Genomic DNA, 57671 nt, shown 5'->3' with positions numbered 1-57671 from the left:
GGCCGGCGCGGTGCAGCCAGCGGCGGCGTGCGGCCCCGGCGCCGTCGGCGGCGGGAAGCGCACCCGCGCCGCGCGTGAGCCGGACCAGGCGGTCGGTGTCGGCGTTGGAGAAGCGGAGCCGGGTGAGGAAGGTCACGACGGACTCGCCTCCCCCCCAGGCGTGCAGCGGCGCGAGCAGCGGAGCCAGGCGAAGCAGCGGGTCGCGGCGGGACAGCCGATCGGCCAGCCCGACGGCGTGGGTCCAGGCCCCCGGACCGCGGGACGCGAACGCAGCGTCCAGCTCGGGGAACAGCGCCGCCAGCAAGCCCGACGCGCGATAGAGCCCGAGCGCCCTCGAGGGACGCGGATCCGCCCCGACGATCTTCAGCAGCTCTTCGCGGATCCGCTCGGCGGAGAGGTCGCGCGTGGCATCGCGACGACGCACCAGCGCGTCCCACGTGTCCGCGTCCACCGTGAGCCGGAACCGCCCGGCGAACCGGAGAGCCCGCAGGATGCGCAGGTGATCCTCGACGAAGCGCTGGTCGGCGTCGCCCACGGCCCGCAAGCGACGGCCCCTCAGGTCGGCCAGGCCGTCGAAGGGATCGCGCAGCTCGCGTCGCAACGGATGCCACGCGAGCGCATTGATGGTGAAGTCGCGGCGCGCGAGATCGTCTTCGATCGTATCGGCGAACTCCACCACGGCGCGCCGCCCGAGGGGCACCACGTCGCGGCGGAACGTGGTCACCTCCACGAGGCGGCCGCCGCGAGGGAGCACACCGACGGTGCCGTGGTCGATGCCGACAGGGATCGTGCGACGGAACAGGCGTTGCACGTCGCGCGGGCGCGCTCGGGTCGCGAGGTCCCAGTCGGACCCCGGACGGCCCAGCACGCCGTCGCGCACGGCCCCGCCCACGGTCCAGGTCTCGAAGCCCGCGTCCTCGAGGGTGCGCACCACCCCGAGCACGGCAGCCGGGACGGCCAGCCGTTCCTCGAGGGTTCGCTCCACCCTATCCGGGGAGAACGGCACCGCCATTGACGTTGAGCACCTCACCGGTGATGTGGCGGGCCAGCGGCGAGCAGAGGAAGACGATGGGGCCGGCCACATCCTCGGCGGTGGCGATGCGTCCGAGCGGGATCGAGGCGCGGATGCGCTCCTCGCCTCCCGCCATCAGTGCGTCATCGACCATGTCGGTGAGGATCCAGCCGGGGGCCACCGCGTTGACGGTGATGTCGCGCGGCGCCAGCTCGACGCAGAGGCCCTTCACCATCGACAGGATGGCGCCCTTGCTGGCCGCATACTCGACATGGAACGCCTCGCCGCGTTGGCCGGCGGTGGAGCTCACGAGCACGATGCGCCCGTGATCACGGAGGCGGCGAGCCGCGGCGCGTGTGGTGTAGAAGATCGAATCCAGGTTGATGGCGAGCGTACGCTTCCAGCGCTCCGTCTCCATGTCCTGGATGGCGACGTCGGCGACGGGCCAGACGGCCGCGTTGCCGATGAAGAAGTCCAGCCCGCCGAACGCACGATCGGCGCGGGCGAAGAGCGCGTCGGCGGCGGACTCGTCGGCCAGGTCCCCGGGTTCGGCCCACGCATCGACACCGTGGGCGCGCAGCGCGTCCACCGTTTCCTGGGCTTCGTCGTGACGCGAGCGGTACCCGATGCCGACGGCGCAGCCCGCCGCCGCGAGCATCTCGGCCACAGCCCGGCCCACGCCGCGCGACCCACCCGTCACCACCGCCGTCTTCCCGCGCAGATCGATCATGTGCTCACCGTCGTCGGATCAGTCCTTTGAACCGCTGCCAGAAGCCAGGAGCGAGGATGAGCGGCGGCGGCGCGAGCGGCTCCTGATCCTCCAGGATGCGTCCCGGGTTGAGCGCGCTCAAGGTGTGGAAGGCTTCCTCCGCGCCGGCGCGCTGCAGCATCTCCTCCGCGTCCTCGATGTAGACCTCCGCGCCCGGGAGGGGATGCAGATCGGTGGCCAGCACGTCCACCCACCCCCGCTCCAGGAGCCGCTGCGCCACGGAGCGCGCTTCCGGGCCGTACCGGCCGAACAGCGATCCGTAGCTCACCTGCACGAAGGCACCCGCCTCCTTCCAACGCGCCACGCGTCCCAGGTCGCGCAGCGCACCCTGGTAGCGCTCCACGTGGGCGATCAGCGGACGCACGCCCTGCCGCCGGATGCGCTGCACGGCGGCCTCGGAGGCCGGCGGCGGATTGAAGCGCGGCCACTCCACCAACGCGAAGGAGGTCCCTCCCAGGCGGACCCGCGCATCGTCGAAGCGCGTGTCGGGATCGTCGAGCGCCACCTCGTGCCCGCGCGCGAGCGTGAGCCCGGGGAACTCACGCGCGCCCAGGTCGGCGAGCGCCGTCCACCCGGCGTCCATGACCTCCATCACGGCTTCGAAGCGATCCTCGTCCAGCGTGACCGACCCCGCGAGGTGAGGCGTGGTCGCCAGCGCACCCACACCCGCCTGCAGGAGGCGGCGCAAGCCGGTGCGCGAGTCCTCCAGGGTACGGGCGCCATCGTCGACACCGGGCACCAGGTGGCTGTGCAGGTCGACCCGACCGGGGGCGGCCTCCGTCAACTACATCGCCTCCCGTACCCGAACGAGCACCCGCTCCAGCGCACGCTGCGCGTCCGGCTGCTGCGCCGCTCGCTCGCACGCCCAGGTGACGAGGGCGTCGGCCGCGAGGAGGGCGTAGGCCGCTTCGCGCTGGCCTTCGTCGGCGATCCGGTCGACCGCCGCCGCGGCGGCGTCCACCCAGTCGTCGGGCCGGGCGTCGGGTGACGCACCCACACGGTCGAGCGCCTCCGCCAGCCGCTCCGGCACGCCGGGCACCGTACGCCAGCTCATCGACCGCCGCTCGCTCCCACCAGCGCGTCCCGGATCACGGGCAACGCGCCGCCGAGCGCGGCGTCCAGGCCCTCGGATCCGGAGACCCCGCCCTGCGCCATGTGGGGACGACCTCCGCCGGTGCCCCCACCGAGGGCGGCCAGGCGCTTGACCAGGTCCCCCGCGCGTACGCCGCGTTGGACCAGGTCGTCCGAGACCGACACCAACAGACCCAGCTTGCCGTCCGTGAACTCGGTGCCGACCACCGCCACCAGCGCGGAATCCGCGCGGAGGCGGTCGCCCAGCTCGCGCATCTCGTCGGCGCCGCGCGCACGCGTCCGCAGCACCAGTGCCCGGGCCGTCCCGGCGCCGGTCTCCACGGTCTCGTCGGCCACCCGTTGTTCGCCGCCGCCACCCTGCGTGCGCAGCTCCTTGAGCAGATCCTCGAGCTCGGCCTTCTCGTCGAGGAGCCCCTGCACGCGCGCGACCAACGCGGGCGGCTGGGTACGCAGCAGACGGGCAGCCTCACGCGTCCGGGCCTGCTCCTCGTGGATGTCGGCCAGGGCGGCGCGACCCGTCAGGGCTTCGATGCGACGGACGCCGGCGGCAACGCCGCTCTCCGAGACGATCCGGAAGAGCCCGATCTCGCCGGTGTGACGCACGTGGGTCCCGCCGCAGAGCTCGCGGCTGACGTGCGGGACCTCGACCATGCGCACCACGTCCCCGTACTTCTCGCCGAACAGGGCCATGGCGCCCTGCGCCTTGGCCTCGTCGAAGGGAAGCTCGCGCCAGCCGACCGCGGTGTCGTCCCAGATCCAGTTCTGCACCCGCGCCTCGATCCCGCGCACCTGTTCGTCGGTCAGAGGGGCATCGTGGGAGAAGTCGAAGCGCAGCCGGTCGGGGGCAACCAGCGACCCGCGCTGTCGCACGTGGGCGCCGAGCGTCTTGCGCAGCGCCGCGTGCAGCAGGTGTGTGGCCGTGTGATTCCGCTCCGTGTCGTGGCGCGCGCGCGCGTCGACCGCGGCGCACCCGTGCACGTCGGCCCGATCCGGGAAGATGCCGTCCAGCGGGCCGACCACCGCGATCCGCCCCGCCACCTTGCGCACATCCTGGACGACCAGCCGCCAGCCGTCACCTTCCACCGCGCCCACGTCCGAGACCTGACCCCCGCCCTCCGCGTAGAACGGATTGGGGTCGAGCACCAGGGCATAGCGTCCGCCGTCCAGGCGGCGGAAGTCGCGTACGACGATGTCCGCGGCACGCGACGCGTACCCGATCCAGCGCTGGTCCAACGTGTCCGGGAGCGTCCAGCTACCGTCCAGGACATCCGCGCCCGCGATCCCTTCCGCCGCGCGTGCTTCGCGGCTGCGCGTCCGCTGCTCCTCCAGGGCCCGCTCGAAGCCGGCCACGTCCACGGCGTAGCCGCGCTCCTCCGCCATCACCTGGGTGAGGTCGAGCGGAAACCCGAACGTGTCGTAGAGCTTGAACGCCTCGTCTCCCGGGATGGACCCGCTCCCGCCCACCGGGGCCAGCTCGTCGAAGCGGTCGAGCCCGCCCGCGATGGTGGCGAGGAAGCGTTCCTCCTCGGCGCGCGTGGTGCGCAGCAGCAGCTCGGACTGGGCACGCAGGTCGGGGTAGGCAGCCTCCATCTCGGTGATGACCTGATCGACGACGTCGACCAGGGTGGGCTCACGCCGACCGAGGAGCCACGCATGCCGGACGCCGCGGCGCAGGATGCGACGCAGGACGTAGCCACGCCCCTCGTTGGAGGGCAGCACGCCGTCGGCCAGGAGGAAGGCGACGGCCCGCGCGTGGTCGGCGAGCACGCGGAAGCTCACGCCAGCATCGGTGGTGGGCTCGTACGCGCGGCCGACCACGGCGGCGACCCGATCGAGCAGAGGCCGGAAGAGGTCCGTGTGGTAGTTGGAGTCGACGCCCTGGAGGACCGCGGCCAGACGCTCCAGCCCGGCCCCGGTGTCGATCGAGGGTGCGGGCAGCGGCTCGAGCTGCCCGGTCTCGTCCCGGTCGAACTGCATGAAGACCAGGTTCCACAGCTCGATGATCGTTCCGGCCTCGGCCAGGCGCTCGAACGTGTCCCGGTCCAGCGCATCGCCACGCTCGGCGTCGGGCCGCTGATCGTAGAGGAGCTCCGAGCAGGGGCCGCAGGGACCGGTATCGGCCATCTGCCAGAAGTTGTCCTTGTCCCCCAGACGGAAGATCCGCTCCGGCGGGAGGCCAGCGACCTCCTCCCAGAGCGCAGCCGCCTCGTCGTCCGTGTGGTGCACGGTCGCGAACATCCGGCCCGGCTCGAGCCCGTACTCGACGGTGAGGAGCTCCCAGGCGTAGCGGATGGCGTCCCGCTTGAAATAGTCGCCGAAGGAGAAGTTGCCCAGCATCTCGAAGAAGGTGTGGTGTCGAGCCGTCTTGCCCACCTCTTCCAGGTCGTTGTGCTTGCCCCCGGCACGCACGCACTTCTGCGACGTCGCGGCGCGGGCGTACGGCACCCGCTCCTGTCCGAGGAACACACCCTTGAACTGCACCATGCCCGCGTTCGTGAAGAGCAGTGTGGGATCGTTGCCCGGCACCAGGGAGGAGCTCGGGCGCACCTCGTGGCCGCGGGCCTGGAAGTAGCCCAGGAAGCGGCTGCGGATCTCGGCTGCCTTCATGACGTCACCAACAGGTCGCTGAGGGTGGAGCGGAGCATCGGGCGCGGACGCGAGGCTGCGGCGCACCGGCCGGTCCCGAACCCGGGAACATAATGACCCGCCGGGCCTTTCCAAAACCATCGGGGCGGGGCCGCTGACGCGACCCCGCCCCGTGTCCGAAGGCTGCTCCCACCCCGTCCGGGGCGCTCGGATCAGGCGTCCGCAGCCATCCCCGCGGGCACGGGCTCATCCTCGTCCGAAGCGGACTGTCCGTTCAGGCCGACGGCGACGCGCACCTTCTCCTCGATCTCGGATGCGACGTCCGGGTTCTCCTTGAGGAACTGCTTTGCGTTCTCCTTGCCCTGTCCCAGACGCAGGTCCCCATAGGACAGCCAGGAGCCGGACTTGTCGACCACATTGGCCTCGACACCGAGGTCCACCAGCAACCCGAGGTGGCTGACCCCCTCGTTGTAGAGGATGTCGAACTCGGCCTGCCGGAACGGAGGGGCGCACTTGTTCTTGACGACCTTGACCCGGGTCCGGTTCCCGACGACGTCCTGCCCGTCCTTGATGGCCCCGATCCGGCGGATGTCCAGCCGCAGCGACGCGTAGAACTTGAGCGCCCTGCCGCCCGAGGTGGTCTCGGGGCTTCCGAACATGACGCCCACCTTCTCGCGGATCTGGTTGGTGAAGATCACGGAGGTGTTGGAGCGGTTCACGGCGCCGGTGATCTTGCGCATGGCCTGGCTCATCATGCGGGCCTGGAGACCCACGTGGGAGTCGCCCATCTCGCCTTCGATCTCGGCTCGGGGCACCAGGGCCGCCACGGAGTCGATCACGATCACGTCCACCGCGTTGCTGCGGATGAGCACCTCCGCGATGTCGAGCGCCTGCTCCCCCGTGTCCGGCTGCGACACGAGGAGGTTGTCGACGTCCACCCCCAGCTTGCGCGCGTACTGGATGTCGAGCGCGTGCTCGGCGTCGATGAAGGCGGCCACGCCGCCCGCCCGCTGGGCGTTGGCGATCACCTGGAGACAGAGGGTCGTCTTCCCGCTCGACTCGGGTCCGTAGATCTCGCTGATGCGGCCGCGAGGAACCCCGCCGATGCCGATGGCCGCATCGAGGTTGAGCGCGCCCGTGGAGATGGCCTCGATGGCCATCTGGCTGAGGTCGCTCCCCATGCGCATGATCGAGCCCTTCCCGTGGGATCGCTCGATTTGCGTCAGTGCGGTGGAGAGGGCCTTCTTCTTCTGATCGTTCGTCTCTACGGCTGGCATCCTGGGCGACTCCTGCGGGAACGGCCTCGGGGCCCCTCCGGCCGACCCGGACGCGGGCGTCCGACCGGGGTGGAGGGTCAAGCTTAGCGGACCCGAAGAGAAAGCGAAAGGGGCCTGATCCAGCGGGTCCGCGGGGACGAACGGAAGCTATCCGGCGCCGGGGGGCTCCGCCATTCGAGAAGCGGCCGGATGCACCGGGGCACCGCTGCGCGCGGAACCCGGAGACCGCCTCCGGCGTTGGGTCGCCGGACGAGCCCGAGGAGCCCGAACGGAGGCGCGAGGAAGCGGTGCCCGAACGCGAATACGACATCGTGGCGGTGGGCGGGGGCACAGCGGGCCTCGTCACGGCGGCGGGCGCGGCCTACCTGGGCGCGCGGCCGGCGCTGGTGGAAGCGGGCCGGCTGGGCGGCGACTGCCTGTGGACCGGATGCGTGCCGTCCAAGGCGTTGCTCGCGGCCGCCCACCGGGCCGAGGCCCTCCGGCACGCCTCCCCCCTCGGCCTGCCCGACACGCCCCTCGACCCCGACGGGTCGCGCGTCCTCGAGCGGGTGCGCGAAGCGCGGGCGCAGGTGGCGCGGCACGACGACCCGGACCGCTTCCGGGCGCTCGGCGTGGACGTGCACACGGGCGAAGCGCGGTTCGTCGCGCCCGGCCTGCTCGAGGTGGAGGGCGTGGGGCGGATCCGGTCCCGCCGCTTCGTGATCGCCACGGGGGCCGAGGCGACCCTGCCGCCCATCCCGGGCCTGGCCGAGGCCGATCCCCTCACGCACGCTGACGTCTTCGATCGGCCCCACCTTCCCGCCCGGCTGATCGTGCTGGGCGGGGGACCCGTGGGGGTCGAGCTGGCCCAGGCCCACCGTCGCCTCGGCGTGGGCGTCACCCTGCTCGAACGGCTGGATCGCATCCTGCCCGCGGAGGACCCGGATGTGGCCGCGCTGGTGCAGGCGCGCCTGGAACGCGACGGCATCGCAGTGCGGACCGGGATCGACGTCGAGCGGGTGGAGCGCGCGGGTCCCGTGACCACGCTGCTGGCGCGGGGGGGCGACCGCGTGGAGGCGGACGCCGTGCTCGTGGCGACGGGCCGGCGGCCACGGACGGAGGCGCTGGCGCTCGAGCGCGCGGGGGTGGAGCGGGACGGACACGCCGTGCGGGTGGACGCGCGGGCGCGCACGAGCGCGCGGGGCGTCTGGGCCGCGGGTGACGTCACGGGCGGACCGCAGTTCACGCACGTCGCGGAGCACATGGCCAAGGTGGCCCTGCAGAACGCGCTGACTCCCCTGCCCGCCCGCACCGCCCTCCACCAGGTCCCGCGCGTGACCTACACGCATCCCGAGGTGGCGCACGTGGGGCTCTCGCAGACGGAGGCGGCGGCCGCGGGCGGCCGCAGCCACACCTACGCATTCGCCGACCTGGACCGCTCGATCGCCGAGGCGGACGGCGACGGCTTCGTGCGCATCAGCGCCGATCGTCGGGGACGGATCCTCGGCGCCACCGTGGTGGGCACGGCCGCGGGGGAGCTGCTTCTTCCCCTGGTGCTGGCGCGGATGCAGGGGCTGCCGCTGTCGCGCCTGTCGGCCACGATCTTCCCCTATCCGACCCGCATGGAGGCGATCAAGCGCGCAGCCGACGCGCATCGCCGGGCCCAGCTCGACTCGTGGAAGGGCGCGCTGCTGCGTCGCGTGATCCGGTGGCTGGCCTGAACCGGGGGGCCGGCGGGCTCGTGCTGCTGGCCCTGCTGCTCGCGGCCGCCGCCTGGGCGACGCGCGCCACCGGGCTTGAATCGCTCCTGTCGGCCGAGGGGCTGGTGCAGGCCCTCGAACGCGTGCGCGCCTCGCCCTGGGCCCCGATCGTGTTCATCGTCGGGTATGCCGTCGCCACCGGGCTGGCTCTGCCGGGGACCGTCTTCACGCTGGCCGGAGGCGCTGTCTTCGGCTTCGTGCCGGGCGTCCTCTGGAACTGGCTGGGCGCCAACCTCGGTGCCACGCTCGCGTTCCTGCTGGCCCGCGCGCTCGGGCGCGACGGGCTGGACCGGCTCCTGGGCGAGCGCGCCGCCGCGCTGGACCGCATCGGCCGGACCCACGGCGCGCGCACCGTCCTGCTGCTCCGGCTGATCCCGGTCGTGCCCTTCAACGGCCTGAACTTCGCGGCGGGGCTGGCCGGCGTGCGCTGGCGGGGATACGCGCTGGCCACGGCGCTGGGCATCGTGCCCGGCACCGCCGTCTACACCTGGTTCGCCGAGGCGCTGCTCGAGGGCTCACGAGCGGCGAGCCGGGACGCCCTCCTGCGCGTGCTCGCGGCGGGCGGGCTGCTCGTGTTGCTCGGGTTGGTCCCCGTCCTGGCCCGACGCCTGGGCGTGCGCCTGCCGGTACGCTCGCCCGACGGCACCGGGGGAGACCCGTGAGCCGCCCCCGCGGGTCGCCCCTCCTGCGCGTCGTGATCCCGGCGCTGGACGAGGCCCGCACGCTCCCCGGTCTCCTCACGGACCTCGCGGGTCTGGAGGTGTCCCACGAGGTCGTCGTGGTCGACGGCGGATCGACCGACGACACCGGCGCCGTCGCGCGGGAGGCCGGCGCGCAGGTCGTGGCGTCCGGTCGGGGCCGCGCGCTGCAGATGAACCGGGGCGCCGAGGGCGCGCGCGCGCCGTGGCTTCTCTTCCTCCATGCGGACAGCCGCCTCCCGGCGCCGGCGAGGACCGCCCTGGCCCGCTGGCTGTCCGATCCTCCGGCGGATGTCGTGGCCGCGTGGTTCGGCTTCCTCCTGGACGGCGACGATGCGTTCTGGCGGCTGCTCGAGGCCGGGCAGCGGCTCCGGGAGCGCCTGTTCGGCCTGGTCTACGGAGACCAGGGACTGCTGGTCCGCCGGGAAGGCTTCGAGCGGATCGGAGGCTTTCCGTCGCTCCCGCTCATGGAGGACGTGGAGGTGCTGCGCCGACTGCGGCGCATCGGGCGGGTGCGACCGCTCCCGGCGCATCTGCGGACGAGCCCCCGCCGCTACCGGGAGGAGGGACGCGCACGGGGCTGGATCCGCAACAGCCTGCTGATGACCCTGTACCTGGCCGGGGTGCCGGCGCGCCATCTCGCGCGCTGGTATCCTGCTCGGCGCTCCTCCGCTCCCGCACCGCGCGACGTGGTGCTGGTGTTCGCGAAGCTCCCGGTGCCCGGGCAGGTGAAGACCCGTCTGGCGCGGGATGTGGGTCCGGAGCGGGCCGCGGCCCTGTACGCCGGGATGGGGCGCGCGGTGGTGGACCGGCTGCGGGGGGGACCCTATCGCCTCATCGTATGCCACGATCCGCCGGAGCGCTCCGAAGAAGTTGCCGCCTGGCTGGGCCGGAGCGGAACGGAGTTCTGGCCCCAGCGTGCCGGAGACCTGGGGGAGCGGCTGGTGCACGCGCTGGCCGTTGCGCTCGGACAGGCCGATCGGGTCTGCGTGGTGGGCACCGACGCGCCCGACCTCGACCGCGACCTCGTCGCGCAGGCCTTCGCGAACCTGGGTCCGGGGCGGGTCGTCCTGGGACCGGCGCGCGACGGCGGCTACTACCTGCTCGGCCTGTCGGAGCCCTGTCCCGCGCTGTTCCGCGACATCCAGTGGAGCACACCGGCCGTAGCGGATCAGACGCGCGCGCGGGCCCGCGGCGAAGGCCTGACCGTCGTCGAGCTGCCCCCGCTCACCGACGTGGATACCCTCGCCGACCTCCCGCCCGCGCTGCGCCCGTGACCCGAAGGGGCCGCGGCGGCTTCCGGCCGATCGTGTGGCCTGGAGCTTGCTCAACTGGGCATGGCGAACCCAGTTGCGGGCCCCTCGCTGCCCCCCGAACCCACCATGGAACGCCGCGAACGACTCCGCTTCGACGACTTCAACTACGAGGTCTTCGCGAACGGCCAGTGCCTGGCCACGCTCAGCCTGGAGCTCCAGGGTGATCGATACCAGGGAGCTTCGGAGGGGACGCACACGCTCGAAGGGCGCCTCCGGGTGGGTGCCCTGGCGGCCGTCCAGGCCGCGGAGGCGGCCACCGCCAATCGGATCGAGCTCGAGCTGCTGGGGGTCAAGGCGGTCCGCGCCTTCGATCAATGGATCGTCATCGTCTCGATCCGGGGGCGGTCCGGCGACCACAGCTACCGGCTCCTGGGCTCCTTCGCGACCGACGAGGCCGACGCGGCCCGCGGCGCCGCGATGGCCGTGCTGGACGCCACCAACCGCATCCTCGAGAAATACCTGAACTAGCCGCTCGCGCAGCTCGCGCGCGCACGACCGCCCTTCCCATCGCCGGCCGTGCTGGCGGCACCCCGGAGGGGGGTCTACCTTCGCCCGGGTCGAGGCTCCCCCCGCTCCCCCGCGCACGCCCATGACCTCTGGCAGCCCCGAGGTGGACCGGCTGTTCAGCATGGCCTATGAGGAGTTGCGTCGTCTGGCGGGTTCTCTCCAGCAACGCACGCCCACGGAGACCTTGCGGCCGACCGCGTTGGTCAACGAGGCCTACCTCAAGCTCGCGCGCTCGCCCGAGCTGCGCCCCGAGAGCGTCCTCCACTTCAAGCGGATCGCCGCGCGGGCCATGCGTCAGGTCCTGGTGGAGGCAGCGCGCCGGCGGTCGGCGCTCAAGCGCGGAGGGGACGTCGCGCTCGTGACCTTCGACGAATCGACGGCGGGCGCGCTGAGCGACGCGGACGACGTGATCGCCCTCGACCATGCCCTCGAGGAGCTCTCCGCGCTGAGCGCCCGACAGGCGGACATCGTGGAGTGCCGCTTCTTCGCCGGGTTCGACGTCGCGGAGACGGCCGAGATCCTCCGGGTGTCCAAGTCCACCGTCGAGCGGGAGTGGCGGGCCGCCCGCGCCTGGCTGGCGGTGGAGCTGCGCTCCCGGGCCTGAGCGGCAGCGGGCCGCCACACGGCGGATCCCGTTCGCACCGGACCTCGACGACCGCCGGCGGCAGGCCGGCGTCCCCCCGTGACGGTCCCGACGGCCGTTTCACGTACTGCGGGACAAGCCGGATCGCGGCGATCCGCGGGGAGAGCCCTCGCGCCGGTCCGCCCCCAAACCACAGGAAGGTCCCGTGCTTCCAACCTCGTCGTTCCGCCTGGCCGCCGCGTTGGTTGCGGCCGCCGCCCTGGCGCCAGCCGCGCTGGCCGCGCAGGACCCGTCTCCCTACAGCATCGGCTTCCAGAGCTCGTGGCCGTCGTACGGCCTGAGCGGGCGCTACGACGCCAGCGAGAAGCTGCAGTTCCAGGCCGTGGTGGGCGCCCTCGGTGAAGTCACGAACTTCTCGGCCCGCATCAACTACGACTTCCAGGACAAGGAGAAGTACGACGTCTACGGCTACGGCTCGGTAGGCATGTGGCGCTACTCGTACGACATCCTCGGCGTCAGCGACGCGGAGACGAGCGTGGGCCTGGGCGGGGGCGGCGGCTTCGAGTTCGACCTCCAGGAGGTCTTCTCACCCGACGAGGACGACTTCCCGCCCCTCTTCTGGTCGATCGAGCTCGGCGTCGCGTTCGCCAGCTTCGACAACTACAACTGGTCGCTGTTCTCGTTCGGCGGCGGGATCCACTACCACTTCTAGGGAACCGCTCCGGGCTCGGAGGGCGCGGCTCGCGCCCTCCGCCCCCCGGGGTGGGTCATCCCCCCTTCCCTCCCGCCTTTCGCATCTCCTTGATGCGGCGGCCTGCCGCGCAGTCCTCGATGAGCTGATCCAGACGGCGTGCGCGTGTGGCCTCCCGCTTGGCGCTGATGACCCACCACGTGACCGTCTTGCGGTAGGACTCCGACTGCGCCTGGAACCAGCGCCAGGCCGTGCGATCGGCGCGGAAGCGCTTGGCCAGGTCGGGCGGAAACGCCACGTCGCCCTGCTCGAACGAGTACTGGCGGGCGCGGTCGACCCGGCGCCGCTCCCAGGCCGCGCGCCCGGGCTCCGCCACCCGCCCTTCTCCCGACAGGACGTCGATCCGCTCCAGGTTGCGCGCGCTCCATACGCTGCCGGCGCGGCGCGGCGTGAAGCGGATCACGTAGCTGTCCTCATCCCACGAACGGCGCAGTCCGTCGATCCATCCCCAGCAGAGCGCTTCATCCACGGACTCCGGCCACGTCATGCTGGGGCGGCCGGTGCCCTTCTTGTGGAAGCCCACCCAGAGTTCGTCGGTGGAGGCGTGATGGGCCTCCAACCACGTGCGGAAAGCCTCGGGACCCTCGAAGAACACCGGCTCCATCAGGAGGTGCGGCCGCAGGCCGCGGACCACCCCTGGTCGCAGGCGATCCGGTACAGCCGCGCCGGGTCGCGCTCCGAGAGCGCGGGTTTGGTCCCCCGTAGCACGATGGGCAGATCGGGCAGCTCGGGATCCCCATGCCGCCAACCCGTGCCACCCTGCTCGGCGATCCGCGCGTTCTGGCAGCCGGCCTCGAAGCCCAGCTCGCACGCGCGCCGGAAGGCGGCGACCGCGTCGCGCGTCGCGACGGACGAACGGGCGGCGACCTCGTTGCAGGCCCAGCCCGAGCCGTTGTTGCAGTAGGCCAGCGTGAGGAAGGACGCATACTCGCAGGCGCGTGCGCTCCCGTCCTGGCAGGCGGCCACCCAGAAGGGCAGATACTGCCCCGGGTGGCGATCCCCCAGCGCCCGTGTTCCCGAGAGCGCGAGGAAGAGGACGACCCAGGCGCTGGTCCACACCAGGTGGGTGCGGAGCGGAGACGCGGCCACAGAGCCTGCCGGGAGCGGGAAGCCACGCCACCCCGAGGCGCGGTCGATGGCCCGGACGGCGAGGTTGAGGAGCGGGACCGGCAGCAGCTTGTCGTAGAAGGTCGGCACGCCCATACGCGTCAGGAGCACGTAGAGCGCGAGGATCCCCAGTGCGTAGAGGACGCCGAACACGATGCGACCGCGACCGCTGCGGGGGGACGTGGATGGATCCGTGAACAGCAGATGCATCCCGAGGAACACCGGCACGGGAATATGTGAGTCGAAGAAGAAATAGGTGCCGGTGACCTGCAGGTAGGCCGCGCTGAAGAGGAACATCGTGGCGACGGCCGCCAGGGTCATGCGCGCCACGCCGAAGAGCAGCTGGCCGGGAAGAGCGGCCAGGAAGATGACCAGGTAGATGAGAGGCGGGTCGTGCTGCGTGTTGGCGATCAGCTGCCCGAACGTCGCGTCCGAAGCGCCGGTCGCCACCAGGAACACGGAGACGAGCGCCAACGGAAAGGACGATGGGTTGAAGATGTGGGCGGAGCGCCCGTCGCGCTGCCAGCGGATCAGCTCCTTGCCGAGGTAGCCGACCGCGATCATCACGAACTGCCAGTGGAACCACTCGGGGCGGAACCACAGGAAGAGGTTGATGCTCCCCACCACGGGCAGCGGGCCGAAGCCGATCGCGTACCGTTCGCGCCGCGACCAGGTGAGCAGCGCGTCGACCGCGTAGGCGAACAACACCTGCGCCACCAACAGGGGCACGAACGCGTACACGATCCGGACGTGCCAGCCCCACCAGACGTAGATGGCTGCCTGGGCGAGGGCCTGCACCCAGTGGTGCCGGTGGATGACGACGGACAGCACGAGCGTGCGGCCGGCGCGCCGGGCGGTCCCGAACAACCAGGCCGCCCAGACGGTCCCCGCGGCGGCCGCCCCCAGGCAGGATCGGAGCAGGAGGTTCTGGCCCCGGAACTCGAAGAAGGCGAACGAAGCCAGCGCGAGCAGGAACGCCGTCGGCACCAGGAGGGCTGGGCCGGGTGGCAGGGCGCGGGCCGAGCCCACCGCGACCGGGGCCGGGGGAGGCGCTGCGACGGGAGCGTCAGGAGGCGTGGCGGCGCTCTTCATGGCGAATCTGGGCTTCCGGAAATCGGCGGCGAGGGGCCGGCCGTCTCCCCGAAGCTATGCGCGGCGGCGGGAGGGGCAACGTCCGCCGCTCCCGGGACCGGGGATGCACCACGGGCCCGCCTCCCGGAGGAAGCGGGCCCGTGGGACCCACAGGACCTCGGGTTCGCGTCAGCCGCGCGTGCGCTGCAGCCCCGACTGGTAGGCCTGCCAGACACCGGGCCGGACCGGCACGTAGAGCGTCTGGTAGGGGGTCGAGCCACCGCGGTCCGCGAACAGCGGCACGCCGTTGAACTCGCCCACCTGCATGATGTCGTTGCAGGAGAGACGAACCTCACCGCCCGACTTCGAGTAGTTGCGCCGCTCGAACGTCACGGCGTCGTCGTTCTCGAACCAGGACGCGCCCTCGGCGTAGGAGCCGGCGAAGACCACGCCCGGCCGGAGCTGACGCACCGAGACGCGCTGCGGCCCGACGAGCGTGTCGCCCTGGGCGGTGACGAGCACCGTCTCCGTGGCACCGGTCGCGAGGCAGATCGGCGTCGACGTGCCCGTGGGCAGCGGCGGCGCGACCGTGCGCTCGACCACGACGGTGTCCGGCGGCGGAGCCGGCAGCACGATGGTGTCGGGCATCGGACGATCGAGCAGGCCCGGCTTGCAGAGGCCACCGGTCTGCGGGCAGAGCGCGACCGAGCCGAGCACGCCGAACTTCTTGGAGCGGTAGATCGAGACCTCCTCGGCGTAGTTGGCGCCGAGCAGGAAGCCGCCGATGCGGAAGCCTCCGAAGTCGGCCTGCGCGCCGAGGTTGATGTCGAACCCGTTCCACTCCCCGATCAGGTTGAGCAGGCTGGTCTCGCCGAGCGCCATGTGCAACGCCGCGCCGGTGAACCATCCCTCGGAGTCCGCGAACGAATACCAGGGCAGCTGGTCTCCGTCCTTGAACATCCCGGCGCCCCAGCCCACCGAGAACGTGAAGTCGTGCTCGGGGAAGATGTCGGAGTCGAAGCCCCTCAACTGCGCGGTGCCGACGACGTACGGCGTGAACTGCGTGTTGACGTCGTCACGGCCGCTGTTGGCACCGTAGGTCTCCGTCAGTCGGGCGTCCGGGAAGCCCAGGCGGCTCGGCTGATAGTCATCGCGCGACGTGTTGTCGAACGACGGAGGCGAGACGTAGCGCGCACCGACCGCGAGGCCGAGGCCCTGGGCCTCGGGGCGCACGATGGCCACGCGTCCGAATGCGCCGACCATGCTGCCGCCCGATTCGGCGTCCGAGAAGTTCTGCACGGTGACACCGGCTTCGACGCGATCGAAGAGACCGATGGCGATCGAGGCGTCCGAGAGCCACTTCTCGTAGGCCGCGCCCCGGCCGACGATGTCGCCGGCCGCGTTGGTCTGCACGGTCTGGTCGATGCTGACCGGGAATCCGGAGTAGGTTCCGACGATGGCCATGTGCGGGAGAACGCTGGCGACGGGCACGTCGAGCAGGCCCGAACCATAGCGGAGCGTGCTCGGCACTTTCGTGCTCTGCGCCGTGAGCGAACCCGCAGCGGCGAAGGCCGCCGCCAGGGCCATCGTCCCGGAGAATGCTCCCCGAGCGATCTTCATGGGAATGGAACCTCCATCTCTGAGTTGGAGCCGGACGCCCAAGGGTGACCGGCGTCGGCCGGGCCCGCACCGGGCCTCGAAGAACCTAACGACGGGGCAACTTCCAAGCCAGTCAAGGACTTGCCCCTTCAGGCCGTCGAGGAGCCGCCCCTTCAGGCTGTCAGGAGCGACCCCAGGACGTCGACCGCCTTCTCCACTCCCGACCACGAGATGTCCCGGTGCGTCACGCACCGCAGCCGCCGCGCGCCGAATCGGCTGACCCGGACGCCCTCCCGCGCGAGCGCCTCCAGCGCGGCGCCTGCCTCCGGGCCGCGCGCCGGAAGGTCGATCATCACCACGTTCGTCTCCGGGATCGTGACCTCGAGTGGGGCATGGCGCCCCAGCTCCCGGGCCAGATGCCCCGCCTTCGCGTGATCGTCCGCGAGCCCGGGAAGCACGTGGTCGAGCGCCCACAGGCCCGCTGCCGCCAGCACGCCGGACTGGCGCATCGCCCCACCCAGACGGCGCCGCACGCGCCAGGCCTCCTCCATGACGCCCTCCGCTCCGGCCAGCAGCGAACCGGCCGGACAGCAGAGTCCCTTGGACAGCGTGACCATCACGGTGTCCACCCGCCCGCCCCACGCGGACGCCGGCGTGTCGGTGGCCACCGCGGCATGCCACAGGCGGGCCCCGTCCAGGTGCACGCGAAGTCCCCGCTCGCGCGCCCAGCCCACCAGCCGCTCCAGGTCGGCCACGGGCAGGATCCGACCGCCCGATCCGAGATGGGTGTTCTCCAGGGCCAGGATTGAAACACGAGGGGTCAGGCGCGAGGGGGGTCGCCATGCCGCGTCCAGCGTCGGGGCATCCAGCAGCCCACCCGCCGCGGGCAGCCCCCGCAGCTGCAGGCCGGACAACGCCGCGGCGGCGTCCTCCTCCCACACCAGGATGTGGGCCTCCGTGTCGCAGAGCACGTCGGTCCCCGGCGCGCCCAGCACCGCCAACGCGGTCTGGTTGGCCATGATGCCGCTGGGAAAGAACAGCGCGCGCTCCTGACCGAGCAGGGCGGCCACGCGCTCCTCGAGGGCGCGCGTGGTCGGGTCCCCGTCGAGGACGTCGTCGCCGACCTCCGCGTCCGCGATGGCCCGACGCATTCCGGGCGGCGGACGCGTGACGGTGTCGCTGCGCAGGTCGACGATCCCGTCGTCCACCGCCACGGCCCCCTACTCGCGCGCCGTGGCGACCTGCTGCTCGAGCCGGGCGATGCGTCGCGCGATGCTCACGATCCAGCCCAAGACCAGCACCCACCCCACCGCGTAGGCGATGAAGACGTGCCAATAGGGACGGAGCGTTCCGCGCGCGACGCGCTCCGACAGCTCCTGGGCCCCGGCGGGAACGGTGAGGAGGAGAACGGCCAGGGCCACGACGGCCACGAGCAGCAGGGGACGAACGGACCTCATCGGACTGCCTCCAGGAGGACGGCCGACTCGCGGCGGGCCCGCTCGAGCCCGTAGCGGAGCAGGAAGACGGCGAAGAAGAGAACGGTGAAGGCCGCGAGTCCCATCATGAGCGTGGCGAGCATCTGGGAATCGAGCGTGGGCCCTTCGGGCTTCATCACGACGGGCTGAGGGTGCAGCGACCGGAACCAGATCACGCTCAGATGGATGAACGGGATGTCGATCGCGCCGATGATCGCGATCACCGCGCCCAGCCGCCGTCCCCGCTCCTCGGAGCCGACGGAGCCCCGCACCATGAAGTATCCGAAGAACAGGACCCAGAGGAGGAGCGTGAGCGTGAGCCGGGGCTCCCACTGCCAGTACTGGCCCCAGGCGACGCGCGCCCACAGCGGCCCGGCGATCAGGGTGATGGTCAGGAACACCAGGCCACCCTCGGCGAGGGCCACCGCGGCCATGTCGAGCCGTTCGTCGCGCAGCCACAGGTAGACGGCGGAGCACAGGGCACACAGCCCGAAGGCCATCTCCCCCACCCAGGCCGAGGGCACGTGCAGATAGAAGATGCGCTGGACGATCCCCTGGGCCGCCTCGGTCGGCACCCAGAAGAAGATCATCCAGTGGAGCGTGACGACCATGGCCACGCCCAGCACGCCGAGCGCCACCGCGCCCTTCTGTAGACCAGAACCCCTCATGCGTCCTCCACGACGAAGCGGAAGAGGATGGCCCCCACCGTCAGGGTGAGCAAGGCGAAGGCGCCCAGCATGCGCAGGTTGCCCTCCACCTCGGAGACCGCGAGACCGGACAGCAGGCGATTGGTGGCGCCCGCGCCGTAGATGACGACCGGCAGAAGGATCGGAAAGACCAGCACGGGGAGCAACGTCTCCCGCATCGTGGAGCGGGCGGTGACCGCCGCGAAGAGCGTCCCGACCGCGACGAAGCCCAGGGCGCCCAGCGCCAGGACGGCGATCAGCACCAGCCAGTGGGCCCCATAGTCGACGGCGAAGAAGAGGCCGAAGAGCAGCAGCACGAGGAGCACCAGGCCCAGGACCAGCAGGTAGTTGGACAGGACCTTGGCCAGGAAGAGCGCCTCGCGAGGCATCGGCGTGAGCAGCACGCCCTCCAGCGCGCCGTTCTCCTCCTCCAGGTGGAAGGTCTGGCCCAGGCCCAGCAGGCCGCCGAAGACGATGGTGAGCCAGAGCAGGCCGCTCACGAAGTCGCGGGGGCGGACCAGCCCGGGATCGATCGAATAGTTGAACAGGACCGCGATGAGCACCGCGAACGCCACCATCACGGTGAGCCGTCGCCCGGTGCGCAGCTCGATGGCCAGGTCCTTCCAGCAGATCCAGCCGACCGCCCTGAGCGTCTTCACGCGGCGGCCGCTCCGACCGTCTCGTGGTAGAGGGACTGCAGCCGCGTGGCGTCGCGGGGGAAGTCCTCGGTGAACAGCCGGAGGCGCCCCGCGACCTGGATGGCCACCACGTCCGCGAGCCGCGCCCCCTGCACCAGGTCGTGCGTGACCATCACCACCAGCCGACGTCCGTCCTTCAGGTGCTCCAGGATCTCCGCCAGACGGGACGCCGCGTGCGCGTCGAGGCCGGTATAGGGCTCGTCCAGAAGCACGACATCCGGGTCGTGCAGGAGCGCGCGGGCCAGCGAAAGCCGCTGCGTCAGCCCCCGCGACAGGGCCCGCGCCGGCAGGTCCCGCCACTTCCCCAGGCCGAAGGTCTCGATGCGCTCGTCGATCCTGCGGTCGAGGTCGGGCAGCCCGTACAGGGAGCCGTAGAAGCGGAGGTTCTCGCGCGTGGTGAGGTGCCCGTACAGGAACGAGCGGTGCGACACCATCCCGACGCGGGTCCGCCAGTCGGGTCCCTGCGCGTCCAGCGGCTCGCCGTCCCAGGTCAGCTGCCCTTTGTCCGGGCGGAGCGCGCCCGACAGGACACGGAGCAAGGAGGTCTTGCCCGCGCCGTTGGGTCCGAAGAGGGTCAGGAAGCGGCCGGGCTCCAGGTCGAACCCGAGCTCGTCCAGGGCGCGGGTGGGGCCGAAACGGCGGGTCAGCGCGCGGGCTCCCAGCCCGCGGGTCATGTGAGGCTCTCCGCCGCGAGCGGCGTCCCGCACACCGCGCAGAAGCGGGCCTCGATGGCGCGATCGGCGCCGCATCGCGGACAGGCCTCTCCCCGCTCGATACGCAGGCGCACGTCGCGGATCTCGGCCTCGAGAGGATCGCCGGCCGTATCGCCGTCCTCGGTCCCCAGTACCTCGGCCGCCTCCGCCACCATCTCGCGCTTGAGACGCCGATAGTCGGACTCGTCCAGCTTCCCGGTCTGGTAGTCGTACTCGACGTCGCGCAGGGCTCGCAGCGCGGCGTGCTTGCGGAACGCGGCGTCCTCGCCGTGGTCCTCGACGTCGACGAGCGCCGAACGGCCGGTCAGGATCGGCTCGATCACGAACAGAACGAGGGCGAGGGCGAAGAGGAACGCCCCCGCGGTCGCGAGCAGGGTCAACGGCCTACCCGACGCTCGAGGGAACTGCTCGCTCGCGCGACGCGCCGGCAGCCGTGTCCACGCGGACCACGGCGGTGGGCCAGAGCGCGATCAGCGAACCCAGGGCCAGGAGCATCCCACCGTACCAGATCCATCCCACCAGCGGATTGACCTGCACCTCCACCGTGGCGCGCTCGGCGTCTCCCGTCGCGCCCTGGAACATGGTGTTGGACAGGTCCTCGACACCGGCCAGGATGACGTAGAGGTCCTCGGCGAACGTGGAACGGATGCCCACCTCGGAAGCGGCCTGCTCGTTCACCACGTAGTAGCGCCGTTCGGCCGTCATGACACCGAGCGGCTCCCCGTCCTTCTGCACATCGAACGTGGCCACCCATCGCAGCACGTTGGGCTGCGAGGTGCCCAGGCTTCCGTCCCGGGACGTGGACAGGCCCTCGTAGGTGAGCCGGTACGTGTGCCCGAACGCGGACTGGACCTCCACCACCTCCCCGGGGAGGATGGTGGCCTGCACCTCGGAATCGAACTGGGACGCCGCGAAGGCGGTGAAGATCACGACGACCGAGGCATGCACCACATAGCCACCCCAGCGCCGCCGATTGCGCTGCACGAGGTGGTACAACGCGGGCAGGAAGCCCTCGCCCTCGATGCGGGCCCGGGCCCGGGTGCCCTTCCAGAACTCCAGCACGATCACCGTCATCACGAAGCCCGAGATCGCGAAGGTCGTCAGCGCCCACCCGTTGCGCATGCCGAGTCCCATCAGGACCGTGAGCAGCACCACCGTGACGGCCAGCGGCGTGAGGAAGGCACGCCGGAGGTTGCGCGCCGTGGCGCGACGCCAGGCGATGACGGGACCGATGCCGGTCAGCGCGAGGAGCACCAGCCCGATGGGGACGTTGACGCGGTTGAAGTATTCGGGCCCGACGTTGGCCTTCTGGCCCGTGAGGCCTTCGGTGATCAGGGGGAAGAGCGTGCCCCACAGCACCGCGAACGCGGCCCCGAGCAGGATCAGGTTGTTGAAGAGGAACGCCGCTTCCCGCGACAGGAAGGACTGCAACTGGTGGTCCGTCCGGAGCCGGTCCCGCCGGTACAGGATCAGGAGCGCGCCGACGATGATCAGCGCCCCCATGAAGCTCAGGAAGATGTACGCGATCTTGAGCTCCTGCGCGAAGGAGTGCACGGACTCGATCAGCCCGGACCGCGTCAGGAAGGTGGCGAAGATCGTCAGCAGGAAGGTCAGGAACACGAGCGACATGTTCCAGATCTTCAGCATCCCGCGATTCTCCTGGATCTGGATCGAATGCAGGAACGCGGTGGCCGTCAGCCACGGCAGCAACGACGCGTTCTCCACCGGATCCCAGAACCAGTAGCCGCCCCAGCCCAGCTCCTCGTACGCCCAACGCATCCCGAAGATGATGCCGTTGGAGAGGAAGAACCACGACAGCAGGGTCCACCGCCGCGTGACCTTGATCCAGCGCGCGTCCAGGTGACCGCTCAGGAGGGCCGCCACCCCGAAGGCGAACGGGATGGTGAAGGCGGTGAAGCCCAGGTACAGCGTGGGCGGGTGGATCGTCATCCAGTAGTTCTGGAGCTGCGGGTTGAGCCCCCGTCCGTTCGCCGGGGTGAAGCCCAGGCGCTCGAAGGGGTTCACGTCCGCGAACAGGAGGACGATCAGGAAGAAGCTGGTGATGGTCATCAAGGTGCCCACCACGTACGGCATGAACTCGCGGTTCCGCCGCCGATTGGTGAACACGGTGACGCTGGAGAAGAACGTCAGCCACAAGACCCAGAACACGAGGCTGCCCCGCTGCCCCGCCCAGAGCCCCGAGACCTTGTAGAACAGGTCGAGCTCGCGGTTGGAATACGAGGCGACGTACCAGAACTCGTAGTGGTTGCCGACAAAGGCGGCGATGATGCCCGCCGACACCAGCACGATCAGACCGAAGACGGCGTAGACGCTCCGCTCGGCACTGGCGACGAGGTCGCCCCGACGCAGCCGCCCGCCCGCGAACCCGAAGACCGCCCCCCACAATGCGACCGGGAGGGCGATCCAGAGGGAAAGCTCTCCGAGTTGGATCACCCGGCCGCCATCGCCTCGGGTGCAGCTTCGTAGCGGCTACCGCACTTGGTCAGCACGGTGGTGGCCTCGAAGACGCCGTCGTCGCGGAAGCGGCCCTCCAGCACCACCTCGGTGGCTTCCGTGAACGTGTCCGGGATCAGGTCCCGGTACTCGACCGGGAAGCTGACCGACGGATCCTCCAGGTCGGCGACGCGGAACGTGTGGAGCAGCTCGCCGGACGCGGCAGTGTAGCTGCCCTCGACGACGGTCCCGCTCACCTTGACGCCCACCTGATGGTAGGTCGGGTCCCGTTGGACCTGGGCCATCAGCTCGGTGGGGGTGAGGTAGTAGACCTTGGCTTCGCTCACGCCGGTCCAGGCCAGGTAGGTCACCACCGCCGCGACACCCACGAGGCCCACCATGAATCGGCGATCTTTCTTCATCGAACCCTCCTGAGAGGCGACAGGTCGTCTCCCGCTGAATGCACGAATATACCCCACAGGGATCCCCCCGCGAGAGGAGGTCCCCTCACGGCCCTGCCTCGCCCCACCCGCGGGCCGCGGCCACGGCCCGGGCCCAGCCGCGCCGCAGACCCTCACGCTCGTCTTCTGCGAGCCGGGGCTCGAAGCGCGCGGGCTCGCCCTGGGCCTCCAGGAAGGCGTCCCCGTCGGCCCACACGCCCGCCGCCAGCCCCGCCAGACCCGCCGCCCCCAGCGCCGTGGTCTCGATCTGGGCCGCGCGCCGCACCGGGATGCCCACGATCCCGGCCTGGAACGCCATCAGCCAGTCGTTGCCGGAGGCGCCACCGTCCACGCGCAGCTCCCGCGTCACCACCCCGGAGTCCCGCTCCATCGCGTCGAGCACGTCCGCGGTCCCGTAGGCCATGGCCTCCAGCGCCGCCCGTACCAGGTGGGCCCGGCCGGTTCCGCGGGTGATCCCCACGATCATCCCGCGTGCGTCGGGTACCCAATGGGGGGCACCCAACCCCACGAAGGCCGGGACCAGATAGACCCCGTCGTTGCCCTCCAGGCTTGCCGCGATCCGGCCCGACGCGGTGGCATCCTCCAACACGCCGATCCCGTCGCGCAGCCACTGCAGCGCCGCCCCGGCGATGAAGATCGAGCCCTCGAGGGCGAAGGCCCGGCCGCCCCGCGCGTCGCAGGCGACGGTCGTCAGCAGCCCGGAGCGCGAGGGAACCGCCTCGTCGCCCGTGTGGAGCAGCAGGAAGGCGCCCGTGCCATAGGTGTTCTTGGCCAGGCCGGGGCTCCAGCAGCCCTGCCCGAAGAGCGCTGCCTGCTGATCGCCGGCCACGCCCAGGACGGGCAGGTCCCGGCCCAGGGCCTCACCGACGGCCACGCCGAACTCCCCGCTCGAGGGCCGTACGTCGGGCAGAGCCGCGCGCGGGACCTCCAGCAGGTCGAGGAGCGCCTCGGACCAGGTCCCCTCGTGCAGGTCCCAGAGCAGGGTGCGGCAGGCGTTGGTCGGATCGGTCACGTGTGCCGCTCCCGCGGTGAGCCGGGCCATCAGCCAGCTGTCGATGGTACCGACCGCCAGCGCGCCCTCCTCCGCGCGCCGGCGCAGATCGGGGCGCTCGCGGAAGAGCCAGGTGAGCTTCGTCCCGGAGAAATAGGGGTCGAGCACGAGGCCCGTGCGCTCGCGCACGGTCGGCTCGTGCCCCGCGTCCCGCAGCGACCGGCAGATCGGCGCGGTCCGCCGATCCTGCCACACGATGGCGCGATGCACCGGCTCCAACGTGTCGCGGTCCCACACGACGACGGTCTCGCGCTGGTTGGTGATCCCGACCGCGCACGGCCGCACCGACGCGCGATCGGCGTCCGCGAGCGCCGCGCGGGCCAGACGCGCCGTGGTGTCCCAGATCTCGGTGGCGTCGTGCTCCACCCACCCCGGTCGGGGGAAGTGCTGCGTGAACTCCGCGTAGTGACGGGCGACCGTCCGTCCGTCGGCCGCGATCACCAGACAGGTGACGCCGGTGGTGCCTTCGTCGATCGCGAGGATCGCGTCCTGCATGGGGGTTCCTCCGCGTTGCCCCGACTACCCGCGAATCCCCGGCCCGTTCATCGGCCGACCAGCGCGGCGAGGCGGGGAGCGAACGGCGGTCGGAGCACGCCGCCCTCCGTCACCAGGGCGGTGACGTACCGCGCCGGCGTGACGTCGAAAGCCGGATTCCAGACCCCGACCTCCCCGGGGAGATGCCCGCGCGCGCCGAGGTCCCGGAGCTCGTCGGCCGCGCGCTCCTCGACCGGGATCGCCGAGCCGTCGGGACACGCCGGGTCGATCGTGCTCGAGGGGGCCGCCACGTAGAACGGCAGACCGTGATGCGCCGCCAACAGCGCCAGCGCATACGTTCCGATCTTGTTGGCCACGTCGCCGTTCGCCGCGATGCGATCGGCGCCGGTGATCACCAATTGAACGGCGCCGCGGGCCATCAGCGCGGCCGCCATCGAGTCCGCGATCACGGTGACCTCGATGCCCGCCCGCGCCAGCTCCCAGGCGGTAAGGCGCGCGCCCTGCAGGACGGGCCGCGTCTCGTCCGCCCAGACCCGCACGGTGCGCCCACGCTCGCGCGCCACGTAGAGGGGTGCGAGCGCCGTGCCGATCCCGGCCGTGGCCAGCGCGCCGGCGTTGCAGTGCGTGAGCACGCGCACCTCCCCCTCGGGCGGGAGCAGCGCCTGGCCCGCCTCGCCGATCGCCCGGCACCGACGGCGATCGTCGTCGCGGATGTGATCGGCCTCCCTCCGCAGCCCCGTCACCAGGCCGGCGGCGTCGGCGAACGGTCCCGCCGCGCAGGCCCGCAGGCGAGCGAGCGCCGTGCCCAGGTCGTGCCCCGTGGGTCGGGTCGCGAACAGGAGGTCGGCCAGCCGCGCGCACTCGTTCCGCGCCTCCGCGAGTCCGTGGCCCCCGGCCTCGATCCACCGCTCCATCCCGGCCACGAGCCCCAGCGCCGCCGCCACGCCGATGGCCGGTGCGCCCCGGACACGCAGCGTCCGGATGGCCTCCGCCACGGCGTCGGCCCCGGTGAGGTCGAGGACGCGCACCTCGGCCGGTAGCAGGGTCTGATCGAGGAGGCGCACGGTGCCCGGCCGTGGGCCCCACTCCACCACCGGCGGCGCCGCGCTCATCCGAGCGGCCCGAAGCGGTAGGGGACGCCGGCGCGCTCCAGGAGCGCCATCAACCCCGCCACCGACAGGCCCATCACCGTGAAGAAGTCGCCGTCGATGCGCTCGATCAGCGCCGCGCCCCGGCTCTGGATCCCGTAGGCGCCCGCCTTGTCCATGGGCTCGCCGGTCTGCACGTAGCGGCGCGCGAGCGTCGCGTCGAAGGTCCGGAAGCGGACGTGGGCCTGGGCCACCAGGCTGTGCAACCCCGACCCGGGATCGGAGAGCGCCATGCCCGTCAGCACCACGTGCTCGCGCCCCGAGAGCGCGAGCAGCATCGCCTCGGCGTCGGCGGCGTCCACCGGCTTCTCCAGGACGGTGTCGTCCAGCACCACCACCGTATCGCCGGCGAGCACGCGGGCGTCGGGCTCGGATGCGGCGGTCGCCTTCTCCCGGGCCAACCGCTCCACGTACGCGACGGGTCGCTCCCCTGGTTCACGCCGCTCGGGGACGTCGGTGACGCGGACATCGAAGTCCAGCCCGAGCATGCGCAGGATGTCGGCGCGGCGGGGAGAGGCCGACGCCAGCACGAGCCGTCTCATGGGCGGCTCCGGGTGGATCGGCGCGCCCGCGGCGTGATGGTGGGTGGAAGGGACAGCGACCGACTCCAGGGCCAGAGGGGCGACCCGCGGGTCACGCGGCGACGGGGGCTCGCAGCGAGGGACCGGGGCTCGGCCCTACCCTACAGCATGCACGGGGGAGCGGCCAGCGGGATCCGGCTCAGCGCTCCAGGATGAGCGTGACCGGTCCGCGGTTGACCAGCTCCACGTCCATGTCGGCGCCGAAGCGCCCGGTGTGGACCCGGCCGGGCACGCGCGCTTCGAGCAGCGCGACGAATCGCTCGTACAGCGGGATGGCGAGGGCGGGGTCTGCGGCTCCGACGAACGAAGGCCGCCGGCCCTTGCGCGTGTCGCCGTACAGCGTGAACTGCGAGACCACCAGCAGCTCGCCCCCCACGTCGTCCAGGGCTCGGTTCATCCGGTCCTCGTCGTCCGGGAAAATCCGCAGCCCGACGATCTTGTCCGCCATCCACGCGAGCGCCTCGTCGTCGTCGCCGGCGGTGAAGCCCACGAGCACCAGGAGCCCGGGCCCGATCGACCCCAGCGAGCTGCCCTCGGAACGGACCTGCGCGCGGGAGACCCGCTGCAGGACGACCCTCACTCGACCGTGACGGACTTGGCCAGGTTGCGCGGCTGATCCACGTCGCACCCACGCAGGATGGCCACGTGATACGCCAGCAGCTGGAGCGGGATGGTCGTGAGCACCGGCTGCAGGCACGGATGGCTCTGCGGCACCCGGATGAGGTGGTCCACCTTGCGGGCCAGCTCCTGGTTGCCGTTGCTCACCACCGCGATGACCCGACCCGAGCGCGCTTTCACCTCTTCGATGTTGGACACGACCTTCGCGTACACGGTGTCGCTCGGCGCCAGCACCACGACCGGCATGTTCTCGTCGATCAACGCAATCGGCCCGTGCTTCATCTCGGCGGCCGGGTAGCCCTCCGCGTGGATGTAGCTCACTTCCTTGAGCTTGAGCGCCCCTTCGAGGGCCACCGGGAACTGGTAGCCGCGCCCCAGATACAGGAAGTTGCGCGAGCCCATGTAGGCCTCGGCCAGACTGCGGATCTCGTCGTTGAGCTCCAGCACTTCCTCGATCTGCGCGGGAAGGTCGCGCAAGGCCCGCACGAACTCCCTTCCCTGCAGGATGGACATGGTGCGGCGTCGGCCCAGGAACAGGGAGAACAGCGCCATGGCCACGATCTGGCTGGTGAACGCCTTTGTGGAGGCGACCCCGATCTCGGGCCCCGCGTGCAGATAGACGCCGAAGTCGGTCTCACGGGCGATGGAGGATCCGACCACGTTGACGATGCCCATCGTCTGCGCGCCGCGCCGGCGGGCCTCGCGCAGCGCGGCCAGCGTATCCGCGGTCTCACCCGACTGCGAGATGGCCAGCACGAGCGTCTTGGAATCGACCACCGGGTTCTTGTAGCGGAACTCGGAGGCGTACTCCACCTTGACGGGGATACCGGCCATCTCCTCGAGCATGTATTCGCCGATCAAGCCCGCGTGCCAGCTCGTGCCGCACGCCGTGATGACGATGCGCTTGATCTTGTCCAGCGTGTTCTCGGTGCCATCCAGACCGCCCAGGCGCGCGGTGCCCTCTTCCTCGAGGAGGCGGCCCCGCATGACGTCCCGGATGGTGTTGGGTTGCTCGAAGATCTCCTTGAGCATGAAGTGCTCGAACCCACCGCGCTCGATGGCGGAGAGGTCGAAGTCCACCTGGTGCACGGAGCGGCGCACGGTCCCCTCCCCGAGGTGGAAGACCTCGTATCCGCTCCGGCTCACCACGGCGTAGTCGCCCTCGTTCAGGTAGACCACCTTGCGCGTGTGCTCCAGGATGGCGGCGACGTCCGAGCCGATGAAGTACTCGCCTTCGCTCTCCCCGATGCCCAGCAGGAGCGGCGAGCCCTTGCGCGCCGCGACCAGCTTGTCGGGATCACGCGAGCTGATGACGGCCAGGCCGTAGGCGCCTTCGATCTCCATCAGCGCGGCGGCCACCGCGTCCTCGAGACACGGGTTGGACTTCCACGCCTCGTCGATGAGGTGGACGACGACCTCGGTGTCCGTGTCGGAGGTGAAGGCGTAGCCGAGCTCCTCCAGCTTGGTGCGCAGCAGGTCCGCGTTCTCGATGATGCCGTTGTGGACCAACGCGATGTCCCCGCCCTGGCTCACGTGCGGATGGGCGTTGACCTGGTTGGGCGGCCCGTGCGTGGCCCAGCGGGTGTGGGCGATCCCGGCCGTGCCGTGGGGCATGATGCCGTCGAGCGCCTTCTCCAGCTCGGCGATCTTTCCGGGCTTCTTGATGGTGGCGAGACTGCCGCGGTCCGTCAGGATGGTCACGCCCGCCGAATCGTACCCCCGGTACTCGAGGCGGCGGATGCCCTCGATGAGGATGGATCCCGCCTGCTTCGGTCCGATATATCCGACGATCCCACACATAGGCTTCAGGCTACTCCCTCTAGAATGGCGCGGGCTTGCTCGACCAGCTCCCGCGCCCCCTTCTCGTCCGCCGCTTCCGCGATCAGACGTACGATCGGCTCCGTTCCCGACGGGCGTACGTGCAGCCACGCCCGCTTGCGCGACCAGGTCAGCCGCAAGCCATCGGCGTGGTCGGCTTCGCTTCCGGGGAAGCGCTCCTCGAGCGCCTCGTAGGCGCGCCCGATCGCCTCCCGCGGAAAGTCCACCTTCTCCTTGACGATCTCGTAGCGGGGCCAGCGAGCGGCCGCCTCCGAGAGGGTCATGCCTTCGTCGAGCAGGTGCTGGAGGATCAGCGCCGCGCCGACCGGTGCATCCCGTGTCAGGTGTAGCGCCGGGAGGATCACGCCTCCGTTTCCTTCCCCCCCCACCACCGCGCCCTCGGCCTGCATGCGCCGGGCCACGTTGATCTCACCGACGGGAGCGCGGACCACCCGCCCTCCGTGCGCCTCGACGACGTCCTCGAGCACCTGCGAGGTGGAGAGGTTGGTCACCACCACTCCGGGATCGCGTCGAAGCACCACGGCAGAGGCCAGCGCCAGGGTCAGATCCTCCCCGAGCGGCCGGCCGTTCTCGTCCACCAGGGACAAACGGTCCACGTCCGGATCGACCGCCAGCCCGACGTCGGCGCCGGTGCGCCGCACCAGCTCGCCCAGCTCCGCCAGGTGCTCGGCGGTCGGCTCCGGGTCGCGGGGAAAGCGACCGTCGGGCTCCAGATGGATGGCCTCGAACGACGTGCCGAGCGCACGCAGCAGCTGCGGCATGATCGTGGCGCCCGCGCCACGGACGCAGTCCAGCGCCACGCGGAAGCGACGCGCCCGCAGCCCGTCGAGGTCCAGCAGCGGCAGGCCCAGGATGCGGGCGAGGTGGCGCTCGGCGGCTCCGGTGTCGTCGACCACGGGCGCCAGCGCATCCCAGGCGGCACGGGCCGGCTCCTCCTCCTGCAGGAAGCGCTGGAAGCGGGCCATGCGCTCGCCGTCGAGGAAGACCCCCTCGCCGGCCGCGAACTTCATCGCGTTCCATTCCGCCGGGTTGTGGCTGGCGGTGATCCCGATCCCGCCTGCGGCCCCGGCATCCTCCACGGCCAGCATCAGGGTGGGGGTCGGCACGACGCCGAGGTCCACGACGCGGGCCCCGACCGAGACGAGCCCTGCGATGGCCGCCCGGGACAACATGGGTCCGGAGGTCCGTGAGTCGCGGCCGACCAGCACGAGGTTCCCGGAACCCTCCCCCTGCAGGAACGCGCCGTACCCGGCAGCCAATGCCCCCACCAGCTCCGGGGTCAACGGGCGTCCCACCCGACCGCGGAACCCGGAGACGGACACCATCAGGTCGGGGGGGAATCGGATCGGCATGGGCTCGGGTCCACCTTCCGGAAAGCGCTTGTGAGACAAGGAGATCGCGCTGCGGAAGTGCAAGAAGCTCGCCATGCGCGGACGAAGGGTCAACGGCGGTGGCCCCGGTCCCCCGGCCCGCGATACATTCGGGCACCGCCGTGCCGCGCCGGAGGCGCCTCCGTGCGCCCACGATCGGCGGGGTTCCGGCCCTATCCATCCTCGAGACAGCGAGCCTCCAGTTGAGCACGGACTCCACGGGAACGCACCGGTTCGGTACGGTGGCGATCCATGGCGGACAGGCCCCCGAGCCCGTCACCGGCGCCATCGCCCCTCCCATCTTCCAGACGTCCACGTACGTCCAGACAGGGATCGCCGAGCCGCGCGAGGGCTACGAGTACGCCCGGGTCCAGAACCCGACCCGGGAGGCGTGGGAGCGCGCCCTGGCCGCGGTGGAGGGGGGACGCCACGGCATCGCCTTCGCCAGCGGCCTGGCTTCCATCGAGGCGGTCGTCAAGAACCTCTCCGCCGGTGACCATGTGGTCAGCGAGGAGAACACCTACGGGGGCACCACCCGCATGTTCATGCGCGTGCTGTCCCGTCTGGGCATCGAATTCACCTTCGTCGACACCCGGGATCCGGACCGCGTGCGGGCCGCCCTGACGCCGGCGACCCGGCTGGTCCACGTGGAGACGCCCACCAACCCCCTCATGCGTCTGTCCGACATCGCCGCGCTGGCCGACGTGGCGCACGACGCCGGCGCGCGCCTGATGGTCGACAACACGTTCGCCTCCCCGTACAACCAGAACCCGCTGGCGCTGGGTGCGGACGTGGTGATGCACTCCACGACCAAGTACCTCAACGGGCACTCGGACGTCATCGGCGGCGGGCTGGTGGTGAACGACGACGCGCTCGCCGAGGAGCTGCGCTTCGTGCGGAAGTCCACGGGCGCGGTTCCAGGGCCCTTCGACGCCTGGCTCTGCCTGCGCGGCTGCAAGACGCTCGAGGTCCGGATGCTCCGCCACAACGAGAACGGGCAGCGGATCGCGGAGCACCTGGCCGAGCATCCCAAGGTGGTCCGCGTGCACTATCCGGGGCTCGACTCCCATCCGCAGCACGCGCTGGCGCGCACGCAGATGCGGGGCTACGCCGGCATGCTGTCGATCGAGCTCCCGACTCCCGAGGCGACGGCGGCCTTCTGCGGAGGCACGCACCTTTTCCAGCTGGCCGAAAGTCTCGGGGGGGTCGAGTCCATGATCAACGTGCCGTCGCGCATGACCCACGCCTCGGTCCCCCCGGAGCGTCGGGCGGCCATGGGCATCACGGACTCGCTGGTCCGGCTCTCCGTCGGCATCGAAGACGCGGCGGACCTGATCGACGACCTCGACGAAGCCCTCTCCCGCACCTGAAACCGCCTTCGACGCGGGGGCGTACGGGGCGCCAGCGTTCCGACCCACTCGCGAGGAGAACCCATGAACGAGGACATCCACAACGGCAGCGGTGATGCCCATGCGCGCCGGATCCTGACCGGTATCTCGTCGCGTGCCTGGGAGCACCCCGCGGATCGAGCGGCGCTGGCGGCGCTCCGGCGCCTGCCGGTGTTCGACCTGGTCCTCAAGAAGCTCTTCGGCATCTTCGGGGAGAAGCCGGTACGTCTGTCGTTCCAGGCCAACGCGGTGCGGGTCACGCCCCGCCAGTTCCCGCACGTCCACCGGCTCTACCTCGAGGTGTGCGAGACGCTGGACGCGCCGGAGCCGTACGACCTCTTCATCTCGCAGACGCCGGTGGTCAACGCGGGCGCCTATGGAATGGACCGGCCCTTCATCATCCTCAACTCGGGGATGAAGACGCTGCTGAACGACCGGCAGCTGCAGTACGTGATGGGGCACGAGCTCGGGCACATCATGAGCGGCCACGTGCTCTATCGCACGATGACCGTGCTGTTGCTCCAGCTGGCGCAGCTGGGCTTCCCGATCGTCGGAATCGCCGCGCGGGCGGTGTTGATCGGCTTGCTGGAGTGGTCCCGCAAGGCGGAGCTCTCCTGCGACCGGGCGGGTCTGCTGGCCATCCAGGACCCCGACGACGTCATGATCTCCCTCATGCGGATGGCGGGTGCCGGCACTCCCGAGGAGACCAACCTGGGCGAGTTCATCCAGCAGGCGGAGGAGTACCGCACATCGGAGGACGTCGCGGACTCGGTCTTCAAGATCCTGAACCTGCTCGGCCAGAGCCACCCCTTCCCCGTGCTGCGCGTCGCGGAGCTGCGCACCTGGATCGAGGACGGCCACTACGAGCGCGTGTTGGCCGGCCAGTACGCACGCCGCGGCGAGCCCGACCCGGAGTACCGCAGCGACCTGCGCGAGGCCGCCCGGGCCTACGCGGAAGGCGCGCGCGGCCTGCTGGACGACGTGGCCGACGCCGCCCGCAAGATGGGCGAGTCCATCTTCGACAACCTGCGGCGCTGACGACGCCGACCGCACCCCGGAGCCGATCCCCCGCATGCGGATCCTGATCATCGGGAACGGAGGGCGCGAGCACGCGCTGCTCTGGAAGCTCGGCCGTGACGCGCCGGACGCGCGCTTCTGGGTCACCCGGCCCAACGGCGGCATGATGGGCCCGTCGGTCGAGGCGCTGACGCTCGCACCCACGGACGTCGAGGCCCTCTCCGGCTGGGCGGCCGCCCACCAGATCGACCTGGCCGTGGTCGGCCCCGAAGCGCCGCTCGCGCACGGCCTCGTGGATCGCCTGCGCAAGCACGGCGTCCCCGCGTTCGGACCCACCGCCGCGGCGGCCCGCATCGAGACGAGCAAGGCCTACGCGAAGGCCCTGATGGAGAAGGCCGGCGTCCCCACGGCCGCGCACGTGACCTTCCGCGAGGTGGAGCCGGCGCTCGCGCATGTGCGCGGCGCCGGCGCACCGATCGTGGTGAAGGCTTCGGGGCTGGCAGCAGGCAAGGGGGCGGTGGTGTGCGAGACGCTCTCCGACGCCGAGTCGGCCGTCCAGTCGATGCTGGGAGACCTGCGCTTCGGGGAGGCGGGGCGAGAGGTCGTGATCGAGGAGTACATGGAGGGCGAGGAGCTGTCGCTCTTCGCGCTGGCGGACGGGGAGCGGGCGCTTCCGCTCCTGGCCGCGCAGGACCACAAGCGCATCGGGGAGGGCGACACGGGGCCCAATACCGGAGGCATGGGCGCGTACGCCCCCGTGGGCTTCGCCGACGCCGACCTCCTCGGGACCATCGAGGAGCGGGTCCTGGCCCCCACCCTGGCCGCGTTGGCGGCCGACGACGCGCCGTTCCGCGGCCTGCTCTACGCGGGGCTCATGATCACCCGCGACGGCCCGAAGGTCGTGGAGTTCAACTGCCGCTTCGGGGATCCCGAGACCCAGGTCGTGCTCCCACTGATGGACAGCCCGCTGCTGCCGCTGCTGGAGCGCGTCGCGAGCGGAGGCTCGCTGGGCGGCGCCAGCGTGGCGTGGAGGACCGGTGCGGCCGTGACGACCGTGTTGGCGTCGGCGGGGTACCCGGACGCGTATCCGACCGGCCACCGCATCGACATCCCCGCCGCGGTGACCGACGATGCCGACACGCTCGTCTTCCACGCCGGCACGACCCGGAACGACGACGGGCTGGTCACGTCGGGCGGTCGGGTGCTGGCGGTGACGGGTCTCGGAGACACGGTGCAGGACGCGCACGCAAGGAGCGTCGCGGCGGCCGACCGCATCGCCTTCGAGGGGAAGCAGTTCCGCAGGGACATCGGATGGCGCGAACGCGCCCGGGACGAACGAGGACGACCATGATCCTGACCACAACGCCGACCGTCGAGGGCCGCCCCATCGGGGAGTACCTGGGCATCGTGACCGGGGAAGCCATCATCGGCGCGAACATCTTCAAGGACATCATGGCCACGGTGCGCGACATCGTGGGCGGACGCTCCGAGGCCTACGAGCGCGCGCTGCGCTCCGCCCGCGAGGAGGCCCTGCGCGAGATGTCGGCGCAAGCGTCCGCCCGGGGCGCCAACGCCGTGGTCGGCGTCGATCTCGACTACGAGGTGCTCGGCAGCGGCAACGGCATGCTGATGGTGACCTGCAGCGGGACGGCGGTCGCGCTCCCGTAGGGGAGCGCAGGCATGCCCGAGCTTCCCGAGGTCCAGGCCGTCGTCGACGGCCTCCGGCACGTGCTGCCGGGCCGACGCATCGTCTCGGTGCACGTCCGTCGGGCCGACGTCTGCCGTCCGTCCGGCGCGGCCGTGCGCCGGCTCCTGACGGGCGCCCGCGTCACCGAGGTCTTCCGGCGCGCCAAGAACATCGTCGCTCCCACCGACGCGGGGGTGGTCCTCAGGGTCCACCTGGGCATGACCGGCCGCCTGCTGTTCTATCCCGGCACCTCGGGTCGGCCCGGCCACACCGCCGTCACGTTCCGGCTCGACGGGGGCGCCACCCTGGTGTACGCCGACGTGCGCCGCTTCGGTCGGGTGGAGGCGCTCGAAGAGGCGACCTGGGAGGGACGGTCCCAGGCGCTCGGGCCCGAGCCGCTGGACCCCGCGCTCGGCGCCGCCGAGTTCCACCGGCGCCTGGCGACCTCGCGCACGCCCGTCCGCTCCTGGCTGCTGGACCCCCGCCGGGTGGCGGGCGTGGGGAACATCTACGCCACCGAGGCCCTGTTCGGGGCCCGGATCCATCCCACCCGCCCGGCGGCGTCCCTCACCCGTGCGGAGGCGGGGCGACTGCTGCGCGAGGTGCGGCGGGCCCTGGACTCGGGGATCCGTGCCGGAGGCACGACACTGCGCGACTACCGGAACATCGATGGTCAGGAGGGGGAAAACGCCAGGAACCTTCGCGCGTATGGGCGAGAAGGATCGGCGTGCCCCCGATGCGGCGCGCCGATCGAGCGTCTTGTCTTCGGGGGACGATCCGCATTCCTGTGTCCACGCTGCCAGCCCGCTCCGCCCTGATCCACGCGCTGCGACGCGTCGGCGCCGTCCTGGGGATGGCGCTCGGCACCCTTCCCGTCTCCGCAGCAGCCCAGACGTCGGACGACGGCATCCCGGAGTTGCCCGTCGCCGAGCGCACGCTCGCGAACGGCATGCGCTTCGTGGTGCTTCCCCGCCCGACGTCGCCGACCATCGCTTTCGCCGTGCACACCGGGGTGGGCGGGGTCGACGAGGTCCCGGGAGAGACCGGGATCGTGCATCTGCTCGAGCACCTGCTGTTCAAGGGCACGACGACGATCGGGACGCGCTCCCTGGAGCGCGAGATGGAGCTGTTCCCGCAGATCGACGCGGTCTTCGACTCCCTGGTCGCGGAGCGCGACCGCGGCGTCGAGGCCAACGCCGTGCGCGTGGGTCGGCTGGAGGAGCGGCTGCAGGCGCTCGAAGCCCGCGCCCGTCGCTTCGTGAACCCCAACGAGCTCGACCGCATCTACTCGGAGAACGGTGCGCGCGGGCTCAACGCCACGACCACGGCGGAGGAGACGGTCTATTTCGTCGAGCTTCCGGCGAACCGATTGGAGCTCTGGATGATCCTCGAGGCGGATCGCCGGCTGAACCCGGTGTTCCGCGAATTCCACACGGAGCGCAACGTCGTCATCGAGGAGCGCAACCTGCGCGTCGACACCGACCCCGCCGGCAAGCTCTATGAGGCGCACATGGCGGAGGCGTTCCGGGTGCACCCCTACGGGCAGCCCGTCGTGGGAACGCTGGAGGACCTGGAGCGCCTCGACCGGCCCCGGGTCGAAGCCTATTTCCGACGCTACTACGGTGCCCGCAACACGGTCGTGGCCATCGTCGGCGACGTGGACGCCGAGGCGACGCTGGACATGGCGGAGCGGTACTTCTCCACCGTGCCGCCGGGAGAGGTTCCGCCGCCGGTGACGGTGGTCGAGCCGCCGCAGGACGGGGAGCGGACGGTGGAGGTGACCTTCGACGCCGAGCCACGCATCCGGGTGGCGTGGCACATCCCCGCGTTGGACCACCCCGACGCCCCTGCGCTGCAGATGCTGTCGGCCGTGCTCACCGCCGGGCGGACGTCCCGGTTGCACAAGCGGATGGTCACCCAGGAGCGGATCGCATCGTCCGTCGTCAGCTCGACCGTCCCGGGGGGCCGCTATCCGGGGCTGCTGGTCGTCGAAGCGCTGCCCGCGCCCGGGCACGACGTGCAGGAGCTGCGCAGCGCCATCCTGGAGGAGGTCGAACGTCTGCGGCAGGAGCCGCCGGTGGAGCTGGAGCTGACCCGCGTGCGGAACCAGCTGGAGGCGGGCGCCGTGCGCAGGTTGCGCTCGAACCTCTCGCTCGCCTTCGAGCTCGCGGGCACCGTGGCACGTCACGGGGACTGGCGCGAGACCTTCCGCGCCACCGACCGGATGGTGGACGTCACCCCTGCGGACGTGCAGCGCGTCGCCCAGGCCTGGCTGGTCGAGCAGCAGCGCAGCGTTGCTCTGCTGCGACGCCCGGTCGTCGCCGACGCGACCGCCCCGGACTCCACGGCCGCCCCGGCAGAGGCCGGCGGGGAGCCTGGGGACACGCCGCCCCGCCGGCCGGCGCAGGCGGGCGCGGACCGCGTGCGCCAGCGCATCCAGGTCGGGCTCCCGCGGGTGGCTCCCGCATCTCCCGACGCCGAGGTCGGACGGGGGCCGGCGCTCGCCTTCGAGCCGCCGCCACTCCGCTACGACGAGACCGAGCCCCGGGTCGAACGGCTGGAGGGCGTGCCCGTGGTGTTCCTCGAGGACCACTCGCTCCCGCTGGCCAGTGTGTTCTTCCGGTTCGATCGCGGCTTCGCCCACCTTCCCCGGACGCAATACGCCGCCGTGACGGCCTTGAGCTCGATGCTGCAGAACGGCGGGACCGAGCGCCTGCCGCCGGATTCGCTTTCGCTGCGCATGGAGCTGCTGGCGATGGAGAGCTCCTTCAGCTCGACCGGCGAAGCGATGGCCTCGGGCTTCAACGTGCTCTCCCGCGATCTGGAGGACGGCCTCTCCTTGTGGCGGCAGGTCCTCCTGGAACCTCGATTCGACAGCACCGAGATCGAGATCTGGCGGGCTCGCGAGCTCGACTACACCCGACGCAGCGAGGATTCGCCGCAGAGCGTGGCCTACTCGGCGTTCAACCATCTGATGTTCGGGGAGCACCCCATCGGATGGGACATGGGCGCGGACGACCTCACGCAGGAGCGGGTGAACCCCACCACGCTGCGGGACGCGCACGCGGCCATCTTCTGTCGCGACCAGCTGATCATCGGCATCGCCGGGGACCTGTCGTGGAGCGAGGCCCGCACCCGCCTCGAACCCTTGCTGCAGGCGTGGCCCCCGTGCGCACGCTCGCTCGACGATCCCGCGCCGCCGACCGTTCGCAGCGCCGGTGGGATCTTCCTCATCCCCAAGCGGACGCCGCAGGCCACGGTGGTGCTCGGTCAGCCGACGACCGTGCGGGAGGGAGACCGCGCCGACTACTTCGCATCGCGCGTGGCCAACTCGATCCTGGGCTCGAGCGGGATGTCCAGCCGCCTCATGCAGCGCATCCGCACCGAGAAGGGATACGCCTACGGCGCGACGTCCACCTGGACGGCGCCGCGTCGCAGCAACGGAATCCTCGCCATGGTGACCAGCTCGCGCACGGAGACCACCGTGCCGGCGGCGGAGGTCATGCTGGACGTGCTCCGCCAGATGAGCGAGCAGGCACCCGAGCGCGCGGAGGTGCGCAGCATCCGCGAGGAGATCACCAACGGCATGGTCTTCACCCTCCAGAGCGCAGCCCAGGTGGTGCAGCGTCGGATGTCGTACCTGGCGTCGGACATCCCCGCCGACTGGCTCGAGACCTACCTCGAGGAGATCCAGCGCGTGGAGCCCGACGACGTGCTCCGCGTGGTGAAGGCGCAGTTCGACCCCGGCAAGATCACGTGGCTGCTGGTGGGTGATCCGGACATCCTGCTGCCGGAGCTCGAACGGCTGGGGCCCGTGACCCTGCTGGAGGCGTCCGCGGACGAGGCGGTGGAGCCGGTCAGCGCTCCGCCACGTGGATCGCCGCGATCCCCCCGCTGACGAGCGACCAGCGGGCGTCGGAGAAGCCGGCCCGCCGCATGCGCTCCGCCAGCTCCTCCGGCCCCGGGAACTCCTTCACGGACTCGGGCAGGTAGGTGTAGGCCCAGGGGTGGCCGGAGACCCACCGCCCCACCCGGGGCAGGATGTGGTGGAAGTAGAACAGATACAGGGAGCGCATCAGCCGGCTCGGCGGCGTGGTGAACTCGAGGATCACGGCCCGCGCGCCCGGCCGCAGCACGCGCGCCAACTCCCTCAAGCCCCGGTCCAGGTCGGCGAGGTTGCGCACGCCGAAGCCCACCGTGGCCCCGTCGAAGGACGCGTCCGGGAAGGGCAGCCGGAGCGAATCGGCGCAGAGGGACGTGATCCCCGTCCCCGCCAGCTTCGGACGGCCCTGGACCAGCATGGGATGGGCGAAGTCGGAGGCCACGACCCGACCCCGGAATGCCGGCCGCCGCGCCAGCTCGAGGGCCAGGTCGTACGTGCCGGCGCACCCATCCAGGAACCGTCCCTCCGGGGTGCGCTCCCACCCCAGCCGGTCGATGGCCCGACGCCGCCAGCGCCGGTCGATGTTGAGGCTGAGGACGTGGTTCAGCAGGTCGTAGCGGGGGGCGATCTCGGAGAAGATCCGCCGGACCTGTCGCTCGCGGTCGGCCCCTTCGGAGGGGCGCGCCTCGGACGGGGTGGGCATGGTGCGGTGGCGGGCTCGGGCTGGCGGAGCGGGTGGCCGATGGCGGGTGCGGGGAGCCGGAACCCCGCCCCGGCGCCCGGGTTCCGAAACCTCGGCCGCCACGGCCGCGTAGGGCCGGTGGAATCGGACACGGCGGGCCACACCCGAGGTGAGATGGCCGAAGCATCGCGCGTCGAACGCACGAACCCGACCCCCGCTCCCGCGGTGGGGGCCGGTGTCGTCGTGGACGATCGCGAGCTCGTCACCCGCGCGCTCCGGGGGCGCGAGTCCGCGTTCCGCGAGCTGCTCGAACGCTACGAGCGTCCGATCTTCTCGCTGATCCTGCGGATGGTGCGGGACCGATCGCTGGCCGAGGACCTGGCCCAGGAGACGTTCATCCGGGCCTTCAACGCGCTGGGCCGCTACGACCCCCGCTACAAGTTCTCGAGCTGGATCTTCAAGATCGCCAACAACCTGACGATCGATCACCTGCGCAAGCGCAAGCTCGACACGGTCTCGATCGACGGCTCCCCCCACGCCACGAGCGCCGAAGAGCAGGCCCAGTCCCGTCTGACCGTGGAGTCGGACGGCGAGAGCCCGCAGGAGTTCGTGGAGAACCGCGAGCTGGGCGCCCAGATCGAGGAGGCGATCGGCCGCTTGCGGCCGGAGTACCGGACCGCCGTGCTGCTCCGCCACGTGGAAGGATACGCCTACGAGGAGATCGCCCAGATCATGGAGATCCCGCTCGGGACCGTGAAGACGTATCTGCACCGCGCCCGCCATGAGCTGATGGGCCTGCTGGAGCCGGTACGCCCGTGAGCGGCCCCTTGGAGCACCTCCGCGAAGGGCTTCCCCCGCAAGGGGTTAGAGGCGGGGATCCGCGAAACCTCCGGGCCCCCGGATCCGTAGGGCCTCGGGACGCGCCCGGCGTGGGTCGGGCCCCGGCACCAGGACGAGCATGAACGGACACCTGCACACCGCTGAGCTCCAGGCGCTCCTGGACGGCCGGCTCTCCCGCGAGGAGACCCTGGTCGCCGAGGGGCACCTGGCCTCGTGTGCCCGGTGTCGGGGCGAGTACGCCCGCTGGACGCGGCTCTTCGGCGCCATGTCCAGCCTCCCCGCCTTGCGGCCCCGCGCCGACTTCGCCGATCGCGTGCTCGATCGGGTGGCCGGGATCCGGCCCATGGTCGCGCCGGGGGCCGTCCCGGCGGCGCTGGAGGGGTGGCATCCGACGCCGGAGGAGCTGCTGGACGCCGTGGACGGCGTGATGCCGGCCGAAGCCGACGCCCGGGTGCGACAGCATCTCGCGGCCTGCAGCGCCTGCGCGGCCGACCACACCCGGTGGGAGGGGTTGTTCACCCGCCTGGCGGAGCTGCCGCAGGCGGCGCCGGCACCGGGCTTCGCGGCCCGCGTGCTGGCCCAGGTGCCTGCGGCCCAGCCCCGCACGGTCCGCGGTCGGGTGCAGCTGTGGGCGGCGCGTTCCGGGGCCGCCCTGGCCCGCATCCACCCGCGCGGCTGGGCTGCCATCGCGGGCGTCGCCACCGCGCCGGCCGCGGTGGCCGCGCTGCTCCTGTGGAGCCTGTTCTCGAATCCGATGGTCACCGCCTCGGCGGTGGCCCGCTATGCCGGCTGGAAGCTGCTCGAGTGGTCCGCTGCGGCGTGGAGCCCGATCGCCACCCTTCTGGCGACGATCGATCCCCAACGCATCCAGGCCCTCTCCTCCCCTGCGACCCTGGCAGGAGGGTTCCTCCTGTTCAGCGCGCTGACGTTGATCGCGCTGTGGGTCCTGTATCGGAACCTGTTGATCCCTCACCGCTCGTCGGGTGGTTCGTATGCGCGGGCTCGTCTCTAGACCGGGGGCCCTGGTGGCCCTCCTGCTCTCGCTCCCGCTGTGGGCCGTTCCGGCCATGGCGCAGGAGCCCACCGTGGTCTCCAGCCAGGTCGCGGTATCGTCCGCGGAGGCACGCCTGGAGCTCGAGCTGGCGGACGGCGACGCCGTCGAGATCGCCCTCGCGGACGGAGAGGTCCGGATCGGCGGCGACGTGGTGGCCTCCTTCCGCTCGGGGGACGACCTCGATCGGGCGTGGCGCACGCTCCTCTCGCGCGCCATCGCGCTGAGTGGCGTGGAGCTGTCCGAGGCGCTGGTGGAGTGGGCCCCTCCGGCCGGCCTCGACGGCGACGCGCTGGACGCCGCTCGGCGCATCGATCGCGCCCTCGAGGAAGCCGCCGCGCCCTCGGTGGCCGTGGCTCCGACCGCACCGGCCGCGGGGATCGAGGTGGACGGGCTGCGGGGTCTGCTCGGGCTGCTCCGACACGCCGACCGGCTCGCGGAGCTGGGACCGGCGCTCGAAGGCGTGGACGTCGAGGATCTGCAGCTGTACATCGGCGAGGACGGACGCATCGCCGAGGGCGAGGTGGTCGACCGCAGCGTCCTGATCGTCGACGGCAACCTGAACGTCGATGGCCGCGTGACGGGGGACGTGATCGTCGTCGGCGGTCGCCTGCGGGTGTCCGACAGCGGCGAGATCGAAGGGGACGTGCGTCTGCTCGATGCGCGCCTCTCGGACGACGGTGAGATCGGAGGAGACGTCACGCGTCTGCGGGCGGATCCCGAGCGCCGTGTGGAGCTGCCCGACCTGGACAGCCTGCGCGACGAGATCCGCTCCGAGGTCGAGCGCGAGATGGGACGCAGCATGCGCGACGACGTGCGTCGCAGCGTGCGCAGTCCCTTCCGCAACGTGGCGGCCGGCATCGGTGGGATCCTGGAGAACCTGCTGACCTTCGGCGTGCTCTGCGCGATCGGGGCGGTGCTGCTCCACTTCGCGGGACCGCGCATGGAGGCGGTCGCCGAGACCGCGCGCCTCTACCCGGCGCGCTCGGCCGCCGTGGGCCTGGCCGGCGCCTTCCTGCTGGTCCCCGCCTGGGTGCTGGGCATCGTGGCGCTCGTGATCTCGATCGTGGGGATCCCGCTGGCCATCGCCTGGATCCCGCTCTTCCCGCTCGCCGCGGGCCTGGCGGCCCTGGCCGGCGCGTTGGCTGTGGCCATCAACGTGGGCGAGTGGATCCGCACGCACGACGTGAGGGGCTTCGAATGGGCCCGCGAGCCCGGCACGCTCTACCGCATGGCGGCCGGCCTCGCGGCCGCGACGCTGGTGTTCGTCGCCGCCAACACGCTGCAGATGGCGGGCTCCCTGCTGGGATTCCTGCACGGCCTGCTGTCGGCGGTGGGCACGCTGGCCATCCTGGCGATGGCCACCGTGGGCTTCGGGGCCGTGCTCCTCACGCGAGGCGGCTCCCGGCCCGACCTGGTGGGCGAGAGCTTCACCTTCGACGACTGGAAGTCGGGCTGGCGCTCGGAGCGCTGGGGACGCGGCACGGCGGGGATGGACGAGCCCACCCCCGACACGTACGCCTCGGAGCCCACGACCGACGCGCCGCCGCCCACCGGACCGGCGGTGGACGAGGTCGAGCTCGCCTTCGACGACGTCGAGACCGACGTGCCGTCACCGTCCCCCGAGGACGAGGACGCGCGCGACGACGACCGGCGCGGTCCCGGCGCCGAGGGCTGAACGTGCTGCGCACGCAGGCGCTGCTCGGCGCGGCGCTCCTGTGCGCCGCGAGCGCGACGGCGGTCGCCGCCCAGGACTGGCGTGACTTCGCCAGCTCGCGCGTGCGCACGCAGGAGCGCTCCCTGGATGTGGAGGTGCGCTACGGGGCGGGTCGCGTGCAGCTCCGCCCCGCCACGGGATCGGTGCTCTACCGGGTCCAGCTGCGCTACGACGCCGACACCTTCACGCCGGTGGCGAGCTATCGCTCCGGCCGCCTGGAGGTCGGCGTCGACGGGAGAGGCAACTCCATCGACCTGAAGGGCGACAGCCAGGGCGCGCTCGACCTGGAGCTGGCGCGCGGCGTGCCCATCGACCTCGACCTGGAGATGGGTGCGGTGCGCTCGGAACTGGAGCTGGGCGGCCTCAGCCTGACGACCCTGGACCTCAAGACCGGCGCCTCCGAGACCGTGGTGCGCGTGGGCGAGCCCAATCCGGTGGAGGCCGGCTCGGTCTCCGTGCAGGTGGGCGCGGCCGACTTCCGGTTCGAGGGGATGGGCAACCTGAACGCCGAGCGCATGGAGGTCCATGCGGGCATCGGCGACGTGACCCTCGACCTCGACGGCCGCTGGCGGCGGGACGCCCGCCTGAGCGTGGAGATGGGGCTCGGATCGCTCGAGCTGCGCATCCCGCCGGGCCTCGGCGTGGAGATCGAGCAGGACAGCTTTCTCACGGGGATGGACGCCGAGAGCCTGGAGCGACGCGACGGCCGCTGGGTCACGCCCGACTTCGATCGGGCCGAACGCCGCATCCGGATCTCCATCGAGGCCGCCTTCGGGCGCATCCGCGTCGTCCCCACCCGCTGAATCCTTCCCCTCCCCTTCCGCGTACTATATTGATGGAAGCGTCGTCGGACGGACTCGACGCAGGGAGGAGACCATGCTCGGGACATTGCTCACGTTCTTCGCGGTCGGGGTCGCCACGTTGATCGCCGCTGGCGTCGTGCTGGCGGTCCTCGGGACGATCTTCTCGATCACGTTCGGGCTCGCCACCTTCCTGCTGTTCAAGGTGGCGCCCATCATGCTCATCGGCTGGGTGGTCCTGAAGCTCGTGGATCGCTCCCGCCGGGGCTCGTTGAGCGCGGCGGACCGCCGCTGGCTGGAAGAGTAGACCGCCCCCGGCGGCGCGCTCACGCCCTTCCGGGTCCGCGGCGTCCTCTCCGGACGTGACCGGCCGGACCCGGCCCCGGTCCCCTCGCCCCTCCCCAGCCCCCGCTCCGCCGGGCCTTCACGCCCGGCCATCTCCTGCCCGACTTCAGCGGTCGATCCGCAGCAGGGTCGTGTCGAGGTCCGCCGGTCCGCAGGTCGCCCTCAGCCGCCGGAGCTCCTCGGCGAGGTCCGCCGGTCCGCAGGTCACCCTCACAGACGTGGCAACCGCCGGAGCTCCTCGGCCAGATCCGCCCGGTCCAGCTCGGCCAGGGTGCGGCAGCCGTCGCGGTCGAGCCGCACCCCCGCCGCGTCCAGCACCTCCAGGGCGGCGGGGACGTCCCGCACGATCTCCTGGACGGGACGCTCTGCCCAGGTCTCCGGCGGGGGCGCGCCCGAGGGCGCTGGCCTCATGCGGCCTCCACCGCCGCCAGCACGGTGTCCGCGACCGCGCGCAGCGCCGCCGCGGCCGGAGACTCCGGATGGGACAGCACGATCGGCCGCCCCTGGTCGCCCGAGGCGCGTACGGCCGGGTCGAGCGGGACCCGCCCGAGGAAGGGCAGGTCCATCTCGCCCGCCAGGGCCTCGGCACCGCCCTGCCCGAACACGTCGATCACCTCCGAGCAATGCGGGCACACGAGCCCGCTCATGTTCTCGACGATGCCGAGCACGCGCGTGTTGACGCGCTCGAACATCCGCACCGCACGCCGGACGTCCCCCGTGCTGACGTCCTGGGGCGTGGAGACGAGCACCGCGCCGTCCACGTCGATGGTCTGCACCAGCGAGAGCTGCGCGTCGCCGGTGCCCGGAGGCATGTCCACGACGAGCACGTCGAGCGCGCCCCAGGCCACCTGCTCGATGAACTGCCGGAGCACACCGGCGATGAGCGGACCGCGCATGATGGCGGGCTGATCCGTCTCCAACAGGAATCCGAGGCTCATGAGGCGTACGCCGTGGGCCTCCAGGGGCTCGATCCGCTCCTGGCCCTTGCCCCCGGTGACGGCAGGTCGGCGCGTCTCCCCGAACATGATCGGGATGTTGGGTCCGTAGACGTCCGCGTCCAGGAGACCGACGCGCGCGCCGCCGGCCGCCAGCGCGGCGGCGAGGTTGGCCGCCACCATCGACTTGCCCACCCCACCCTTGCCGGAGCTGACCGCGACCACGTGCCGGACGTCGGGCAGGATCCCGGGCTTGGGCGTGGGCGCCGGCACGCTGCCCGGTTGGAGCCCGGGCTGCCGCGGGGGCCGATCTCCTCCAGCGCGCGGCAGCTCCACGTTGACCTTGACGGCCTTGATGCCCGTGACCCCCTCGGCCGCTGCGCGCGCGTCGCGCACGAGCGTCCCGGCGTCCGACGGACCCAGCGCGAAGGAGAAGCGCGCTTCTCCTTCCTCGCTGACCTCGAGGTCCTTGACCTGACCGCCGGCGAGCACGTCGGTGCCGGTGCGGGGATTGCGCACGCCGGTCAATGCGGCGACGAGAGCCTGCTTCAGTGACTCGGGATTCATGGACGGAGTGTGGAGGAGCAAGGGGCGCGCGCCGGGCCCGCGCGATGGCGGTGCCTCAGACGGCGAGGACTTCGGTGACTTCGGGAACGCTCTCCACGAGGCGACGCTCGATGCCCAGCTTCAGCGTCTGCATGGAGATGGGGCACGACACGCAGGCGCCCAGCCAGCGGATCTCGACGATGCCGTCCTCCGGCCGGAAGCCGACGAACTCGACGTCACCGCCATCCATGTGCAGCGCCGGGCGGATCGCCTCCAACACCGCTTCGATCTGGTCCTCGACCGTGACCACCGCGCCTCCTGGCGTCACCGCCGGCTCGCGTTCCTTCCCGGCCAAAGCTACCCGAGCCGCGGAGGGACCGTCAACGACGTCGCGACGGGCCGTCCACCATCCGCTCCGCACCCGCGCGGCAGGTGGCCGCCTCCATTGCCCCTCCTCGGCCGCGGGGCGAACATAGGCCTCCGATGCGGCCGGACCCCGCCTCGTCCGGGCTCGCGCCGCCTCGGGGCAGACGGGACACGCCCGTCTCCACCCACCTGAAACGCACAGCCAACGCCATGAGCAGCCGAGCCCATCCGCCCGCGGCCGTCAACGAGCCGATCCTCTCCTACGCGCCGGGCAGTGCCGAGCGTACGGCGCTCAAGGACGCCCTGGCCACCCATGCCGGTCAGCAGATCGAGATCCCGCTCCTGATCGACGGGAGAGAGGTGCGTACGGGCGACACCGCCACGGCCGTGGTGCCCCACGACCACGGCCACGTGCTCGCGACCTGGCATCGGGCCGGACCCGAAGAAGTGGACCAAGCGATCGCCGCCGCGCTCCGCGCCCGCCACGACTGGAGCCGGTGGCCGTGGGAGGAGCGGGCACGTGTGTTCCTGAAGGCGGCGGAGCTGCTCGCCGGTCCGTGGCGGCAGACGCTGAACGCGACCACCATGCTCAACCAGAGCAAGACCGCGTTCCAGGCCGAGATCGACGCCGCGTGCGAGCTCATCGACTTCTGGCGCTTCAACGTGCATTTCGCGGCCGAGCTGTACGCGGAGCAGCCGCGGTCGAGCGCCGGGGTGTGGAACTGGACCGATCACCGGCCGCTGGAGGGCTTCGTCTACGCCGTCAGCCCGTTCAACTTCACCGCGATCGGCGGCAACCTCTCGGGCGCGCCGGCACTCGTCGGCAACACCGTGGTGTGGAAGCCGTCCGACTCGGCGGTGGTGAGCAACTACTACGTCGCCCGCCTGCTGGAGGCGGCCGGACTGCCTCCGGGTGTGATCAACTTCATCCCCGGCGATCCCGTGATGATCACGGAGCGCGTGCTCGCGCATCCGGAGTTCGCGGGGCTCCACTACACCGGCTCCACGACCGTTTTCCGCTCGCTCTGGAAGCAGATCGGCGACAACCTGGACCGATACCGCGCCTATCCCCGCATCGTAGGCGAGACGGGGGGCAAGGACTTCGTGGTGGCGCACCCGTCCGCCGACCCGGCGGCGCTGCGCGTGGGACTGATCCGAGGCGCGTTCGAGTACCAGGGCCAGAAGTGCAGCGCCGCTTCGCGCGCGTACATCCCCGAGAGCGTGTGGGCCCGCATGGGCTCGGACCTGGTGGACGAGACGGAGTCGCTCGCCATGGGGGATCCCGCGGACTTCCGCAACTTCCTGGGCGCCGTCATCCATGAGCGCGCGTTCGACAAGATCGCGGGCTACATCGAACGCGCACGCGGCGCCGCTTCGGTGGACGTGGTGGCCGGCGGACAGACCGACAAGAGCCGGGGGTGGTTCGTCCGACCCACGATCCTGCGCACCACCGATCCGGGGTACGAGGCGATGTGCGAGGAGATCTTCGGCCCCGTCCTCACCGTCCACGTCTATCCCGATCAGGACTGGGAGCGGATCCTCGAGCTCGCGGATCGCTCGACGCCGTACGCACTGACCGGCGCCGTGTTCGCCGATGATCGCGCAGCGCTGCAGCAGGCCTACGACCGTCTGCGCGACGCCGCCGGGAACTTCTACCTCAACGACAAGCCCACCGGCGCGGTGGTGGGACAGCAGCCGTTCGGGGGTGGCCGCGCGTCGGGGACGAACGACAAGGCGGGCGGTCCCGCGAACCTGCTGCGCTGGCTCTCGCCGCGCAGCGTGAAGGAGACGCTGGTGCCGCCCCGGGACTATCGCTACCCGTTCATGGCAGAGGAGTAGCGCACGACCCGGACCCGCGTGGGTCAGCGTAGCCGGCGCGCCACGCCCGCCAGGGTCGCCAGCTCGCGTCCCTCGTCCAGCTCGAGCAGGAGCCGCTCCGCCATCAGGATCCGCAGGAGCGGCTCCTGTTCTGTCCACAGACGGGCCAACGCCTCGCCCCGCAGGCGTTCGCCGTCGTCCAGCCGCTTCCACAGGACCCGCGCGTCCCGCGGCAGTCGTCCCACCAGGGTGAACGACCCCGCGCCCGACTCCACGAGCGCCGCCATCGACTGGCGCGCCAGCACGTCCTCCAGCGTCTCCCGATGCACTTCGTGCACGGTGCGGAAGACGAAGAAGGCGTCGAAGGGGCGGTCGGGACGACGGTATCGGTGCAGCAGCTTGGCCACGACCTCGTCGGCGCAGGAGTAGTCGAGCACCGTCACCTCGGAGAGGTCGATGGTGGACAGCACCGGACGGGTGCGCTCCTCCAGCTGCTCGCCCATCTGCGCCTCGATCGCCAACCGCACGGCTCGACCGGTCGGGCGGGTGACGAGGTGGGAATAGAGGGAGGCCACGCTCTGCTGGACGAGCGCGCGGACGTCGATGGCGATCGGCTCCACGGCCTCAGTCCCCGGTCACGGCCGCCGGAAGGACGATGCTGATCTGCGCGCCGGGGAACGAGGGAAGGTCGTGCTCGAGCGGAGGCGTATCGTCCCAGGCCGGCACGTCGGCGATGCGCGCGGTGCCCGAGCGCACGGCGATGATGCCGTCCCACTTGCGCACCTGCCGCCGGATCTGCTGGATGCCCTGCCCCCGACCGGAATCCGGGAAGCGGGTGAGGCCGTGGATGAAGGCGGCCTCGAGCGCGGTGGCGTCGCCCCACCGATCCGCGAAGCGCGCCGAGTGCTCCGACGCCAGCGAGCCCCGGAAGCCCCGCCCGACGTCCACCACGGACAGGGCCAGCACCTCCCGACCGAGCCGCCGTGTCCACTTGTAGACCTGCGCCGCCACCCAGCCGGGCGCTTCGGCATGCTCGAGGATGTTCTGGCAGACCTCGGAGAGGATCACCGCGAACTGGACCACGGCCGACGGCGGATAGCCGAGCGTGCGCGCCAGGATGGTGCCCGCCCGCTTCTGCACGCGGTCGACCACCGCGTGCACGTCCTCGTTCTGCCGGATCGGGGTGATCTCCAACAGCACGTCCGACGTCCTGGCCGTGCGCCGCGCGGGCGGTGCCGCCGTCAGCTCGAAGATGGCCGGCGCCTCGGCGAAGAACCCCATGCGCGCGAGATAGCCCACCACGTCCGCGCTCTCGGGCAGGTGCAGTCGCACCGGTCCCTCCTGCCGCTCCGCCAGCACACGACCCGCCGCCAGCAAGGACAGCATGCCGGTCGGATCGATCCACCGCAGATGGCGCGCGTCCAGCAGCGAGCTGGACTCGGACGGCTCGGCCACCTCACGGAAGAGCTCGTCGATGCTGCGGGCGTCCAGGGACGCCGGCACGTCCACGATCCTCATCGTGACACCTCCGAAGCCAGCTTGCCCGCAAGGTGGAGATGAAGGCCGGTGGCGCCGTTGAGGGCGGCGTTCCGCGCGGCGACCCGGTTGGCCCGGCTCATGGCCTCCGCGAGCGCGTCGCCGGCCAGCAGCCGCGCGAAACAGGTGGCGCCCCACACGTCCCCACATCCGGTGGGGTCGGGATCGGCCACGACCTCCAGGGCGGTGATGTGCCGGCTGGTCGCGGTGCCCCGCGGGAAGAGCGCCCGGCGCGCCTCCGCCCATCCCGCCGGGTCGTCCTGGAAGTCGGGCGCGGTCACGCAGGCGGCGCCCCGCTCCCCGAGCGTCACGAGCATCAGGCGCAGGGGGCCTCCCACCAACCCGGCCGCCAGGTGCCATGGATCTCCCGAGGCCTCGGCGAGCAGATCGAACTCCGCCTCGTTCATCTGCACCACGTCGAAGCAGCGCAGCCAGCGCGCCAGCTCGGGGAGCGCCCGGGGGGTGCGCAACCCCGTGGCCGAGACCGCCAGGAAGAGGGAGTGCAGGTCCGCGTAGATGGGACCGGCGAACGCGTGACGCAACCACTCGGCGGTCTCCAGCGTGAGCTCGAAGCCGGAGATGAAGTTGACGTAGACGGCGTCCAGGCCCTCCAGGCGTGGAAGCAGCTCCGCCGGCGTCCACGGTGCCACACCGCCCGACAGCCTCTCGGTGCGCCGTTCCCGGTCGGCGTAGACGAGCTCGACGCGGTTGTTGGGATCGGCCACCGTGGTGACCGCTTCGTGCTGCACGCGCGGAAGCGTGCGCAGGAATGCGCGCGCGCGCGCGTCCAGGTCGGCGCCCACCTTGAGGAGCGGGACGACCTCCCAGCCGTCGGGGAGCGCGGCCTCCAGGCCACCGAGGGCGTAGGCGATCCCGCCCCACTCCTGGACCGGCGCCCGCCCCGGGCGGCGGATGGTGTCCCAGACCAGGGTGCCCACCACCCCGAGGCGGCCGCCGCCGGCGCCGGTCACGACCCCAGCGCCTCCGCGCGGAACACGCCGGCCGCCCCGACCACGCCCGCCGTCTCGCCCAGCTCGGCGACGCGGATCGCGCAGGCCTCGACGGCAGAGCGGAACGCGCGCTGGCGCACGCTCTCCCGCAGCGGGGCCAGCAACAGGTCACCGGCCCGCACCACCCCTCCGGCGATCACCACGACGTCGGGGTTCAGGCCGTTGACCAGGTTGGCCACACCGGCCCCCAGGATCTTGGCGGTCTCGCGCAGGACCTCGTTGGCGTACGGGTCCCCGGCGACCGCACCTTCGTAGACCGTCGCGGCCGTGATGCGGTCCAGCGCGCCACCGACCTGGTCGACCAGGATGGTCTCGGCTCCCGCCTCGATCCCTTCGACGGCGCGCGCGGCGATGTTGGGCCCCGAGGCGTACGCCTCCAGGCACCCGTAGTTGCCACACGCGCACTTGCGGCCATGGAAGTCGATGGTCATGTGGCCGAACTCGCCGGCCGCATCGGATGCGCCGTGGAAGATCCGCCCGTCCACCACCAGACCGCCTCCGATGCCCGTCCCGATGGTCAGCCCCACCAGGTGGCGGGATCCGCGGCCGGCGCCGAGCCACCACTCGCCGTACGTCGCGCAGTTGGCGTCGTTGTCCAGCGTGGCGGGAAGTCCGAGCGCGTCCGAGACGAGATCCCGCACGGGGAAGTTCTCCCACGCCAGGTTGGGCGTCTTGATCACCACGCCGGTCTCGCGGTCCAGCGGGCCGGGAGACCCGATGCCCACGCCGACCACCTCGGCACCCGGGTGGGCGTCGGACAGGGCCGCGCGTACGTCCCGGACCATGCGGACCACCCGTTCGACCACGGAGTGGCCACCACGGCGCGCCTCGGTGGGTCGGGTGACCAGACCCAGCACGGGGCCGCCGTCGAACGGCACGGCGCCCACGACGAGGTTGGTGCCCCCGATGTCGACGCCGATGATCCAACGGGGGACGGACACGTCTACTCGCCCCCGAGCGACAGCACGGCGAGGAAGGCCTCCTGCGGGATCTCCACGGTTCCCACCTGCTTCATCCGACGCTTCCCCTCCTTCTGCTTCTCGAGGAGCTTGCGCTTGCGCGAGATGTCGCCGCCGTAGCACTTGGCGGTCACGTTCTTGCGCAGCGCCTTCACGTTCTCGCGAGCGATGATGCGCGTTCCGATGGCAGCCTGCAACGCCACCTCGAACTGCTGCCGGGGAATCAGCTCCCGCAGACGCTTGATGAGGTCCCGTCCGTAGGTCTCGGCCTTGTCCTTGTGGATGATGACGCTGAAGGCGTCGACGGCATCGCTGTTGACCAGCACGTCGAGCTTCACCAGATCGCCTGCGCGGTACTCGGTGAACTCGTAGTCCAACGCGGCATATCCGCGGGTGGAGCTCTTCAGCCGGTCGTAGAAGTCGAGCACGATCTCCGCCAGGGGCAGCTCGTATTCCAGCTCCACCCGGAGCGGGTCGGGGTAGTGCATCCCCAGGAAGATGCCCCGGCGCTCGTGACAGAGCTTCTGCACGTTGCCGATGAATTCGGACGGGGAGACGATGCGGGCCTTGACCATGGGCTCCGCGATGCTGTCGATGCGGGAGCGGTCGGGCATGGCCGTGGGGCTCTCGATCTCCAGCGCCTCGCCGTCGGTGAGTCGGAGGTGGTACTCCACGTTCGGGACGGTCGTGATGAGGTCCACGCCGAACTCCCGGTGCAGCCGTTCCTGGACGATCTCCATGTGCAGGAGACCCAGGAAGCCGCAGCGGAAGCCGAAGCCCAGAGCGGAGGACGTCTCGGGCTCGTAGTGCAGGCTGGCATCGTTGAGCTTGAGGCGCGCGAGCGCGTCGCGCAGCTCCTCGTACTGGTCCGAGTCCGTGGGGTACAGGCCCGCGAACACCATGGGCCGCACCTCCTGATAGCCGGACAGGAGCTGGGGCGCGCGCCGATCGGCGTCCAGGATGGTGTCCCCCACCCGGGTGTGGGAGACCTCCTTGATGGCGGCCACCACATACCCGACCTCGCCCGGCCGCAGCTCGGGTCGCGAGACCCGGCCCAGCCGGTAGTAGCCCACGTCCGTCACGTCGTACACGGCCGGCACGGCGCCGAAAGCGATGCGCATCCCCGGACGCACGACGCCGTCGACCACGCGCACGCTCGGCACCGCGCCCAGGTACTGGTCGTAGAGGGAGTCGAAGATCAGCGCCCGTAGGGGCGCCGCCGCGTCGCCCTTGGGCGGGGGCACCCGCTCCACGATGGCCTGCAGGATCTCCTCCGCACCGGTCCCCTCCTTGGCGCTGGCCAGGAGGATGGACTCGGGCTCGACCCCCAGCAGGTCCGACAGCTCGGCGCGCCGCCGCTCGGGCTCGGCACCGGGCAGGTCGATCTTGTTGAGGACCGGGATGATCTCCAGGTCCGCGTCCAGGGCGAGGAACAGGTTGGAGAGCGTCTGGGCCTGCACTCCCTGGCTGGCGTCCACCACCAGGATGGCGCCCTCGCACGCGGCCAACGAGCGCGACACCTCGTAGGTGAAGTCGACGTGGCCGGGCGTGTCGATCAGGTTGAGCTGGTAGGTCTTCCCGTCCGGACCCCGGTAGTCCATGCGGACCGCGTGCAGCTTGATGGTGATGCCGCGCTCGCGCTCGAGCTCGTTGGAGTCGAGGACCTGCTCCCGCATGACGCGCTGGTCCAGCGTCCCGGTCCGTTCGAGCAGGCGATCCGCCAGCGTCGACTTCCCGTGGTCGATGTGCGCGATGATGCAGAAGTTGCGGATGTGGTCGGTCTGCACGGCGATCCGAAGGACACGGGCGCGTGGGCCGGGGGCCGGGCGCCGAAACGAACGGGCTCGCGGGGCAGCGTCATGCTCCGCGAGCCACCGGAAGGGACACGCAAGTATACCGCGGCGCCGCGCGCACCGGGAGCGCCGGGCCGGCGGATCCGGCCCGCGGGCGGGACGCGCCCGTGGTGGCCACCGCGGGCCGACGACGCCGGCGCGGTCAGGCCGCTGGGGTCAGGAGCCGCCCGGACGCCGGCGGGGCGTCGCCGCGGCGCTCCCGCGGGAGGTGGGATCCGGTTTGCGCCCGCTGGAGGCTTCCGGGCGCCGCGTCGCGGCTCCGGACGGCCGCCGGGTCACGGGCCGGTCCGAGCCACCGGGGCGCCTGGGCTCCACGCGCGGGCTGGGCGCGGGCCGCCGCTCACCCCCGCCCCGCGGCGCCAGCGCGGGCGCCTCACGCCGAGGGACCTGGCCCTCCCGGGCCCGAGGATCGACCGTCCGCCCGCCCCGGTCGGGGTCGGATCCGCGCCGGACCCGGTCGGCTCCCTCGCCCCGGTCGGGGACGTCCACCCCGCCGGGACGGCGCGTCCGGGGCTGGCGTCCGAGCAGGACCGGGGTGCGCTCCACGGTGGGGCCGTCCGCGCGACGGCGCGCGCGACCGGAGGGCTCGGGGGCTCCACTCCCCCGCTCCTTGAACTCGAAGCGGGGATCGCCGCGGCGACGCGGGAGGACGACGTAGTCCCCGCGGTAGCGCGAGCCGACGTAGAACCAGGGGTCGTCCCAGGCATAGACGTCGAACGCCAGGCAGGCGCTGTAGTACGGGTCCCAGACGTGGAACGGCCGGCGGGTGTGGCAGTCGTAGCAGAGGAAGCGCGGGAAGTCGTAGTGGTCGCCCACGTCGTACTCCGCGTAGTCCAGCCCGTACGCCACCGCGTCCCAGTCGGGGATGAGCCGCGCGACGTACGCGTCCATGGCCAGGAACGGGTCACGATCCACCTCCGATCCGATCCGGCGCAGGTCCCAGGAGCGGTCCGCCCGGGAGAAGTCCACCGCCGAGAAGTCCAACGGCTCCCAGGAAGCCAGGATGAAGTAGTAGCCCACCCCGGGGTTCTCCTCGACGTACCAGTAGGCGGAGCTGCGCTGCAGCAGGCGGTAGTCGCGCCCTCCACGCACGAGGTTGGGCTGCCGTGGCTCCTCCGGGAAGACCAGCTGCACGCTGCCGTCCGTGTCGATGTGGAGGACCGCCACGTAGGCGTCCTCCGAGACGCGGTAGTAGATGCGGACCCGGTCGCCGCGTTGGACGAGGGGCTCGGCGCCGCGGTCGAACCAGATGCGGGCCTCCGGCCCGGTCGCCTGGCGCGCGGCCAGGGGCGCCGCCGTCCCGGCCACGAGGACGACGGTCAGCCACGCCAGCGGCGCGCGCATCCGTCTCCTCGTCATCGGATCCTCCCCACAGACGTGATCATCCGAAGGTCCTGGGGGCAGGAGGCATGCCAGGCCTCGATCGCCGCCATCCGCCGAACGGCGTGGAGTGGCCGTCCGCGCTGTCCCTGGAAGGGGACGGAACGGGCGCCGCACGGAGGACACCGCCGCCGTCCGTTGCTCCGGGCTTCCGGTTCTCGGTAGTTTGGCGGACTCCATGAGTCAAGCCACACGCTCCCGCGCCGCCGTTCGTCGCGCCGATCTCCTCCACCCCACCGAGCTCGCCCGCCTGGGCAACCTCGAGTTCGTGGCGCGCAAGGTGGTCGAGGGCTTCCTGCTGGGTCTGCACGCCTCTCCGCACCGGGGGTTCTCCGCCGAGTTCGCCGAGCTGAAGTCCTACCAGCCGGGAGACGACACCCGCTACATCGACTGGCGCATGTACGGGCGCTCGGACCGCTTCTTCGTCAAGCAGTTCCAGGAGGAGACCAACCTGGTCGCCCACCTGCTGCTCGACATCAGCGAGTCCATGGCCTGGCGCTCCGGCACGACCCTTCTCCCCAAGCTGGCGTTCGCCAAGCAGTTGCTGGCCGCGCTGTCGCTGCTGCTCGTGCGCCAGGGGGACGCCGTAGGCCTCACCGCGTTCCACGAGCAGGTGCCCGTCCGTCTGCAGCCTCGCGGCGGCAAGCACCACTGGTACGAGATGCTGCACCGGCTCGACGGGCTCCAGCCGGGGGGCGGCACGCAGGCCTCCTCCGCGCTCGTGGACGTCGCGCGCCGTCTGCGGCGGCGCGGGCTCGTGGTGCTCATCTCCGACCTCCTGGTGGATCTGGAGGAGACGCGCACGGCCCTGCGCTTCCTGCGCCACCGCGGGCACGAGGTGCTGGTGCTCCACCTGCTGGATCCGGGGGAGCGGGAGCTGCCGACGGCCGGCGATACGTGGTTCTTCGATCCGGAGACGCACGAGGAGATGCGGGTCAACGCCGCGGACCTGCGCGCGGACTACCGCGACGCCGTGCGGGAGGCGCTGCGCGAGTGGGAGCGGTCCCTGCGGCCGCACGGGATCGACTACGTCACCGTGGATACCGACCAGCCCCTGTCCCGAGCGCTGGGTGCCTACCTCAAGAAGCGCGCACGGCTGGGCTGAGCCGGGATCATGGGCTTCCTGAACCCGTTCTTCCTGTTGGCCGTCGCCGCGGTGGCCGTCCCGCTCTTCCTGCACCTGTTCCACCGCCAGGAGACGGAGCGCCTGGCCTTCCCCGCGCTGCGCTACCTCAAACGCACCGAGAAGGAGCACGCCCGCCGCATCCGGCTCCGGCAGCTCGTTCTGCTCCTGCTCCGGCTCGCCGCCCTGATCTTCGTGGTCGTGGCGGGTGCCCGCGCCTTCCTGACCGGACCCACGAGCGCCCATCCCCCCACCGCGCTCGCGATCGTGCTCGACAACTCGGGGAGCACGGGGGCCGTGCTCGGCGACGAGCGGGTGCTCGACCGCCTGCGCCAGGCCGCGCTGGAGTCGATCGCGGATGCCACCGACCGCGACCGGGTGTGGGTGCTGCGCGCCGCCGACCCCGACGACGTCGCACCCCCGGGAAGCCCGGAGGAGGCCCGGGCCCGCGTGCTGGCCACGGAGCCGAGCGCCGGGTCGGCCGACCTCGACGCCGCGCTCGCGCGCGCCGACGCCCTGGTGCAGTCCTCCGACCTGGACGCACGCGAGATCCATCTCCTGTCGGACCTGCAGTCCACCTCGTTCGGCCTGGAACCCGCCGCCCTGTCGGCGCCCGTGCGCGTCCTGCGCCCGGACTGGGACCCGCCGGTGAATCGCGCGGTGGGTACCGTCCTGGTGGGGGGTGGCCTCCCCCCGATCACGGGACAGCGCACCGAGGTCAGCGCCGAGCTGCTCGGCCCCCCGGATGCGGGCGCCGACTCGGTGGCCGTCCGCCTGATCCTGGACGGACGGGTGGCGGGCGCCACCGTCGCACCGGTGGGCGCGAGCGTCGTCTTCCCGATCGCGCCGTTGGATCCCGGGGCGGTCGAAGGCCACGTGGAGATCGATCCGGACGCGCTCGCGGCCGACGATCGCCGGTACTTCTCGTTCACCGCTGCCCCTCCGCCCCGGATCGAGGTGCGCGGCGCCGCCTCCGCCTTCCTGGCCTCTGCGCTCGACGTCCTGGTGGAGGGCGGGCGGGCCCGTCTGGACAGCCCCGGCGAGGTGGTCGTCGCGGTCGACGGCGAGGGCCTGGAGGGCCGCAGGCCGGGCGTCACCCATCTGGTCGTCCCCTCCGGCGACGGCGCACGTCTCGCGGCGCTCAACCGCCGGCTCGGGGAGGCCGGCGTCCCCTGGCGCTACGGACCCGACGACGTCGGGGGGGAGCGCCCGGTCACATCGACCGGCCTGCCCCTGGAGAGTGAGCCACTCGTGCGCGAGCGCTTCCGGCTGGAGCCGCAAGGCGCCCCGCTCGGCGTGCTGGCGACGGTCGGCGGCGAGCCGTGGGTGGTCACCGGCGAGGACGAGTCGGGCCGCTGGTTGCTGTTCGGGTCCGCGCTCGACCCCGCCGCCACCGACCTGGTGGTGGGACCCGACCTCCTGCCCCTGCTCGAGTGGATGGTGGGCCGCTGGTCGCGGGCCGCCACCGCCTCGGTGCCGGTCGAGGTCGGACGATCGCTCTCGCTGCCCCCTTCCGCGACCGCCGTGGCCGATCCGACCGGGCGGGTCGTGCCCCTCGAGGCGGGCCGGGCCGTCACCCGGGAGGCCGGGCTCTACACCGTGCTGGCCGGTGACAGCACCGTGGCCCGGGTGGCCGCCAACGTGCCCGCCGGGGAATCCCTGCTGGACCCCCTGCCCGCCGCCGCCCTCCAACGCCATCTGGGGCCCGGCGCCGAGCTGGTCACGGACCGTGGGGCCTGGGGCGGAGCCATCTTCGCCCAACGGCAGGGTCCGGAGATCTGGTGGCCGCTCCTGCTGGCCGCGCTGGTCTGCCTGGTCCTCGAGAGCTGGGTGGCGGGGAGCGCCGCCGGCGCTCCCCGTGCTCCGCGCGCCCCCGCCTCCGCCGCCCGGTGACCCGCACGTCTCCGCCAGGCTCCCACCGGGTGGTGGAGGCCGTCCAGACCTGCCCGGCCGTGCGGCGGCTCGCAGCCGCCCTGCCCGGGGCGGGGACCGCCACCACCCTGGGCGGCGTCGTGGGCTCGGCCGGCGCCGCGGTCGTGGCCGCGCTCGCCGAGCGCGCCGGGACGCTGCTGGTCGTGACGGACACGCCGGCGCACGCCGTCGACCTCGAGGCCGACCTCGAGATCCTGTTGGGCCCCGAAGGAGCAGTGCTCTTCCCTCAGCGGGAGTCGCTGCCGTACGAGGCCGCCGAGCCCCACGTGGAGGTGGCGGGGCTCCGGATCGAGGCCGTGGAAGCGCTGCTCGCCGGACGGACCCACATCCTGGTCACCACCCAGCGAGGGCTCCAGGAGCGCTCGGAGCTGCCGGAGCGGCTCACGGACCTGGCGGTGGACCTGGCGCCCGGGCAGAGCCTGCCGTTCCGGGCCCTGACCGGGCGGCTGGACGAGTTGGGCTTCGACCGGGTGCCCCTCGTGGAGGAGGTGGGGCAGTACGCGGTGCGCGGCGGCATCGTCGACGTGTTCTCGTTCGGGTCGAACGAGCCCGTGCGCGTCGAGTTCTTCGGGGACGAGATCGAGTCCATCCGGGCCTTCGACGTGCTCGACCAGCGCACCCTGCACGTGCGCAGCAGCGCGCGGCTCCTCCCCCTGGACTTCCGCCCGCGGGCCGGCGCCTCCGGCACCCGGCCCCGCTCGCTGCTGGACATCCTCCCGGACGGCACGCTGCTGGTGGACGCGACCCGGGAGGACTGGCAGCCCGGAGCGCAGCGCGTGTGGGAGCAGGTGCTGCGCCTGCGCGAGGAAGCCCTCGAAGAGGGCCGGACGCCCGCGCCCCCGGAGGAGGTGATGGTGCCTCCGGACCGGTTCCTGGAGCGGGCGCGGGCGCTGCCCACCCTGCGCCTCTCCCCGGACGCGCCTGGCGCCGACGCCGTCCTGGGCGCGGTGGAGCCGCCGGGGGTGGACCGCGACATGAAGCGTCTGGCGCGCCTGCTCGCGGACGGCGCGCAGCGCGGGCTCGAGACCCTGCTGCTGTGCGACAACGAGGGACAGGCCGAGCGGCTGGAGGAGATCCTGGGCGGCCCCGGGGCGCTTCCCGCCGGCA

Annotated in this window: 54 protein-coding genes (2 of these 54 only partly in view); 21 read left to right on the top strand and 33 right to left on the bottom strand. The window is 71.9% G+C overall.

Going from position 1 to position 57671, the window contains the following annotated elements; all coding sequences use genetic code 11:
* The 6 genes from R3E98_06405 to recA form a co-directional block, all read right to left on the bottom strand.
* On the bottom strand, positions 1-985 hold the 5' portion of the coding sequence (locus R3E98_06405) for a CCA tRNA nucleotidyltransferase (protein MEZ4423019.1). 308 nt of this gene lie to the left of the window's left edge; 985 of the gene's 1293 nt are visible here — the first part of the coding sequence; its start codon is at positions 983-985; its stop codon lies off the left edge, out of view.
* A gap of 1 nt (position 986) precedes the next feature.
* Complete coding sequence (locus R3E98_06400) at positions 987-1742, bottom strand: SDR family oxidoreductase (protein MEZ4423018.1); 756 nt, start codon at positions 1740-1742, stop codon at positions 987-989.
* A 4-nt stretch (positions 1743-1746) separates the two neighbouring features.
* Positions 1747-2565 carry a CpsB/CapC family capsule biosynthesis tyrosine phosphatase gene (locus tag R3E98_06395; protein MEZ4423017.1) on the bottom strand — a complete coding sequence of 273 codons (819 nt, stop codon included), beginning with the start codon at positions 2563-2565 and terminating at the stop codon, positions 1747-1749.
* Positions 2566-2835: a hypothetical protein gene (locus R3E98_06390; protein ID MEZ4423016.1), complete on the bottom strand. Its 270-nt coding sequence runs from the start codon at positions 2833-2835 to the stop codon at positions 2566-2568. It abuts the gene before it with no gap.
* Positions 2832-5480 carry an alanine--tRNA ligase gene (gene alaS / locus R3E98_06385; protein ID MEZ4423015.1) on the bottom strand — a complete coding sequence of 883 codons (2649 nt, stop codon included), beginning with the start codon at positions 5478-5480 and terminating at the stop codon, positions 2832-2834. Before alaS ends, R3E98_06390 begins: the two co-directional genes overlap by 4 nt.
* A gap of 191 nt (positions 5481-5671) precedes the next feature.
* Positions 5672-6736 carry a recombinase RecA gene (gene recA, locus R3E98_06380; protein MEZ4423014.1) on the bottom strand — a complete coding sequence of 355 codons (1065 nt, stop codon included), beginning with the start codon at positions 6734-6736 and terminating at the stop codon, positions 5672-5674.
* A gap of 287 nt (positions 6737-7023) precedes the next feature.
* Between recA and R3E98_06375 the strand changes: the two genes are divergently transcribed.
* From R3E98_06375 to R3E98_06350, 6 genes are all read left to right on the top strand, one after another.
* Positions 7024-8436 carry an FAD-dependent oxidoreductase gene (locus R3E98_06375; GenBank protein MEZ4423013.1) on the top strand — a complete coding sequence of 471 codons (1413 nt, stop codon included), beginning with the start codon at positions 7024-7026 and terminating at the stop codon, positions 8434-8436.
* Positions 8424-9137, top strand: coding sequence for a TVP38/TMEM64 family protein (locus tag R3E98_06370; GenBank protein ID MEZ4423012.1), 714 nt, complete (start codon positions 8424-8426; stop codon positions 9135-9137). The genes R3E98_06375 and R3E98_06370 overlap by 13 nt, the downstream gene beginning before the upstream one ends.
* Positions 9134-10450 (top strand): TIGR04283 family arsenosugar biosynthesis glycosyltransferase, encoded by a 1317-nt coding sequence (locus R3E98_06365; GenBank protein ID MEZ4423011.1) that lies wholly within the window; start codon positions 9134-9136, stop codon positions 10448-10450. Before R3E98_06370 ends, R3E98_06365 begins: the two co-directional genes overlap by 4 nt.
* A 105-nt stretch (positions 10451-10555) precedes the next feature.
* The gene (locus R3E98_06360; protein MEZ4423010.1) at positions 10556-10957 is read left to right on the top strand and encodes a hypothetical protein; all 402 of its coding nucleotides are present in this window, start codon (positions 10556-10558) and stop codon (positions 10955-10957) included.
* 121 nt (positions 10958-11078) lie between these two features.
* Positions 11079-11600, top strand: a complete 522-nt coding sequence (locus R3E98_06355) for an ECF-type sigma factor (GenBank protein ID MEZ4423009.1) — start codon at positions 11079-11081, stop codon at positions 11598-11600.
* A 184-nt stretch (positions 11601-11784) separates the two neighbouring features.
* Positions 11785-12291 (top strand): hypothetical protein, encoded by a 507-nt coding sequence (locus R3E98_06350; protein MEZ4423008.1) that lies wholly within the window; start codon positions 11785-11787, stop codon positions 12289-12291.
* 55 nt (positions 12292-12346) lie between these two features.
* Here the strand turns inward: R3E98_06350 and R3E98_06345 are convergent, their stop codons facing one another.
* The 17 genes from R3E98_06345 to glmM form a co-directional block, all read right to left on the bottom strand.
* A complete protein-coding gene (locus tag R3E98_06345) occupies positions 12347-12934 on the bottom strand; it encodes a YdeI/OmpD-associated family protein (GenBank protein MEZ4423007.1) in 588 nt (195 codons plus the stop codon).
* Complete coding sequence (locus R3E98_06340) at positions 12934-14424, bottom strand: hypothetical protein (GenBank protein MEZ4423006.1); 1491 nt, start codon at positions 14422-14424, stop codon at positions 12934-12936. Before R3E98_06340 ends, R3E98_06345 begins: the two co-directional genes overlap by 1 nt.
* Positions 14425-14697: 273 nt before the next feature.
* Complete coding sequence (locus tag R3E98_06335; GenBank protein MEZ4423005.1) at positions 14698-16128, bottom strand: hypothetical protein; 1431 nt, start codon at positions 16126-16128, stop codon at positions 14698-14700.
* 152 nt (positions 16129-16280) lie between these two features.
* Complete coding sequence (locus tag R3E98_06330) at positions 16281-17321, bottom strand: GntG family PLP-dependent aldolase (GenBank protein ID MEZ4423004.1); 1041 nt, start codon at positions 17319-17321, stop codon at positions 16281-16283.
* A 6-nt stretch (positions 17322-17327) separates the two neighbouring features.
* On the bottom strand, positions 17328-17564 hold the full coding sequence (locus R3E98_06325) for a hypothetical protein (protein ID MEZ4423003.1): 237 nt from the start codon (positions 17562-17564) through the stop codon (positions 17328-17330).
* Positions 17561-18250 carry a cytochrome c biogenesis protein gene (locus tag R3E98_06320; protein ID MEZ4423002.1) on the bottom strand — a complete coding sequence of 230 codons (690 nt, stop codon included), beginning with the start codon at positions 18248-18250 and terminating at the stop codon, positions 17561-17563. Before R3E98_06320 ends, R3E98_06325 begins: the two co-directional genes overlap by 4 nt.
* Positions 18247-18927 carry a heme exporter protein CcmB gene (locus R3E98_06315; GenBank protein MEZ4423001.1) on the bottom strand — a complete coding sequence of 227 codons (681 nt, stop codon included), beginning with the start codon at positions 18925-18927 and terminating at the stop codon, positions 18247-18249. The genes R3E98_06320 and R3E98_06315 overlap by 4 nt, the downstream gene beginning before the upstream one ends.
* Positions 18924-19640, bottom strand: coding sequence for a heme ABC exporter ATP-binding protein CcmA (gene ccmA, locus R3E98_06310; protein ID MEZ4423000.1), 717 nt, complete (start codon positions 19638-19640; stop codon positions 18924-18926). Before ccmA ends, R3E98_06315 begins: the two co-directional genes overlap by 4 nt.
* Positions 19637-20059 carry a zinc ribbon domain-containing protein gene (locus R3E98_06305; protein ID MEZ4422999.1) on the bottom strand — a complete coding sequence of 141 codons (423 nt, stop codon included), beginning with the start codon at positions 20057-20059 and terminating at the stop codon, positions 19637-19639. Before R3E98_06305 ends, ccmA begins: the two co-directional genes overlap by 4 nt.
* Before the next feature lie 4 nt (positions 20060-20063).
* Positions 20064-22133, bottom strand: coding sequence for a heme lyase CcmF/NrfE family subunit (locus R3E98_06300; protein ID MEZ4422998.1), 2070 nt, complete (start codon positions 22131-22133; stop codon positions 20064-20066).
* Entirely contained in the window at positions 22130-22555 is a 426-nt protein-coding gene (locus tag R3E98_06295) for a cytochrome c maturation protein CcmE (GenBank protein MEZ4422997.1), read from the bottom strand. The genes R3E98_06300 and R3E98_06295 overlap by 4 nt, the downstream gene beginning before the upstream one ends.
* An 85-nt stretch (positions 22556-22640) precedes the next feature.
* Entirely contained in the window at positions 22641-24140 is a 1500-nt protein-coding gene (gene glpK / locus R3E98_06290) for a glycerol kinase GlpK (GenBank protein MEZ4422996.1), read from the bottom strand.
* 47 nt (positions 24141-24187) lie between these two features.
* On the bottom strand, positions 24188-25252 hold the full coding sequence (mtnA, locus tag R3E98_06285; GenBank protein MEZ4422995.1) for an S-methyl-5-thioribose-1-phosphate isomerase: 1065 nt from the start codon (positions 25250-25252) through the stop codon (positions 24188-24190).
* The gene (locus tag R3E98_06280; GenBank protein MEZ4422994.1) at positions 25249-25830 is read right to left on the bottom strand and encodes a Maf family protein; all 582 of its coding nucleotides are present in this window, start codon (positions 25828-25830) and stop codon (positions 25249-25251) included. Before R3E98_06280 ends, mtnA begins: the two co-directional genes overlap by 4 nt.
* Positions 25831-26008: 178 nt before the next feature.
* Complete coding sequence (gene dtd, locus R3E98_06275) at positions 26009-26449, bottom strand: D-aminoacyl-tRNA deacylase (GenBank protein MEZ4422993.1); 441 nt, start codon at positions 26447-26449, stop codon at positions 26009-26011.
* Positions 26446-28287, bottom strand: a complete 1842-nt coding sequence (gene glmS, locus R3E98_06270) for a glutamine--fructose-6-phosphate transaminase (isomerizing) (protein MEZ4422992.1) — start codon at positions 28285-28287, stop codon at positions 26446-26448. Before glmS ends, dtd begins: the two co-directional genes overlap by 4 nt.
* Positions 28288-28292: 5 nt before the next feature.
* Positions 28293-29678 (bottom strand): phosphoglucosamine mutase, encoded by a 1386-nt coding sequence (gene glmM / locus R3E98_06265; GenBank protein ID MEZ4422991.1) that lies wholly within the window; start codon positions 29676-29678, stop codon positions 28293-28295.
* A gap of 221 nt (positions 29679-29899) precedes the next feature.
* Between glmM and R3E98_06260 the strand changes: the two genes are divergently transcribed.
* The 6 genes from R3E98_06260 (at position 29900) to R3E98_06235 (ending at position 37686) form a co-directional block, all read left to right on the top strand.
* Positions 29900-31066, top strand: a complete 1167-nt coding sequence (locus R3E98_06260) for a cystathionine gamma-synthase (protein ID MEZ4422990.1) — start codon at positions 29900-29902, stop codon at positions 31064-31066.
* A gap of 63 nt (positions 31067-31129) precedes the next feature.
* Positions 31130-32122, top strand: coding sequence for a M48 family metalloprotease (locus R3E98_06255; GenBank protein MEZ4422989.1), 993 nt, complete (start codon positions 31130-31132; stop codon positions 32120-32122).
* Positions 32123-32156: 34 nt separating this feature from the next.
* Positions 32157-33452, top strand: a complete 1296-nt coding sequence (gene purD / locus R3E98_06250) for a phosphoribosylamine--glycine ligase (protein ID MEZ4422988.1) — start codon at positions 32157-32159, stop codon at positions 33450-33452.
* On the top strand, positions 33449-33769 hold the full coding sequence (locus R3E98_06245) for a heavy metal-binding domain-containing protein (GenBank protein ID MEZ4422987.1): 321 nt from the start codon (positions 33449-33451) through the stop codon (positions 33767-33769). Before purD ends, R3E98_06245 begins: the two co-directional genes overlap by 4 nt.
* 12 nt (positions 33770-33781) lie before the next feature.
* Complete coding sequence (gene mutM / locus R3E98_06240; GenBank protein ID MEZ4422986.1) at positions 33782-34606, top strand: bifunctional DNA-formamidopyrimidine glycosylase/DNA-(apurinic or apyrimidinic site) lyase; 825 nt, start codon at positions 33782-33784, stop codon at positions 34604-34606.
* Positions 34576-37686 carry a pitrilysin family protein gene (locus tag R3E98_06235; protein ID MEZ4422985.1) on the top strand — a complete coding sequence of 1037 codons (3111 nt, stop codon included), beginning with the start codon at positions 34576-34578 and terminating at the stop codon, positions 37684-37686. Before mutM ends, R3E98_06235 begins: the two co-directional genes overlap by 31 nt.
* Here the strand turns inward: R3E98_06235 and R3E98_06230 are convergent.
* A complete protein-coding gene (locus tag R3E98_06230) occupies positions 37646-38374 on the bottom strand; it encodes a ubiquinone/menaquinone biosynthesis methyltransferase (GenBank protein MEZ4422984.1) in 729 nt (242 codons plus the stop codon). The two genes, R3E98_06235 and R3E98_06230, sit on opposite strands and share 41 nt — an antisense overlap.
* Before the next feature lie 153 nt (positions 38375-38527).
* On the opposite strand from R3E98_06230, the gene R3E98_06225 reads away from it, so the two are divergent.
* The 5 genes from R3E98_06225 to R3E98_06205 all read left to right on the top strand — a co-directional run bounded on the left by R3E98_06225 (position 38528) and on the right by R3E98_06205 (position 43068).
* The gene (locus R3E98_06225) at positions 38528-39172 is read left to right on the top strand and encodes a sigma-70 family RNA polymerase sigma factor (GenBank protein ID MEZ4422983.1); all 645 of its coding nucleotides are present in this window, start codon (positions 38528-38530) and stop codon (positions 39170-39172) included.
* Between the two features lie 139 nt (positions 39173-39311).
* The gene (locus R3E98_06220; protein MEZ4422982.1) at positions 39312-40205 is read left to right on the top strand and encodes a zf-HC2 domain-containing protein; all 894 of its coding nucleotides are present in this window, start codon (positions 39312-39314) and stop codon (positions 40203-40205) included.
* Positions 40186-41922 carry a polymer-forming cytoskeletal protein gene (locus R3E98_06215; protein ID MEZ4422981.1) on the top strand — a complete coding sequence of 579 codons (1737 nt, stop codon included), beginning with the start codon at positions 40186-40188 and terminating at the stop codon, positions 41920-41922. Before R3E98_06220 ends, R3E98_06215 begins: the two co-directional genes overlap by 20 nt.
* Positions 41923-41924: 2 nt before the next feature.
* Complete coding sequence (locus R3E98_06210) at positions 41925-42764, top strand: LiaF-related protein (GenBank protein MEZ4422980.1); 840 nt, start codon at positions 41925-41927, stop codon at positions 42762-42764.
* A gap of 73 nt (positions 42765-42837) precedes the next feature.
* Positions 42838-43068 carry a hypothetical protein gene (locus R3E98_06205; GenBank protein ID MEZ4422979.1) on the top strand — a complete coding sequence of 77 codons (231 nt, stop codon included), beginning with the start codon at positions 42838-42840 and terminating at the stop codon, positions 43066-43068.
* A 248-nt stretch (positions 43069-43316) separates the two neighbouring features.
* On the opposite strand, the gene R3E98_06200 is transcribed toward R3E98_06205, so the two are convergent.
* Genes R3E98_06200 through R3E98_06190 form a run of 3 tightly spaced genes read right to left on the bottom strand, consistent with a single transcriptional unit; the run spans position 43317 to position 44915 of the window.
* Positions 43317-43517, bottom strand: a complete 201-nt coding sequence (locus R3E98_06200; protein MEZ4422978.1) for a hypothetical protein — start codon at positions 43515-43517, stop codon at positions 43317-43319.
* A complete protein-coding gene (locus R3E98_06195; protein MEZ4422977.1) occupies positions 43514-44608 on the bottom strand; it encodes an Mrp/NBP35 family ATP-binding protein in 1095 nt (364 codons plus the stop codon). The genes R3E98_06200 and R3E98_06195 overlap by 4 nt, the downstream gene beginning before the upstream one ends.
* 55 nt (positions 44609-44663) lie before the next feature.
* Positions 44664-44915, bottom strand: a complete 252-nt coding sequence (locus R3E98_06190; GenBank protein ID MEZ4422976.1) for a NifU family protein — start codon at positions 44913-44915, stop codon at positions 44664-44666.
* Between the two features lie 248 nt (positions 44916-45163).
* Between R3E98_06190 and pruA the strand changes: the two genes are divergently transcribed.
* Positions 45164-46792 carry an L-glutamate gamma-semialdehyde dehydrogenase gene (gene pruA, locus R3E98_06185; protein ID MEZ4422975.1) on the top strand — a complete coding sequence of 543 codons (1629 nt, stop codon included), beginning with the start codon at positions 45164-45166 and terminating at the stop codon, positions 46790-46792.
* Positions 46793-46815: 23 nt separating this feature from the next.
* Here pruA and R3E98_06180 read toward each other — a convergent pair whose 3' ends face one another.
* The 6 genes from R3E98_06180 to R3E98_06155 all read right to left on the bottom strand — a co-directional run bounded on the left by R3E98_06180 (position 46816) and on the right by R3E98_06155 (position 53488).
* The gene (locus tag R3E98_06180) at positions 46816-47391 is read right to left on the bottom strand and encodes a hypothetical protein (protein ID MEZ4422974.1); all 576 of its coding nucleotides are present in this window, start codon (positions 47389-47391) and stop codon (positions 46816-46818) included.
* A gap of 4 nt (positions 47392-47395) precedes the next feature.
* Positions 47396-48289 (bottom strand): hypothetical protein, encoded by an 894-nt coding sequence (locus R3E98_06175; GenBank protein MEZ4422973.1) that lies wholly within the window; start codon positions 48287-48289, stop codon positions 47396-47398.
* Entirely contained in the window at positions 48286-49278 is a 993-nt protein-coding gene (locus R3E98_06170; protein MEZ4422972.1) for a carbohydrate kinase family protein, read from the bottom strand. The genes R3E98_06175 and R3E98_06170 overlap by 4 nt, the downstream gene beginning before the upstream one ends.
* Entirely contained in the window at positions 49275-50258 is a 984-nt protein-coding gene (locus R3E98_06165) for an ROK family protein (protein MEZ4422971.1), read from the bottom strand. The genes R3E98_06170 and R3E98_06165 overlap by 4 nt, the downstream gene beginning before the upstream one ends.
* Before the next feature lie 2 nt (positions 50259-50260).
* Positions 50261-52069 carry a translation elongation factor 4 gene (lepA, locus tag R3E98_06160; protein ID MEZ4422970.1) on the bottom strand — a complete coding sequence of 603 codons (1809 nt, stop codon included), beginning with the start codon at positions 52067-52069 and terminating at the stop codon, positions 50261-50263.
* A gap of 216 nt (positions 52070-52285) precedes the next feature.
* Entirely contained in the window at positions 52286-53488 is a 1203-nt protein-coding gene (locus R3E98_06155; protein MEZ4422969.1) for a DUF4384 domain-containing protein, read from the bottom strand.
* 199 nt (positions 53489-53687) lie between these two features.
* Here R3E98_06155 and R3E98_06150 point away from each other — a divergent pair, with 199 nt between their 5' ends.
* The 3 genes in view from R3E98_06150 to mfd are tightly spaced (at most 9 nt apart) and all read left to right on the top strand, a layout consistent with a single transcriptional unit that may run on beyond the window.
* Complete coding sequence (locus tag R3E98_06150) at positions 53688-54614, top strand: DUF58 domain-containing protein (GenBank protein MEZ4422968.1); 927 nt, start codon at positions 53688-53690, stop codon at positions 54612-54614.
* 9 nt (positions 54615-54623) lie between these two features.
* Positions 54624-56525 (top strand): BatA domain-containing protein, encoded by a 1902-nt coding sequence (locus R3E98_06145; GenBank protein MEZ4422967.1) that lies wholly within the window; start codon positions 54624-54626, stop codon positions 56523-56525.
* Positions 56522-57671, top strand: partial view of a transcription-repair coupling factor gene (gene mfd, locus R3E98_06140; protein ID MEZ4422966.1) — the beginning only. The gene runs 2171 nt beyond the window's last position; only the first 1150 of its 3321 coding nucleotides appear in the window; its start codon is at positions 56522-56524; the stop codon falls past the right edge of the window. The genes R3E98_06145 and mfd overlap by 4 nt, the downstream gene beginning before the upstream one ends.

Source organism: Gemmatimonadota bacterium, from assembly GCA_041390125.1.
Lineage (GTDB): Bacteria > Gemmatimonadota > Gemmatimonadetes > Longimicrobiales > Gaopeijiaceae > JAGQIF01.
This window is presented reverse-complemented; position numbering and strand designations above follow the sequence as displayed.

Bases quoted from the DNA above. Each gene is read 5' to 3' on its own strand.
- glpK (MEZ4422996.1), bottom strand. From the start codon at position 24,140: ATGCAGGACGCGATCCTCGCGATCGACGAAGGCACCACCGGCGTCACC.
- glmM (MEZ4422991.1), bottom strand. From the start codon at position 29,678: ATGCCGATCCGATTCCCCCCCGACCTGATGGTGTCCGTCTCCGGGTTC.
- alaS (MEZ4423015.1), bottom strand. From the start codon at position 5,480: ATGAAGGCAGCCGAGATCCGCAGCCGCTTCCTGGGCTACTTCCAGGCC.
- R3E98_06325 (MEZ4423003.1), bottom strand. From the start codon at position 17,564: ATGAGGTCCGTTCGTCCCCTGCTGCTCGTGGCCGTCGTGGCCCTGGCC.
- R3E98_06335 (MEZ4423005.1), bottom strand. From the start codon at position 16,128: ATGAAGATCGCTCGGGGAGCATTCTCCGGGACGATGGCCCTGGCGGCG.
- R3E98_06200 (MEZ4422978.1), bottom strand. From the start codon at position 43,517: ATGAGGCCAGCGCCCTCGGGCGCGCCCCCGCCGGAGACCTGGGCAGAG.
- mutM (MEZ4422986.1), top strand. From the start codon at position 33,782: ATGCCCGAGCTTCCCGAGGTCCAGGCCGTCGTCGACGGCCTCCGGCAC.
- R3E98_06195 (MEZ4422977.1), bottom strand. From the start codon at position 44,608: ATGAATCCCGAGTCACTGAAGCAGGCTCTCGTCGCCGCATTGACCGGC.
- R3E98_06230 (MEZ4422984.1), bottom strand. From the start codon at position 38,374: ATGCCCACCCCGTCCGAGGCGCGCCCCTCCGAAGGGGCCGACCGCGAG.
- R3E98_06400 (MEZ4423018.1), bottom strand. From the start codon at position 1,742: ATGATCGATCTGCGCGGGAAGACGGCGGTGGTGACGGGTGGGTCGCGC.
- R3E98_06155 (MEZ4422969.1), bottom strand. From the start codon at position 53,488: ATGACGAGGAGACGGATGCGCGCGCCGCTGGCGTGGCTGACCGTCGTC.
- mtnA (MEZ4422995.1), bottom strand. From the start codon at position 25,252: ATGAGCGCGGCGCCGCCGGTGGTGGAGTGGGGCCCACGGCCGGGCACC.
- pruA (MEZ4422975.1), top strand. From the start codon at position 45,164: ATGAGCAGCCGAGCCCATCCGCCCGCGGCCGTCAACGAGCCGATCCTC.
- R3E98_06245 (MEZ4422987.1), top strand. From the start codon at position 33,449: ATGATCCTGACCACAACGCCGACCGTCGAGGGCCGCCCCATCGGGGAG.
- R3E98_06345 (MEZ4423007.1), bottom strand. From the start codon at position 12,934: ATGGAGCCGGTGTTCTTCGAGGGTCCCGAGGCTTTCCGCACGTGGTTG.
- R3E98_06255 (MEZ4422989.1), top strand. From the start codon at position 31,130: ATGAACGAGGACATCCACAACGGCAGCGGTGATGCCCATGCGCGCCGG.
- R3E98_06150 (MEZ4422968.1), top strand. From the start codon at position 53,688: ATGAGTCAAGCCACACGCTCCCGCGCCGCCGTTCGTCGCGCCGATCTC.
- R3E98_06320 (MEZ4423002.1), bottom strand. From the start codon at position 18,250: ATGAGGGGTTCTGGTCTACAGAAGGGCGCGGTGGCGCTCGGCGTGCTG.
- R3E98_06295 (MEZ4422997.1), bottom strand. From the start codon at position 22,555: ATGAAGAAAGATCGCCGATTCATGGTGGGCCTCGTGGGTGTCGCGGCG.
- R3E98_06145 (MEZ4422967.1), top strand. From the start codon at position 54,624: ATGGGCTTCCTGAACCCGTTCTTCCTGTTGGCCGTCGCCGCGGTGGCC.
- R3E98_06280 (MEZ4422994.1), bottom strand. From the start codon at position 25,830: ATGAGACGGCTCGTGCTGGCGTCGGCCTCTCCCCGCCGCGCCGACATC.
- R3E98_06360 (MEZ4423010.1), top strand. From the start codon at position 10,556: ATGGAACGCCGCGAACGACTCCGCTTCGACGACTTCAACTACGAGGTC.
- R3E98_06355 (MEZ4423009.1), top strand. From the start codon at position 11,079: ATGACCTCTGGCAGCCCCGAGGTGGACCGGCTGTTCAGCATGGCCTAT.
- R3E98_06220 (MEZ4422982.1), top strand. From the start codon at position 39,312: ATGAACGGACACCTGCACACCGCTGAGCTCCAGGCGCTCCTGGACGGC.
- purD (MEZ4422988.1), top strand. From the start codon at position 32,157: ATGCGGATCCTGATCATCGGGAACGGAGGGCGCGAGCACGCGCTGCTC.
- R3E98_06215 (MEZ4422981.1), top strand. From the start codon at position 40,186: ATGCGCGGGCTCGTCTCTAGACCGGGGGCCCTGGTGGCCCTCCTGCTC.
- R3E98_06225 (MEZ4422983.1), top strand. From the start codon at position 38,528: ATGGCCGAAGCATCGCGCGTCGAACGCACGAACCCGACCCCCGCTCCC.
- glmS (MEZ4422992.1), bottom strand. From the start codon at position 28,287: ATGTGTGGGATCGTCGGATATATCGGACCGAAGCAGGCGGGATCCATC.
- R3E98_06205 (MEZ4422979.1), top strand. From the start codon at position 42,838: ATGCTCGGGACATTGCTCACGTTCTTCGCGGTCGGGGTCGCCACGTTG.
- R3E98_06175 (MEZ4422973.1), bottom strand. From the start codon at position 48,289: ATGAGGATCGTGGACGTGCCGGCGTCCCTGGACGCCCGCAGCATCGAC.
- recA (MEZ4423014.1), bottom strand. From the start codon at position 6,736: ATGCCAGCCGTAGAGACGAACGATCAGAAGAAGAAGGCCCTCTCCACC.
- R3E98_06390 (MEZ4423016.1), bottom strand. From the start codon at position 2,835: ATGAGCTGGCGTACGGTGCCCGGCGTGCCGGAGCGGCTGGCGGAGGCG.
- ccmA (MEZ4423000.1), bottom strand. From the start codon at position 19,640: ATGACCCGCGGGCTGGGAGCCCGCGCGCTGACCCGCCGTTTCGGCCCC.